We start from the raw sequence: 54,487 nt of genomic DNA, 5'->3' as shown, positions 1-54,487 counted from the left end.
CCGGCCGTCGATCCGCTCCAGCACCGCGGGCAGCCGCGGCGCGGACCAGGGCTTGCCGCGTTCGAAGATCGTCGCGATCGCATGATCCATCAGCGGCGGCTCGATCGTGTTGAGCGCGGCGAACATCCATTCGATCGCGCGTGCGCGGGCGGCGGGATCGGCAGGCAGCAGGCCGCCGCCGAACCGGTCGGCGACGTGCATCACGATCGCCCCCGATTCGAACAGGATCAGGTCGCCTTCCTCATAGGTCGGCACCTGGCCGAACGGCTGGCGACCGCGATGCGGCGGCGCCTTCTGCTCGCCCTGCGCCAGGTAGAGGACGTCATAGGCCTGGCCCGCCTCCTCCAGGGCCCAGCGGACCCGCAGGTCGCGCACCTGCCCCTGCGCGAACGGCGGCACCCAGTCGAAGGCGGTGATGACCGGCGTCATGCACCCGCGCCTTCGCTGCCGCGGTGCGCGGTCCCTTGCGCGGTCGCCTCGGCATGTGCGGCCATGTCCATGTGGAACGGCCCCCAGCCATGGCCGTCGAGATCCTCGAAGGCGCGGCTGTACATGAAGCCCATGTCCTCGGGATCGTGCAACTCGCGCCCGCCGGCCGCCACCGCCGCTTCGGTGATCGCGTCGACGCCGGCGCGATCCTCGAACGAGAGCGCGAACAAGGCGGCGCTGTGGGTGCGCGCATCCGCGATCTGCTTGCTGGTGAACGTCGCGTAGAAGGCATGATCGAGCAGCATCACGTAGATCGCGTCCGACCACACCATGCTCGAGCCTTGTGCATTGGAGAACTGGTCGTTCTTCTCGAAGCCCAGCGCCTGGTAGAAGGCGGTCGCGGCGGCGACGTCGGCCACCGGCAGGTTGACGAAGATCATCTTGGCCATGGCGTGTTCCTCTTCCCGAGTCGGCTCTGGAAAAGGATGCGCCTCGTGGTTACATAAAGCAACGATGAAGTCAGAAAAAGTAACCGGTGTGGAATCGGGGCGCCGCGATCGTTGGTATGAGGACGCGTGCGGGACGGCGATGGCGCTGGAGTTCGTCGGCGAACGCTGGTCGCTGCTGATCCTGCGCGAGTTGATGTTCGGGCCGCGCCGGTTTGGCGAGCTGCGGCAGCACCTCACCGGGATCAGCGCCAACGTGCTGACGCAGCGGTTGAACGGGATGGAGGCGGCGGGGCTGCTCGTGCGGCGCAAGCTGCCGCCGCCCGCGTCGGTGCAGGCCTATGAGCTGACGCCCTGGGGCTATGAGGTGGAGCCGATCCTGCAGACGATGGGGCGTTGGGCGACGCGTTCGCCGCTGCACGACCCGACGCTGCCGTTCTCGCCCGCCTCGGCGATGCTGTCGCTGCGGACGATGGTGGATCGCGACAAGGCGCGGGGCCTCGCGATGACGATCGGGTTCCGGCTGGGCGACGACGGGTTCCTCGCGACGCTGGCCGATGGCGACCTGTCGATCGTGCGCGGCGACCCGGCGGGTGCGGACGTGGTGGTGGAAACGCAGCCGACGCCGCTGGCGGCGTGGATCTACGTCAAGCGGCCGCTCGCCGAGGGGCAAGCGGACGGATCGATCCGGGTGACGGGGAACCGTGCGCTGGCCGAACGTTTCGCCGATCTCTTTGCGCTGCCGCCGAAGATCGCGCCTGCCGCCGCTTGACGCGGGGGCATTCCGTTTCCACTGACTGTTGCGATGCGCCGTTCGCTCGCTTCACGCGTTGGGAGGGGCCGCCCGCCTGCCATTCGAACGGTAAACGACCCGATGACCGATATCCCCAATACCCAGCCAGACAGCCGCGAGACGACGATCTTGGACGCGCCCGACAAGATGGTCGGCGTGCGCGACCTGTTCGGGATCGACAGCGACATGCAGGTGCCGGCGTTCAGCGAGGCCGACGAGCGCGTGCCCGATCTCGATCCCGCCTATGTCTTCGATCCCGACACCACGATGGCGGTGCTGGCCGGCTTCGCGCACAACCGCCGCGTGATGGTGCAGGGCTATCACGGCACCGGCAAGTCGAGCCATATCGAGCAGGTGGCGGCGCGGCTCAACTGGCCGTGCATCCGCATCAACCTCGATGCGCATATCAGCCGCATCGACCTGATCGGCCGCGACGCCATCGTGCTGAAGGACGGCCAGCAGGTCACCGAATTCCGCGAAGGCCTGCTGCCCTGGGCGCTGCAGACGCCGACCGCGCTCGTCTTCGACGAATATGACGCGGGGCGGCCCGACGTGATGTTCGTGATCCAGCGCGTGCTGGAGACGGAGGGCAAGCTGACGCTGCTCGACCAGAATCGGGTGATCCGGCCGAACCCCTATTTCCGGCTGTTCGCCACCGCCAACACGGTGGGGCTGGGTGACACCAGCGGGCTGTACCATGGCACGCAGCAGATCAACCAGGGCCAGATGGACCGCTGGAACATCGTGGTGACGCTGAACTATCTGCCGGCGATCACCGAGGCGCAGATCGTGCTCGCCAAGTCGGGCGAATACGACAAGCCGGAAGGCAAGAAGACCGTCGAGAACATGGTTCGCGTCGCCGACATGACGCGCAAGGGCTTCGTCAACGGCGACATCTCGACCGTGATGAGCCCGCGCACCGTCATCACCTGGGCGCAGAATGCGATGATCTTCGGCGACGTCGGCTTCGCCTTCCGCCTGTCGTTCCTCAACAAGTGCGACGAGAACGAACGGCCGCTGGTGGCGGAATATTACCAGCGGGTGTTCGGCAAGGACCTGCCCGAGAGCGTGGTGGGGAAGGCGTAGGCGCTTCATGGACAAGACCGAGGCTCTCCGACGATTGCGCGAGCGTGAGGCGGATCTGCGGGCGCTGGGGATCGAGCGGCTGTCGCTGTTCGGTTCAACCGCGCGCGGGGAGGATCGGTCGGACTCGGATATCGATCTGGCGGCGATCATGAACTACGACCAGGTGGCGACGCTGGGTCCGTTCGGCTTCTTCGGGATCGAGGATCGTATCGGCGTAATGCTCGGCGGCGTGAAGGTGGACTTGGTCACCGAGCCGACGCGACGGCCGCGTCTGCAAGCCCAGATCGATCGCGACCGCGTCCATGTTTTCTGAGCGGACCATCCTCTTCCTCTCCGATATCGTCGAGGATATCGATCGGCTCCTCGGGTTCGTCGATGGCATGGACGCGGAGGCACTGGATGCGGACGAGCGGACGTTGCTGGCCGTGGAGCGATTGTTCCAGCGCATCACCGAAGCGGTGATCCAGATCGGTCCCGAGGACATGGCGCAGATCGGTCCGGACCTGCCGGTGCGGAACATTCGCGGGCTGGGAAACCGGCTGCGGCATGATTACCGCAACATCGATCCCATATTGCTGCTGCGGATCGCGCGGATTGAACTGCCTGCGCTCCGCGCCGCTGCCGAACGGGCATTGAGTAAGTAATGGCCAACGAAACCCCCCTCGACCGGTTCAAGGCGGTCCTCTCCGGCACCGCGCGGGCGATCGCCGAGGAGCCGGAGGTGGAGCTCGCCTTCACCGCCGATGCGCCGGCGCAATCGGGCAAGCATATCAAGGTGCCGATGCCTGCTCGCGCGCTGCCGCCCGAACAGGTGGCGGAGGCGCGCGGCTTCGCCGACGGTTTCGCGCTGCGGTTGAAGCACCACGACAGCGCGTTGCACCTGCGCCATGCGCCCGCCGAGGCGGTGGCGCGCGCGGTGTTCGATGCGGTGGAGACGGCGCGGGTCGAAGCGTTGGGCAGCCGCGGCTATGCCGGAATCGCCGACAATCTGGCCCATGCCCTCGACGTGCGGCTGCGCAGCGACCCGATCACCCGCGCCCGCACGCGCGAGGAGGTGCCGCTGTCGACCGCGCTGTCGCTGCTGGTGCGCGAGGCGCTGACCGGCGAGCACGCGCCGGCGGCCGCGGCGCCGGGCCTGGCGCTGGTCCGCGACTGGGTCGACGGGCGCACCGACCTCACCAACCTGTCGCTGGCGCTCGACGACCAGCGCGCGTTCCAGAGCCTCGCGATGAAGATGCTCGAGGAGCTGGAGCTGGTCGAGGGCGAGGTGCTGCCCGAGGAGGCCGACGAGGGCGGCGCGGAAGACGAAGGCACCGACGAGCAGGAGCAGGACGAGAGCGAGGAGGGCGAGGACGAGCAGGCCGGCCAGGGCGAAGGCCAGGTCGATGCCCGCGGCGAGGCGCAGGAATCGGACAGCGACGACGGCGAGGGCGAAGAGTTCGGCGACGAGTCGATGGACGACATGGACGGCGAACCCGGCGACGATGGCGACGAGGGGATGCAGCCCGTCCGCCCCAATCGCCCGAACAGCGACTTCATGCCGCAGTTCGAATACAAGCCGTGGACGACGCAGTTCGACGAGGTGGTCGCCGCGACCGACCTGTGCGACGCGGACGAACTCGCCCGGTTGCGCGGCTATCTCGACCAGCAGCTCGCGCATCTGCAATCGGCGGTGTCGAAGCTCGCCAACCGCTTGCAGCGGCGGCTGATGGCGCAGCAGTCGCGATCCTGGGACTTCGACCAGGACGAGGGGATGCTCGACGCCGCCCGGCTGGCGCGCGTCGTCGTCAACCCGACGCAGTCGCTGTCGTACAAGATCGAGCGCGAGACGGATTTCCGCGACACGGTGGTGACGCTGCTGATCGACAATTCGGGGTCGATGCGCGGGCGGCCGATCGGCATCGCCGCGATCAGCGCCGACATCCTCGCCCGCACGCTGGAGCGCTGCGGCGTCAAGACCGAGATCCTCGGCTTCACCACCCGCGCGTGGAAGGGCGGGCAGGCGCGCGAGACGTGGCTCGCCGCAGGCCGCCCCCCGCAGCCCGGCCGCCTCAACGATATCCGCCACATCGTCTACAAGAAGGCGGACGAGCCGTGGCGGCGCGCGCGCACCAACCTCGGCCTGATGATGCGTGAGGGGCTGCTGAAGGAGAATATCGACGGCGAGGCGCTGCTCTGGGCGCATGGCCGGCTGATCGCGCGGCCGGAGGAACGCCGCATCCTGATGGTCATCAGCGACGGCGCGCCGGTCGACGATTCGACGCTGTCGGTCAATTCGGGCAGCTACCTCGAACGCCATCTGCGGCAGGTGATCGGCTGGATCGAGGCCAAGTCGCCGGTCGAACTGGTGGCGATCGGCATCGGCCACGACGTGACCCGCTATTATGCGCGTGCCGTTACAATCATGGATGCCGAGCAATTGGGCGGGACGATCATCGAGCAATTGGCGGCACTGTTCGATACCGCGTGAGGTGATGGGGCGCATGTCCGCCCGATCGTAGATGGATCGCCTCGCGATACGGCCGGCCGAGATGGCAGCAGGCCGCGCGCGCTGCCAAAGCCGAAGATTGAAAGATTGCGCGCGCGGAGGCGCGGAGGACGCGGAGGTGTCGGGCTTGCGTCCTCTCCGCCTCTGCGCGCGCTTCTCTTGCATGCGCAGTGTACCCTGTGGGGCTCGCGTCATCCCAAGGATGGCGGCTGGCAGCGGTCAGATGCGTGGAGTCCTTGTGGGGCGGCATCGGGTTAGAACCTGGCTTGCCCAAAAAGGCACATTCTATCCGACGCTTGAGAAATATCGCACTGCGATATAAAGGGCTGGGCATGCCCTTCGATCCCGCCAGTCGGCCAGACGTACCAACCATCGCCCCCGCGCCCCGCCTCGCCGATCACAGCGCGGACGCACGCATGCTGATGCTGGCGGGGATCGCGCTGGTCGTCGGCAGCGGCGGCGCGATGGCGGCGTGGGTGCTGCTCAAGCTGATCGCGCTGGCGACCAATCTCGCCTGGTACGGCACGCTGTCGGTCGCCGCCGCGGAGATCGTGCCGGCGGCGCATGGCCTCAAGACGGTGCTGGTGCCGGTGGCGGGCAGCCTCGTCATCGGGCTGATGGCGCGGTTCGGGTCGGACAAGATCCGCGGCCATGGCATTCCGGAGGCGATCGAGGCGATCCTGTTCGGGCAGAGCCGCCTGTCGCCCAAGGTCGCGGTGCTGAAGCCGGTGTCGTCCGCCGTCTCGATCGGCTCCGGCGGGCCGTTCGGGGCGGAAGGGCCGATCATCATGACCGGCGGCGCGATCGGATCGCTGGTCGCGCAGGGCATCCACCTGAGCGCCGCCGAGCGCAAGACGCTGCTGGTCGCGGGCGCCGCGGCGGGGATGACCGCGATCTTCGGCACGCCCGTCGCCGCCATGCTGCTCGCCATCGAGGTGCTGCTGTTCGAGTGGAAGCCGCGCAGCTTCGTGCCGGTGGCGGTCGCCGCGCTCGCGGCGGCGGCATGGCGCCCGGTGCTGATCGGCGCGGGGCCGATGTTCGCGCTGGCGACACCGGACAGCTGGACCGCCACCACGCTCGCCTGCGCTGCCATGCTGGGCCTTGCCACGGGGGCGGTCGCCTCGCTGCTGTCCGCCGCGCTCTACCGGATCGAGGACGGATTCCACCGGCTGCCGGTGCATTGGATGTGGTGGCCGGCGCTGGGTGCCCTGGTGGTCGGGATCGGCGGGCTGATCGATCCGCGGGTGCTCGGCGCGGGCTATGGCGATATCCAGGCGCTGCTCGACGGATCGATGCTGTGGCGTGCGATCCTGCTGCTGCTGGTGGTGAAGGCGGTGGTGTGGCTGGTCGCGCTCGGATCGGGCACGTCGGGTGGCATCCTGGCGCCGCTGCTGATGCTGGGCGGCGCGATCGGTGCGCTCGCCGGCCACCTGCTGCCCGGCGGGGTTGCCATCTACGCCCTGGCGGGCATGGCGGCGATGATGAGCGCATCGATGCGCGCGCCGCTGACCGCGGCGGTGTTCACCGTGGAGCTGACCGGCCGGCTCGACGCGCTGCCCGTCGCCGCGGCGGCGAGCGTTGCCGGCTATGCGGTGGCGGTGCTGGTGCTGCGCCGGTCGATCCTGACCGAGAAGATCGCCCGGCGTGGCCGCCATCTCAGCCAGGAATATGCCGTCGACCCGCTGAGCCTGGTGCGCGTGGGTGAGATCATGACGCCGGCGCCCGACACCCTGCCGGCGACGATGCCGTCGGGGGAGGTCGCCGCCCTCTTCGCGACCGCGCGCCATCGTGCCTATCCGGTGGTCGATGCGGGCGGTCGGCCGGTCGGGCTGATGTCGCGCGCGGAGGCGATGCGCTGGCTGGAGGCGCCGCCCGATGCCGCGATCCCGCTCGGCGAGATCGTGTCGGACGGGTCGCTGCATGTCGTGGCGGCGACGACGATGGTCGATCGCGCCGCCGAACTGATGCTGGCGGAGGATATCGGCCGGATGCCGGTGGTGGACGACGCCGGCGTGCTGATCGGCCTGCTCGCGCGGCGCGACCTGCTGCTCGCGCGATCCGGCTGGCGGCGCGAGGAGCGCGAACGGGTGCGCTTCACCCGGCGCCGCGCCGTTCGCGCCGGGTAGCGCGGGATCATCCGGTCGGTGCGTCTGCCGGCGGCACCGGCACCGGCACCGGCATCGGGCCGGACGGCATCGTCCAGCGGATCCCGTGCGTCCGGTAGGTGCCGGCGACGGGCTTGCCGCGGGCGTCCAGCGCGGGCTTGAACAGTGCACGCTGCACCAGGTGCATGCAGGTTGCGGCGTCGAGGTCGGGATAGCCGCTGCTTTCCACCACCCGGCAATCGGTCGGCCGCCCCATGGCGTCGATCGCCAGCTCGGCCACGACGCGCCCCTGCTCCGCATTGCGGAGGGCGGCGGGCGGATAATCATCTGGTGCGATCCACTGTGCGGGATCGGATGCGGGTTCGGGCGGATGGCTGTGATCGCGGGCCGTGGCGGGCTGTGCGACGGCGAGCAGCGCGAGGCAGGCGAAGGGCAGGTGACGCATGGCGGCTCCTCCGGATGGATACAGCCGGACCGGCCATAGACGCGGAGGCTTACGAGCGGCTGACAGGAACCTGCCGGGGCGGCATGACGACCGCTCCGTCCGAATGCGGCCTCGGGTGGCGGGATGGCGGTTGCAAAAGCGACGCATCGTCCCGAATGATGTTACGATGCCACGCATGCTCACCGATGGCCTGAATGCCCCGGCGGCCGCCGCGCTGCCTTCCGTGACCGGCATCTACCACGAGCCGCTGCGCCGCTGGGCCGATGCCTGATCCGCGCGTCTCGGCACCGGCCTGCGGCTTCGCCGGGCCGGTGAAACGCTCGATCACCATCGCCGGGCACCAGACCTCGATCAGCCTCGAACCGGTGTTCTGGCGGGCGCTGGAGGCTGCCGCGGCGGCGCAGGCGCTGCCGCTGTCGGCGCTGGTCGCCGAGATCGACGTGGCGCGCATCGCCGCCGCCGATCCCCCCAATCTGGCGAGCGCGATCCGCACCTGGCTGTTCGCCGCCGCGATTGACCCTGCCCGACCCGCATGCCACGCCGCCGCCGACGATCGGGAGCTGAAGCGATGACCAGGGTGGCGTGGCGGCGTAAGTGGTTCCAGGTCCACAAATGGATCGGGCTGATCCTCGGCCTGCTCATCGTGCCGCTGTCGCTGTCGGGTGCCGCCCTGGTGTGGCACGACGGGCTCGACCGGATGGTCAACGCGGGGCGCTATGCGGTGAGCGGCACGGCGGTGCTGGCCCCCGATGCCTATGTCGACGCGGCGCGCCGGGTGCTGACGCCGGGCGACCGGATCGCGCAGCTGACCGTGCCGGACGATGACGGGCCGGTGATCGTCGCCGCCCTACCGGCAGGGGGCGGCCCGCGGCTGCGCCGCACGGTCTACCTCGATCCGCCGACCGCGCGCGTGCTGGACGTGGCGCGCAGCGACCGGGGGCTCGTCCGCTTCCTCCACGTCCTGCACGGCAGTTTGCAGGTGCCGGGGATCGGCCGGCAGATCGTCGGCTGGATCGGCGTCGCGCTGCTGGTGTCGAGCGTGTCGGGGCTGTGGCTGTGGTGGCCGAGCGTCGGCAGCTGGGTGAAGGGGCTGCGCTGGCGCCGGCATCGGAACACCGACACCAACCTGCATCACATGCTGGGCTTCTGGATCGCGCTGCCGCTGTTCGTGCTGGCGCTGACCGGGGTGTGGATCAGCTTTCCGGGCGTGTTCGGCGGGGGTGCACGGGGCGGGCCGGGCGGCGCCCGGGCGATGCGCGCGCCGCCGATGGAGGCGCCCGCGCAACCGCTCGCCAGCGTCATGGCGCGCGCGGCGGAGGTTCGCCGCGGCCGGCTCGCCAGCGTCGCCTGGCCGACCACGCGCAGTCCCGACTGGACGGTGACCTTTGCCGGCGGCCGCGTCGTCAAGGTCGCCGACGACGGCGGCATCGCGGTCGCCGCGGCGTCACGCGCGCCGGGCGGATCGCAGCTGCTGATGCGCCGCATCCATGACGGCGAGGGGATGGGGATCGTCTGGCAGCTGGTGATCTTCCTCGGCGGCCTGCTGCCCGCCGCGCTGGCGGTGACCGGCGGCATCATGTGGTGGCGCGCACGGGGCTGGCGGGCGCGGGTCGGGCGGTAAATCCCTCCCTCGCCCGAGGGGAGGGCTATCACATATGGCCGGGACGGCTGCCGGGCTCGGGTGAAGGGGGATGCTACCTTACCATTCTTCGTCACCCCGGACGTGTTCCGGGGTCCACCGTGCCGCAAAATCAATAGCGTATTGGTGTGCGGCACGGTGGATGCCGGAACAAGTCCGGCATGACGGAGGATCGCAGAACACCAGCCCGGATCAGAGAGCCCATATGCAATAGCCCTACGCCAGCGGGGGGATCGTTCGGCGTCAGCCGAATGGTGGAGGGGGCGGTAAGCGGCGTCCTCTGCCCTGGGGCGTATCGCTTGCCTCCCCCTCCGTCACCGCTCCGCGGTGCCACCTCCCCCTGGCGGGGGAGGACTTTCTAGCGGCCCAATAGCACCCGCGCCTGGCCGGCGATCTGCGCCAGCATCGCCGCATTGGGTTGCGCGACGTGGCGGGCGCGGTCGATCACCGCCTTGAACTGGCTGACGCGCGGGCCGTTGGCGGCGAGCCAGTCGCTCACCGCGCCGCGCGGGTCGCTGCCGCCGCTGCGCGCGAGGAATTCCAGCCGCTGCTGCTGGAAGTCGCGCGCGAGGCCGGCGAGCAACAGCCGCTCCCACGGATCGCTCGACACGATCCGCGCCGCGCTCGCCTGCGCCCAGTCGAGGCCCAGCGCCTGGCCGAGATGGGTGAAGGCGCGCGTCAGCTCGGTTTCGTCGAGACGCAGCTGCTCGCCGAGGGCGGCGAGGCCGACCACCCCGTCCATGTCGAACAATCGCACCACCCGCCGCGCCAGATCGGCCGGCGCGCCAGCCGCCTCCAGCTCGGCGGCGATGCGGGCGCTCTGCGCGCTCGCCTCTTCGAGCAGCAGCGCATCGGTCTGCCGTTCGAGCGCAGCGATCCCCTTGCCCAGCCGCGCGATCACCGCGGCGGGCAGGGTGCCGGGAGCATTCGCGCGCAGCAGGTCGGCGACATGCGAGCGCGTCGCCACCGCCACCTCGTTGAACAGCGAGATGCGCGCACCTTCGCCGATCGCGGCCTGCTCGATCTCCGCCCACAGCGCATCCAGCCCGAACACGCGCTCGGCGACGACGAACATCGCCGCGATATCGGCGACCGCCGCGCCCTCTTCCTCGGCGAGTTCGAACGGGATCAGCACGCCCAGCCGGTTGACGATGCGGTTGGCGAGCTTGGTGGCGACGATCTCGCCGCGCAGCCGGTGCGCGTCGATCGCCGCGGCATAATCGCGCCGCATCGCCGGCGGGAAGGCGGCGTGGAGGTCCGGCGACAATTCGGGGGCGAGGGCGAGCGGCGCCTGTTCGATGCCGTCCTGCAAGGCGAGCTTCGCGGTCGCCAGCAGCACCGCCAGCTCCGGACGGGTGAGACCATGGCCCTCCTGCCCGCGGCGCAGCAGATCCTCGTTGCCGGCAAGACCCTCCACCGCGCGATCGAGCCGCCCGGCGCCTTCGAAGATCTCGATGACCCGCACATAGCTCGGGATCGCCGCCGCGCCGTCCGCCTCGGCGATCGACAGCGCCAGCGTCTGCAGGCGATTGTCCTCCAGCACCAGATGCGCGACGTCGTCGGTCATGCTGGCGAGCAGGGTGTTGCGCTCCTCGAAGCCGATCCGGCCCTCGTTCATCTCGCGGTTGAGCGCGATCTTGATGTTCACCTCGTTGTCCGAACAATCGACGCCGGCCGAATTGTCGATGAAGTCGGTGTTGATCCGCCCGCCGCGGCCCGAGAAGGTGATGCGCGCGGCTTGGGTGACGCCTAGGTTGGCGCCTTCGCCGATCGCGATGACGCGCAGGTCCTCGGCATTGACGCGCAGGCGGTCGTTGGCGGGATCGCCGACCGCGACGTTGTTCTCCGCCGCCGCCTTCACATAGGTGCCGATGCCGCCGAACCAGAGGAGGTCGGCCGGCGCCTTGAGGATCGCCGAGATGAGCGAGGCGGGGTCCAGCGCATCGCTGGTCAGCCCCAGCGCGGTCTGCGCCTGCGGCGACAGGCGGATGACCTTTTCGCTGCGCGCCCACACCCCGCCGCCGGTGCTGATGAGGCCGGCGTCGTAATCCGCCCAGCTGGAGCGGGGCAGAGCGAACATGCGTGCGCGCTCCGCCCAGCTCGTCGCCGGATCGGGATCGGGATCGATGAAGATGTGGCGATGGTCGAAGGCGGCGACGATCTTGAGCGTGCGGCTGAGCAGCATGCCGTTGCCGAACACGTCGCCCGACATGTCGCCGCAGCCGACGACGCGGATCGGCTGCGTCTGCACGTCGACGCCGCGCTCGGCGAAGTGGCGCTGCACCGACACCCAGGCGCCCTTGGCGGTGATGCCCATCGCCTTGTGGTCGTAGCCCTGGCTGCCGCCGGACGCGAAGGCATCGCCCAGCCAGAAGTCGCGCTCCAGCGCCAGCGCATTGGCGACGTCGCTGAACGTCGCGGTGCCCTTGTCGGCGGCGACGACGAAATAGGGGTCCTGGCCGTCGAGCACGGCGACGCCCCTCGGATGCACCACCGCGCCGTCGACGATATTGTCCGTGATCGACAGCAGCGACCGGATGAAGATGCGGTAGCTTTCCGTCCCCTCAGCGAGCCAGGCGTCGCGGTCGGCCGCGGGCGAGGGGAGCTGCTTGGGATAGAAGCCGCCCTTGGCGCCGGTCGGCACGATCACCGCGTTCTTGACCCGCTGCGCCTTCATCAGGCCGAGGATCTCCGTGCGGAAATCGTCGCGCCGGTCCGACCAGCGCAGGCCGCCGCGCGCGACCGGGCCGGCGCGCAGGTGGATGCCCTCGACGCGGGGGGAATAGACCCAGATCTCGCGCCACGGCACCGGCGCGGGCAGGCCGGGGATCAGGTGGCTGTCGAGCTTGAACGCCAGCGCCTCCGCCGCGGCGGGCGCATAGGCGTTGGTGCGCAGGCAGGCGGCGATCAGGTCGCGATAGGCGCGCAGGATGCGGTCGTCGTCGATCGCCGAGACGGCGTCGAGGCCGTGCGCGATCGTCGCGTCCGCCGCCTGCACGTCGCCCGGCTGCGCCGGATCGTGCGCCGCCGCGAAGCGCGCGATTAGCGCCCGCGTCAGCTTGGGTGCGCGGCGCAGCGCATCGACCACCGTGGTCAGCCCATAGGGCAGCCCTGCCTGCCGCAGGTAGCGGAACCAGGCGCGCAGCAGCACCACCGATTGCGGCGTCAGGCCGACATCGACGATCAGCCGGTTGAAGGCGTCGTTCTCCGCCTTGCCCTCCAGCGCCGCGGCGATCGCGCCCTCCAGCACGGCGGGATCCTGGTCGGCACCCGCGTCCGTCTCAACGACGAAATCGTGGACGAAGCTGTTGCCGTCCTCGCGCAGGCGGGTCGGCAGTTCGCCGATCACGCGGAAGCCGAAATTCTCCAGCACCGGCACCGCATCAGACAGCGCCAGCGCACCGTTCGACTTGTAGATCTTGAGCTGCCGGTCCTCGCCCGCCACGACGGGGAAGATGCGCACCGAGCGCGCCTCGGCATCCTCCAGCCCGGCAAGCCGCAGGATGTCCTGCGCCGCCTCGGCAGGCGAGCTGACGTTGCGGTAATTGGGCGGAAACGCCTGCGCCCAGCGCAGCGCCAGTCGTGCCGCGCGGGCGGCGGGCACCTGTTCGGCGAGCGCCGCCTCGACGTCGGAGGTCCAGCCGCGCACCATGCGGCGCAGCCGCTCGGCGAGCGGCTCGGTTTCCGGCATGCGGCCGGCGCCCCGCAGGTCGATCGTGTAGCGCAGCAGCGCGACGACGCCGTCGTCGAGGCTGATCGACCAGTTGAGCACGCTGCCGTTCGACGCCTCGGTCAGCATCTGCGCGATCTGCACCCGGCGTGCGGTGGTGAGATCGTCGCGCGGTAGCCAGGCGAAGGCGAACAGATGCCGTCCCAGCGCCGATTGCACCAGCACCAGCGCCGGGCGCGGCCGGTCGGCGAGGCTCATCGCGGTCAGCACCACCTCTTCCAGCGCCGGCGCGGGGAAGGCGACGACGAGGTCGTGGGGCAGGGCGGTCAGCGCATGGGCCAGCGCCTTGCCGGTATGCCCCTTGGGATCGAAGCCGAACTTCGCCTCCAACGCCGACAGGCGCGCGCGCAGCACCGGGATGTCGCGCGGGCGGGCGCTCAGCGCGGCGCTGGTCCACAGGCCGGCGTGGATCGACAGGCCGGTCACCTCGCCGCCCTCGATCGTCGGCACGATCACCAGATCGAGCGGCACCGCGCGATGGACATTGGAGATCAGGCTGGATTTGAGCAGCAGCGGCGCGTCGTTGCCCGCTTCGAACCATTGGATGGCGAGCGCGCGGCTCGCCTCGGCGAGGACGGGGGTGTCGTGCGGGTTGCGGGCGATGCCCAGCGCCTCGCCCGCGGTGCCGTCGCGCCGCCACACCTGATGGCCGAGCAGCGTGAACTGGCCGTCCAGGAACCATTGCAGCAGGGCGGCGCCTTCGCCCTGCGGCAGCGCCGCCTCGTCGCGCGCCATCGCGCGCTGGAGCAGCGGCCAGTCGGTGACGGCGGCACGCACGTCGGCGAGCACGGCGTGCAGATCCTCGATCAGCCCGCGCCGGTCGCGGGCGTCGGCACGCTCCAGCTCGATGTAGATCATCGATTCGGGGCTGCCCGCGCCGCCGATGTCGACCAGCGCGCCGTCGCCCGCGCGGGTGACGCGCACCACCGGGTGGATCAGCCGGTCGATGTCGAGGTCCTGCCCGCCGATCGCCGCGGCGATCGAATCGACCAGGAAGGGCATGTCGTCGTTGACGATCGCCAGCCGCATCCGCCGCCGCACGTCGTCGGAGGCGATCGGCTCCAGCGCGATCGCCGCCCTGCCGGGTTCGCGCAGCGCCGCGGTCTGCGCGACGAACGCGGCGGCGGCGGCGCGTTCGGCATCGCCGAAGCCCGTCAGCTCTCCCGGTAGCGCGCCCTTGGTCAGCCGGGCGGCAAGCGCCTCGGCCATGCTCTGGTTCTGGTCGGCCATGCGCCGCCTATGCGCCTGCCGCTGGCGGACCTCAACCCTTGCTGCAATGCAATAATTGCGTAATCGGGTAATAATCTAACCAGGCCATCGGCCGGGCAGCGGTCGCGATACTTACGCCATGCCGTCCGTCAGGCGGCGCTTTTGCGCAGGATGCTTTCCACCAGCCCCTTGCCCTCGACGCGCTTGATGACCTCGACGTTGCCGGCATCGCCCGCCCGCGCGAGCAGCACGACGAATTCGTCGTCGCCGGCACCGATCGCCACGCTGCCCAGCGTCGGCAGCGTGCGCAGTTCGGCGGCGGCGCGGTCGAACACGTCGGGGCGCTTGGCGGGGCGCTTGGCGGCACGCTCGGCGGCGACCACCGCCTTGATTCCGCCCTCTGCCTGTTCGAGGAAGGCGGCGAGGCGGCCGACGGCGACGCCCTGGCGCTGCGCATGGGCGAGCACCGCGGCATATTCGGCCAGGCGCGTCTTGTCGTAATCCGCGCCGAAGACCAGCTTGACGATCGGCGTCAGCGGAGCGCGCGGCTGCACCTTCATGCCCGCGGTGGCGAGCAGCTCGGCGAAGCCGTCGCCATCCTCGGCGCAGGCGAGCGCGAAATCGTGGGCACGGCCGAGGGCGCGATAGAGCGCGGAGCGGCCGCGGGTGTCGGCGGCGCGGACGGCGGCGGCACTTTCGCGCGCCATCATCAGCCGGTCGCCGAGCGATCCGGTGAGCGCCGGCTGATAGGGCTCCTCCGACGCCTCGAACCCGCCGCTCGGGCCATCCGCCCAGACCGGGCCGTCCGCCCAGACGGGCGCGTCGGCGAGCGGCTTGGGCGCGGCGCGCACGGCGGCGTCGAGCTCGGCGTCCAGCGTCGCCTGCAAGGCGGCGTCGACCATCTCCTTCCAGTTGATGACGCCATAGATGAAGTCGATCGTCTCGCCATCGGACGAGAAGGGCATCAGGATGCCGCGATACAGCGTGGTGCGGCCGCGCGTGCCGACGAATTCCGCTTCGAAACCGATCGGCGCGCGATTCGCGATGATCTGCAGATAATGGTCGGTCAGCCGCGACAGCAGCGAACGGCCGGGCACGTCGGCGATTCGCACGATCGTCTGCTCCAGCCCGCATTCCTCGCGCAGGCTGCGGCCGAGATAGGCGATGGTCGGATCCTCGACGCCCTCGCTGAAGTCGAGCAGCACACTGTGCGGCCCGAAATCGGCGATATTGGCGGGATCCAGGTCGTCGATGCCCGGATAGGCGCGGCCCTTCAGCAGCGACACCCAATGATTGTAGGCGCGCACGTGCATGCGGCGTTCGTCGCCGCCGAGGTCGAACATCGCATCGTCGACGCCGCTTTCGTCGACCGCATCCGTCGCCGCCTCGAACTCCACGTCGAGCCCGTCGCCGCCGAGATCCAGTCGCTCGTCTCCGAAGCCGTGCGCGCTATCCATGCCAAAACCCTTCAAGTGCCGGGTCGTGCACCCCGGTTCGGCATGCTTGTGCACGGCCTGTGGTAAACGGGACGTAAAGCCGCACCCCGCAAACGCGACGCTTGTCAGCCCCGCATCGACCTGTTAGGCGCACCCCACGCACCGGCGGAAACGCCATGCGCCCCGTGCCGCTTTAGCTCAGCTGGTAGAGCATCGCATTCGTAATGCGGGGGTCACAGGTTCGAGTCCTGTAAGCGGCACCACTTCCCATCGCTGCCCGGCTGGTGCACGAAGGCGCCGACGGGAGGACAGTGCGATGACGTATCAGCATATTCTGGCGGAGCGGCGCGGTGATGTGGCCGTGTTGACGCTGAACCGGCCGGATCGGCTGAACGCGGCGCCGCCGGCGATGTTCGACGAGCTGCGCGATGCGCTGGCCGATCTGGACGGGGCGCGGGCGGTGCTAATCGCGGGGGCGGGGCGCGGCTTCTGCTCGGGTGCCGATGTCGCGGGCGGGGCGCTGGGCAGCGACGATCCGGGGCAGGCGACGTTCGCGGCGCTGACCGAGCATTACAATCCGACGATCGCCGCCATCGCCGACCTCGGCGTGCCGGTGGTCAGCGCGGTGCGCGGCCCGGCGGCCGGCATCGGCTGCAGCCTGGCGCTCGCCGCCGATTTCTGCGTGGCGGCGGAGGGCGCCTATTTCCTCCAGGCCTTCGTCAACATCGGCCTGATCCCCGATGGCGGGGCGACCTGGATGCTGCCGCGCCTGATCGGCCGTGCCCGCGCCATCGAGATGATGATGCTGGGCGAACGGATCGCGGCGGCCAGGGCGCTGGACTGGGGCATGATCCACCGCGTGGTGGCGGACGATGTGCTGGAGGCGGAGGCGCTGGCGCTGGCGACGCGGCTCGCCGCTGGGCCGACGGTGGCGCTGGGGCTGATGCGGCGGGCATTGGGCCGGGCGCTGGAGAGCGATTATGCCGCGGCCTTGCAGGCAGAGGCCGAGGCGCAGCGCGCCGCGCGCGGTTCGGCGGATTCGATGGAGGGCGGGCTCGCCTTCCTGCAAAAGCGAAAGCCCGATTTCACCGGGCGTTAGCCGTGATGTGTCCCGGCGGACATGCGGGCGGCACACCTTGCGACAGAAAATCGCTGGACGCGGGCGGGTGTGCTGGCCACACAGCACGCCATGGTTCGTAGCCTTGCCCTCCTGCTCGCGACTGCGGCGCTCGCCGGTTGCACCGTCGGACCCGATTATCACCCGACCAGCGCCGCCGACCTCGGCGTGCCGGACGGCTTCTCGGTGCCCGCGCAGCAGACGCCGGAGGACCTGACGCGCTGGTGGTCGAACTTCGACGATCCGGTGCTCGGGCAGCTGGTCGAGCAGGCGCGCGGCGCCAATACCGACATCACGCAGGCGATCGCGCGGCTGCGGCAGGCGCGCGAGGCGCTGGTGCAGAGCCGGGCGTCGCTGTTGCCGACGCTGTCGGGATCGGCCGGCTATCAGCGCAACGAAAATCTGCGTGGCGGCGGGCGGTCGTTCACCCTGCCCGACGGCACCGTGGTCGACACCGGCGGGGGCGGCACCAACAGCTTCTCGGCGGGCCTGTCGGCCAGCTATCAGGTCGGCCTGTTCGGTGAGATCCGCCGCACGGTGGAGGCGAGCCGCGCGCAATATGCCGCCAGCGGCTTCAACTATGCGACCGTGCTGCTGACCGTCGAGAGCGAGGTCGCGACCAATTACGTGCTGGCCCGCGCCTATCAGGCGCAGCTTGCCAACGCCCGCGCCAGCCTCGCCATCCAGGACGACAATCTGGAGATCGCGGGTTTTCGCGTCCAGGCGGGCCTCGTCTCGTCGGTCGATGTCGAGCAGGCGCGCAGCCAGCGGGCGCAGACCGCGGCGACCGTGCCGCAGATCGAGCAGCAATATGCCGCCGCCGTCGCCCGGCTGGGCGTGCTGACCGGGCAGGCGCCGGGCGCGCTGCGTCAGGCGCTGGCGGCGACCAGGCCGATCCCGCGCGGGCCGGCGACCGTCGGCGTCGGCATCCCCGCCGATGCGCTGCGCCGCCGCCCCGACGTGCGCGCCGCCGAACGCAGCCTCGCCGCGGCCACCGCGCAGATCGGTGTCGCCAAGGCGCAGCTGTATCCGGCGCTGGCGATCACCGGCAACATCAACACCAATTCCACCAGCATCGGCAGCCTGGGCGATGCGATCACCGGCGGCCTGTTCGCCGGCCTGACGCAGGCGATCTTCAACGGCGGCCGGCTGCGTGCCCAGGTGCGATCGACCGAGGCGGCGGCGGACGCCGCCTTCGCCGCGTATCGCGGCACGGTGCTGACCGCGCTCGAGGATATCGAGAATGCGATCGTCGCGCTCGATGCCGCCCGCCAGCGCGAAACCCAGTTCCGCATCGCCTTCGATGCCGCCAACGCATCGGCGGTGCTGGCGCGCAGCCAGTATCGCAGCGGCCTTACCGATTTCACGACGCTCAACCAGCAGGAGGCGGCGTTGCTGTCCGCCCAGAACGGCCTCGTCCAGGCGCGGTCGGATCAGGCGACCGCGCTGATCGCGCTCTACAACGCGCTCGGCGGCGGCTGGGATGCGAGCGTCACGCCCGAAGCGCCGCCCCGCGGCGCGCCAACGACCCTGCCGGGAACCCGCTGATGGCCGACCAACAGATCGACGAATTCCTGGGCGTGAAGCCGGTGCCGGTGTGGCGCCGCTACCTGAAATGGGTGCTGGTCGCGATCGGCGTGGTGCTGCTCGCGCTGCTGCTCAAGAGCTGGTTCGGCCCCAAGGCGGAGGCGGGCTATGCGGTGCAGGCGGTCGAACGCGGCGACCTGACGGTCACCGTGTCGGCGACCGGCAAGCTTGCCCCGACCAACCAGGTGACGGTCGGCTCGCAGCTGTCGGGACTCGTCACCAAGGTGGTGGTCGACGTCAACGATCGGGTCACCGCCGGCCAGCCGCTGGCGCTGATCGACCCGCAGCAGATCGACGACCAGATCCGCCAGCAGCGCGCGCAGATCGCCGCCAACCAGGCGCAGGTCAACCAGGCGCAGGCGACCGTCGCGGAGAGCCGGGCGCAGCTCGCCCGGCTGGAAGAGGTGTACAAGCTGTCGAACGGCCGCGTGCCCTCGGGCACCGAGTTGCAGAGCGGCCGCGCGGACTATCAGCGCGCGATCGCCGCGCTGAAGACGGCGCAGGCCAACGTCTCCGCCTCGCAGGCGCTGCTCGCCCAGAGCCAGACGCAGCGGCAGCGCGCGATCATCCGCTCGCCGGTCAACGGCGTCGTGCTGGCGCGCCAGATCGATCCGGGCGCCACCGTCGCCGCCTCGTTCAACACGCCGACGCTGTTCGTCATCGCCGAAGACCTCAGCAAGATGAAGCTGGAGGTGGCGATCGACGAGGCCGACGTGGGCGAGGTGAAGGTGGGGCAGAAGGCGACCTTCACCGTCGATGCCTTTCCCGGCCGCACCTTTCCGGCGCAGATCACCCGCGTCGACCTGGGATCGAACCTGACGGTGAGTTCGGCGAGTTCGACCAGCACCACGTCGACCGCGACGACGACGGGGCAGGTGGTGTCCTACGCCGCCGATCTCAGCGTCTCCAACCCGACGCTGCAACTGCGCCCCGGCATGACCGCGACCGCGGATATCATCACGTCCGACAAGCAGAACGTGCTGCTCGTCCCCAATGCCGCGCTGCGCTTCAAGCCGACCAGCGCCGACAAGGGCGACCAGGGCGGCGGCATCGCCGGATCGCTCACCTTCCGTCCGCGCCGCGGCCAGCAGCGCGAACGCTCGGCGACGATCGGGCGCGGCGGCCAGCAGACGGTCTACGTCAAGGGCGCCGACGGCACGCCGCAGCCGGTGCAGGTCACCACCGGCGACACCAACGGCACGATGACCGAGGTGCTGGGCGGCAACCTGAAGCCCGGCCAGCAGGTCATCACCGGCCAGCTGGCGAGCGAGGACGGCAGCAGCGGCGGCGGACGCCGGGGCGGCGGCGGCGCCGGCGGTGGCCAGCGCCGCGGAGGTGCGGCCGGTGGGCAGTGACCGGCCGATCCCGCCCGCGGTGACGGGGGAGGGAAGGGCATGACCGACCCCCTCATCTCGCTGCGCAACGTCACCAAGGTGTACGGCGCCGGGGCGACGCAGTTCCAGGCGCTGAAGGGTGTCGACCTCGACATCGCCGGCGGCGATTTCGTCGCGGTCATGGGGCCGTCGGGGTCGGGCAAGTCGACGACGATGAACATCCTCGGCTGCCTCGACGTGCCGAGCGGCGGCGCCTTCCTGTTCCGCGGCGTGCATGTCGAGGCGCTCGATCGCGACCAGCGCGCGCTGCTGCGGCGCAAGTACCTCGGCTTCGTGTTCCAGGGCTTCAACCTCTTGAGCCGCACCAGCGCGCTGGAGAATGTCGAGCTGCCGTTGCTCTATCGCGGCGACGAGAAGCGCGCGCGGCGCGACACCGCGATGGCGGCGCTGGAAAAGGTCGGGCTCGACCGCTGGTGGGACCATACGCCGGCCGAACTGTCCGGCGGCCAGCAGCAGCGCGTCGCCATCGCCCGCGCGATCGTCACCCAGCCCGACGTGCTGCTCGCCGACGAGCCGACCGGCAACCTCGATTCGGAACGGTCGGTGGAGATCATGGAATTGCTGACCGATCTCAACCGCACCAGCGGCATCACCGTGCTGATGGTCACCCACGAACCCGACATGGCCGCCTTCGCCCGCACCGTCATCCACTTCAAGGACGGGCTGGTCGAACGGATCGAGGCGAACCATCGCCCCGGCGTGGTTCCGGCGCTCGACTGATGCTCGGCACCACGCTCGTTCTCGCGCTGCGCTCGATCCGCCGGCACCTGCTGCGCTCGTTCCTGACGACGCTCGGCATCATTATCGGCGTCGCCGCCGTGGTCACCATGGTGACGCTGGGCAAGGCGACGACGGCGCAGGTGCAGAAGAGCATCTCGTCGCTCGGCACCAACATCCTGCAGATCCGCCCCGGCCAGGGCTTCGGGCGCGGGGGTGGCGGGCCGCCGCCGCCGCCGCTGACCGACGATTACCTGCGGCCGATCCGCCAGCAGATCACCGGCGTCACCGCCGTCGCACCGGCGGTGCAGCGCAGCGCGACCGCGATCTATGCCGGCGCCAACTGGTCGACGAGCGTCTACGGCACCACCAACGCCTATTTCACCGTCCAGGCATGGCCGCTGACCGCAGGCCGCGATTTCTCGTCGGACGAGGAACAGGCGGGCAAGGCGGTCTGCATCCTCGGCAATACCGTGGTGAAGAACCTGTTCCCCAACGGCGGCACCGCCGTCGGCCAGCGGATCCGCGTCGCCGACATCTCGTGCATGGTGATCGGCACGCTCAGCGTGCGCGGGCAGGCGGGCTTCGGCGGCGATCAGGACGATGTGGTGCTGATGCCGATGAAGACGGTGCAGCGCCGCCTGACCGGCGACAACAAGCTGTCGGCGATCCTGGTCGGCGTCGACCAGGCCTATGACACGACACAGGTGCAGGCCGCGCTGACCGGACTGATGCGTGAGCTGAGGCACCTGCAACCGGGGCAGGACGACAATTTCTTCATCTTCGACACCAAGCAGATCAGCGACACGCTCTCCAGCACGACGACGCTCTTGACGCGGATCGTCACCGCGGTGGCGGGGATCAGCCTGGTCGTCGGCGGCATCGGCATCATGAACATCATGCTGGTATCGGTGACCGAGCGGACGCGAGAGATCGGCATCCGCCTGGCCATCGGCGCCGTCGCGCGCGAGGTGCTGACCCAGTTTCTGGTGGAGGCGATCGCGCTGTCGATGCTCGGCGGCGTCATCGGCCTGCTGGTGGCGCAGCTGGCGATCGGCGCGTTGTCCCTATGGGGCGGCCTGCCGTTCCTGTTCGTGCCGGAGATCAACCTGATCGCCTTCGGGATATCGGCGCTGATCGGCGTGGTGTTCGGCTATTTCCCGGCACGGCGGGCGGCGGCACTCAATCCGATCGACGCCCTGCGGCACGAATAGCCACAGAGTTGAATAGCCACAGGGATGTAGCATCGGCGGCGTAGCGCGTCGGCCATGCCGCCGCTGCTCGTCGTCCTTTGCCTGGCTCTGGCGCCCGCCCCCGCAATCGCGCAGGATCGTGCCATGACCGCCCAACCCCTGTCGTCGCCGCCGATCGTCATCGCCCATCGCGGCGCGAGCGGTTCGCGCCCCGAACACACGCTGGCCGCCTACGATCTCGCGATCGACCAGGGCGCGGACTTCATCGAGCCGGATCTGGTGCCGACGAAGGACGACGTATTGGTCGCCAGGCACGAGAATGCGATCGACGAGACGACCGACGTCGCCGCGCATCCGGAATTCGCCGATCGCCGCACCACCCGGACGATCGACGGCCACACGATCACCGGCTGGTTCGTCGAGGATTTCACGCTCGCCGAATTGAAGACGCTGCGTGCCCGCGAGCGGCTGCCCCGCTTGCGCGCCGGCAACGCCGCCTATGACGGCCGCTTCGACATCCCGACGCTCGCCGAGATCATCGCGCTCGCCAAGCGCCGCTCGCAGCAGACCGGGCGGACGATCGGCATCTACCCCGAAACCAAGCACCCGACCTATTTCGCCGGCATCGGTCACCCGACCGACGCGCGACTCGTCGCCGAGCTGCGGCGGGCCGGATGGGACAGCGCCGATGCGCCGGTGTTCATCCAGTCGTTCGAGGTGGCGAACCTGCAGCGCATCCACGCGCTGACCAAGGTGCGGCTGATCCAGCTGGTGGCGGGGGAGGGGGCGCCGGCGGATGGCGCCGCGCCGTCCTATGCGGCGATGCTGACGCCGGCGGGGCTGCGACAGGTGGCGACCTATGCCTATGGCATCGGCCCGGACAAGGCGCAGCTGTGGCGCGGGGATGCGCCGACGACGCTGGTCGCCGACGCGCATGCCGCCGGCCTGCGCGTCCACCCCTGGACCTATCGCGCGGAAAACAGCTTCCTGCCCGGCCGCTTCCGCCGGGGAGACGATCCCGCTGCCCATGGCGACCTGGCGGGCGAAATCCGGTCCGCCCTCGGCCTTGGAGTCGACGGATTCTTCACCGACTATCCGTTAGTCGGCGTGGAGACCCTCCACGGCCCCAGGGATCATCCTTAAATGCGTAGCGCCTCCATCCTGCTCCTGCCCGTCATCCTCGCCACCGGCGGTTGCATCAGCACCGCCACATCGATCGTGAAGGCCCCGTTCCAGGTCGCCGGCAAGGCGGTCGACTGGACGACGACGAGCCAGGAAGAGGCCGATCGCAACTATGGCCGCAAGATGCGCAAGCAGGAGGCCAAGGAAGGCCGCGAGCGCAAGAAGGCGGCGGAACGCTGCCGCAAGCATCCCGACGATCAGGACGCCTGCCGCTACTCGGGCTACCGCGCGGGGTATTGAGCGCTCGCCCGATCCGTCAAACCCGTTGTTTTCCGTCATCCCCGCGAAGGCGGGGATCCATAGTCGCAAGTGCCGCTGAGGCTCACCAGCCGTCGTGATTATGGATCCCCGCCTGCGCGGGGATGACGGAGTGAGCGAGGGGCTGGCGGAATGAGAGCGAGCCCCCCTACCGGTCCTGCGCCACCGCATCCCCCGCCAGCGCGCCGGCGATGGCGATCAGCACTTCGGGATGGATGTGCACGCCCAGATGCCCGCTGGTCACCTCCACCGCCTCGGCGCTGGGATCGCGGCAGATGAAGCCGTTGACGAAGCCGTCGCGCGGGCTCCAGATCGCGGTGCAGGGCACGGGCAGCGGCGCGGCGATCGCCTCGCTGCGCGCGATCACCGCCGGATCGTCGACGCGCTCGCCGGTCGCCCATTCGAACGCGCGCCAGACGTTGGTCGCGCGGCCGCCGCCGGCATAGGGCGAACTGACCGTCACCACCCGCGCAACCAGGTCGGGCCGGCGATGCGCCACCAGCCGCGCCATGATCCCGCCCAGGCTGATCCCGACCAGCGTCACCGGCCCCGCCTCGGCATGCAGCGCCGCCACTCGCGCGATCAGCCGCTCCGCCTCCACGCCGACGCTCTTGACGCCGAGATTGCGGCCCAGGCCCCAACCTTCGGCCCGATAGCCCAGCCGCCGCAGGAAGCGGCGCAGCACCAGGCTCGATCCGTCGGCGTCGAACAGGCCCGGCAGCACCATCACCGCGCCGCCGCGGCCCGCCGGCACCGCCGCGAGCGCTGCGGCATGGCGCCAGCGCGTCGCCAGCATCCACGCGACGCGCGGCACCTCGCTCGCCGCCAGCACCTTGGGCGGGGGCGGCGGCGCCAGGAAGGCGGTGCCGAACCGGGCATGCGGCGGCGGCTCGCTGCGCCAGCGCGCCAGCCCGGTCTGCAACCGGCTCAGAACCATCCCAGCACCGTCACCGGAAACGGCGTCCAGCGCCCGACGCGCACGCCGGCCTGGCGCAGCGCGTCGCCGGCCCAGGCATTGCAGGTCCGCCCGGCGCTGTACCGGCCGCGCGCCGCGTAGAAGACGTCGTTGCGGTCATAGCCGCGGAACGTCTCGCGCCGCACCGCGAAGCTCGCCCGGATGACGGCGGCAAGGCGCCGATATTCCTCCGGCCGCAGCAGCACGCTGCGCACATCGCGCGACGGGGTCGGGGCAGGGACGTGCTCGACGTGCATCAGCGTCGCATCGCTGCCGCGCGCCGCCGCCAGGATCGTGCGCAGCTTGACGTCGGCCCAGGTCGCCGTTTCCAGGTAGAAGGCGCGTTCGCCCCAGCCGATCGCCAGATGGTCATAGCCGGCATAACGCGGGTCGGCGAGGTCCGCTCCCGGCGCCACCCCGCGCCAATCCACCCCGGCCGCCACCTTGGGCACGACCAGCCCGACGTGCACGCCGTTCGATTCGACATAGATGCGCACCCCCTCCGCCGGCGGCCGCCAGCCCGCATTGGCGGGGATCGCGCCGCCGACCAGCCCGGCGGCGGCATAACCGGCGAGCAGCAGGACCAGCAGCATCGCCGCCCGGCCCAGCCAGCGGAACGGCATCATCACTGGCGCGCTATGTCGTAACATTCGAAACCTTATGCTAGGCCGTCACCATGGCAGATGACTCGCACGCTTTCGATACCCCTCCCGCCGGCGCCGCCGCCGACTGGACGGTGGACCAGGACTGGCAGCATTATTCCGCGGAGGAGCATGCGACCTGGGACACGCTGTTCGAGCGGCAGAGCAAGCTGCTGCCCGGCCGCGCCTCCGACGCCTATCTGCGCGGGCTCGACGTGCTCAAGCTGTCGAAGCCCGGCATCCCCGATTTCGCCGAACTCTCCGAACGGCTGATGAAGCTGACCGGGTGGCAGGTGGTGGCGGTGCCGGGGCTGGTGCCGGACGACGTGTTCTTCGACCATATGGCCAATCGCCGCTTCGTCGCCGGCAATTTCATCCGCCGCCCCGACCAGCTCGACTACCTTCAGGAACCCGACGTCTTCCACGACGTCTTCGGGCATGTGCCGATGCTCGCCGACCCGGTGTTCGCCGATTATCTGGAGGCCTATGGCCGCGGCGGACAGCGGGCGCTTGGGCTCGATGCGTTGAAGTATCTCGGCCGGCTCTACTGGTACACGGTGGAATTCGGGCTGATCCGCGAGGATGCGGGCCTGCGCATCTACGGATCGGGCATCGTCTCGAGCTTCGCCGAAAGCCGCTTCGCGCTCGACGATCCCAGCCCCAACCGCATCGGCTTCGACATCGCGCGGGTGATGCGCACCGAATACCGGATCGACGATTTCCAGCAGAATTATTTCGTCATCCCCAGCTTCGAGGACTTGTTGCGGATCACGGTGGAGACGGATTTTGCGCCGCTCTATGAGCAGTTGAAGGCGCAGGAGGATATTCCGGTGGCGGCGATCGTGGAGGGGGATGACGTGTTGACGCGGGGAACGCAGGCCTATGCGCTGGAAAAGGCCGGGTGACGTATCCCGTTCAAATACACGTCATCCCCGCGCAGGCGGGGATCCATAATCACTGCCGTGGCCGCTAAGAGCCCAGACGGAAGCCAGTATGGATCCCCGCCTGCGCGGGGATGACGGGTCGCGGGGGGTAAGGCTCGCGCTGCTACCCCCCCGTAGCGGATCAATACACCCGCTTCTTCGGCTTGATGTAGTCCACGTCGTCGGTCAGCGTATAGTCGTGCACCGGGCGGTAATCGATCGCGGTCGCGCCGCCGACGCCGCCCCAGCCGGTGAAGGTGGTGATGGTGTGCTTCATCCACTCGCCGTCGTCGCGATCGGGATGATCCTCGTTGACGTGGGCGCCGCGCGATTCCTTGCGGTTGGCCGCCGAATCGATCGTCACCACCGCTTGGGCGACGAGGTTGTCGAGCTCCAGCGTCTCGATCAGGTCGGTGTTCCAGATCAGGCTGCGGTCGGCGATCGCCACGTCCTGCATCTTGGCATAGATGCCCTTCATCAGCGCCTGCCCCTCGGTGAGGAGCGCATTGTCGCGGAACACCGCGCAATGCTTCTGCATCGTGCGCTGCATCTCGCCGCGGATCGTCGCGGTCGGCGTGCCGCCGGCGGCGTTGCGGAAGCGGTCGAGGCGGGTGAGCGACAGCTCCTCGGAGCCCTTGGGCAGCGGATTGTGCACGGTGTTCGGCTTGGTGATCTCGGCGATCCGCTTGCCGGTCGCGCGGCCGAACACGACGAGGTCGATCAGCGAGTTCGAGCCCAGGCGATTGGCGCCGTGGACGCTGACGCACGCCGCCTCGCCGACCGCGAACAGGCCGGGGACGACCGTGTCCGGGTTGCCGTCCTTCAGGTGGACGACCTCGCCGTGGAAGTTGGTCGGGATGCCGCCCATGTTGTAGTGGACGGTCGGCGTGACGGGGAGCGGCTGGCGCGTCAGGTCTACGCCGGCGAAGATCTTGCCCGTCTCGGTGATTCCCGGCAGGCGCTCGTGCAGCACCTTGGGATCGATATGGTCGAGGTGCAGGAAGATGTGGTCGCCGTTCTTGCCGACGCCGCGGCCTTCGCGCATCTCCATCGCCATCGAGCGGCTGACGACGTCGCGGCTGGCGAGGTCCTTGGCCGACGGGGCATAGCGCTCCATGAAGCGCTCGCCCTCCGAATTGGTCAGGTAGCCGCCTTCACCGCGCGCGCCCTCGGTGATGAGCACGCCCGCGCCGTAGATGCCGGTCGGGTGGAACTGGACGAACTCCATGTCCTGCAAGGGCAGGCCAGCGCGCAGCACCATGCCGCCGCCGTCGCCGGTGCAGGTATGCGCCGAGGTCGCCGAGAAATAGCAACGGCCATAGCCGCCCGTCGCCAGCACCGTGTTGTGGCTGCGGAAACGGTGGATGCTGCCGTCTTCCATGCACAGGGCGACGACGCCGCGGCAGACGCCGTTCTCCATGATGAGGTCGAGCGCGAAATATTCGACGTAGAAGTCGGCGTCGTAGCGCAAGCTCTGCTGGTAGAGCGTGTGCAGCATGGCGTGGCCGGTGCGGTCCGCGGCGGCGCAGGTGCGCTGCGCCGGCGGGCCTTCGCCCATGTTCTGCATCATGCCGCCGAACGGGCGCTGGTAGATGCGGCCTTCGTCCGTCCGGCTGAACGGCATGCCGGCATGTTCCAGCTCGTAGACCGCGGCCGGCGCCTCGCGCACCATATATTCGATCGCGTCCTGGTCGCCCAGCCAGTCCGATCCCTTGACGGTGTCGAACATGTGCCAGGTCCAGTGATCGGGGCCCATGTTGCCGAGGGATGCGGCGATGCCGCCCTGCGCCGCGACGGTGTGGCTGCGCGTCGGGAACACCTTGGTGATGCAGGCGGTCTTCAGGCCGTTCTGCGCGCATTCCATCACGGCGCGCAGCCCCGATCCGCCCGCGCCGACGACGACGGCGTCATAGGTGTGATCGATGATCTTGTAGGCATCCGACATTATGCGGCGGCTCCGAAGGCGACCTTGAGGATCGCGAAGATGGCGATCGCGGCGGTCGCGACCGTGAAGAAGTTGAGGAGGAGGATGGCGGCGACGCGGCGCTCGTCATGCTGGTAATCCTCGATCACCACCTGCAGCCCGAGGCGGAAGTGGTAGAAGACCGAGACGATGAGCAGGATCATCGGGATCGCCGCCCAGCCGTTGCGCAGCCAGCTGTGCACCGCCGCGAAATCATAGGCCGGCATGCGCAGGATCGAGAAGACGAACCACAGCATGAGCAACAGGTTGGAACCGGCGGTGACGCGCTGGCGCCACCAGTGATGCGCGCCTTCCTTGGCGCTGCCGAGGCCGCGGACGCGGCCGATGCTGGTGCCCGAACCCATTACTTGATCCCCAGGTAGAGCCAGAAGGCGGCGGTCAGCACGACGCCGCCGATGATGACGATGAGGCTGAACGTCTTGTTGCGCTTCAGCTCGAACGCGGCGCCGGCGTCCATCACCAGGTGGCGCACGCCGTTCAGCATGTGGGTGAAGAACGCCCAGGTCATGCCGACGCCGATGATCCAGCCCAGGATGTTGAGGTTGCCGGCATCGGTGGTGAACACGTCGCGGAACGTCGCATAGCTTTCGGCACCGCCGGCGATCGCCGCCAGCCACCAGACCAGCAGCGCGGTGCCGACCGTCGCCATCCCCGATCCGGTCGCGCGGTGGAGGATGGAGACCAGCATGTGCGGCCCCCAGCTGTAGTGCAGCTTCAGGAAGCCCGAAAACAGGTGCGGGCTGCGCGGCCGCGGCGGAGTGCGGGATGCCATGAACGGTCCTCAAGCCAAGACGAATGGATTGCCTATTAGGCCGCCGGTCCTGCGATGCAACCCATGCGCCCGCCCGGTGCGACTCTAACCCCCCATTAACCACTGGAGGTTAGACCGCGTGGATACGCCAGTCTTCCGTCCCGGAGAACCCCTTGTCCGACATCGCCCTTCCCCCGCCGGCCAGCATCGCCGCCGCCGTGGACCTCAAGAGCCGCATCACGGCCTTCGACGGTGGTGAGAACACCCTGCTCGCACGGGCGCGGGATCTCTGGGCGATCATCGAACCCGATGCGGCGGAGATCGTCGAGGCCTATTGGGCGCATTGGCGCCTGGCCAATCCCGGCAGCGCCGAATGGACGCCGCTGGAAACCGAACGCCGCATCGCCGCCGGCGTCACCTATCTGCGCAACCGGTGCTGCCACCTCGATGGGCAGGCCTGGGTCGAATCGCTCGAACGCTCGGTCGCCGCGGCCTATGCCGCCGGCGTGTCGACGATGGAGGTGCTGGCCATGTCCTGCGCCAGCGACCGCGCCGCGCTCAACGTCGTCATGCGGCGCATGCCGGGCGATGATCCCCGCCAGGCCGTGATGATCGATGCGCTGATGCGCCTGTTCGGCATGGAGACGGAGCTCACCGTCGAGCTGTTCGCCGGCTTCACCGATTACAATGCCCGCGTCGCGCGCGACCGGCTGGCGGCGGAATTCCGCGAAGGCATCGCAACCGCGGTGGAAACGGCGACCGACGAGGGCCATGCGCTGCGCGAACAGACGGTGCGCAGCTCGGGCTCGGCGCGTGGCATGCTGGGCAAGGCGAGCGAGGTCGCAGCCGCGGCGGAACAGTCCGCGGTGGCGATGCGCGAGGCGGCACAGACCGCCGCCGGCCTGATCCGCGCGATCGAGGATGCCCGCACTGAGGTGGAGGCCGCGGCCGAGATCGCCGCCCGCGCCAGCGTGCAGGCGAGCAACGCGGTCGGCATGTCGGAGGCTCTGTCGGACCATGCCAAGTCGATCGAATCGATCCTGGGCCTGATCCGCGACATCGCCGGCCAGACCAACCTGCTCGCCCTCAACGCGACGATCGAGGCGGCACGCGCCGGGGACGCCGGTCGCGGCTTCGCCGTGGTGGCGCAGGAGGTGAAGAGCCTCGCCAACCAGACCGCGCGCGCCACCGACGACATCGCCGCCAAGATCGCCTCCATCCAGTCCGCGACCCGCTCCACGGTGGAAACCAACGCCAGCATCCGCACCACCGTCACCGAGGTGCAGGAAAGCGCCGACCGCATCCGCTTCGCCATGGAGGCGCAGGCGCAGACGGTGACCGCGATCACCGCCGCCGTCGACGAAACCGCGCTCGCGGCCGATTCCATGTCCAACACCATCGCCGCGATCCGCGAGGATACCGAGACGGTGGCGACCGAGATCGACGGCGTCGGCCGCGGCTTCGACCGGCTCGACGGACGCCTGAACACCCTCAAGAACAGCGCCGGCGAATTCGTCGCCAAGGTCGCTGCGTGAGGCCGGAGAGGATGCAGACATGGCAACGCGGACGGCGCCGGGCGGCGTGACGACGGGCTTGGCGACTCCGCCACGCAGCATCGTCGAGCATCTCGGCGAATATGACTGGGACGGTTCGATCGCGGACGGTTGCCGTCAGATCTGTGCCTTGCTCCAGCCCCAAGATTATGACGCGATAGCCGGGCGGTTCTGGGACCATTATCTCGCGCTGCCCGCGGCGCAGCCGATCCGCCACCTGCTGGCCGGCGAGCGGCTCGCCCGCCGGGTCCGCGAGAGCGCGGACTATGCGCGCGTCAAATACGGCAGCCCCTTCGACGAGGCCTGGGTGGTGATCGCACGCCGGCATGCCGAACAGGCGGTCGCCTCCGGTGTGCCGCTGCCGACGTTACAGGCGATCCTCGCCCGTTCGCACAGCGACACCGTGCGCATCCTCGAACAGCATTGCACCGGCGACACCACCCGGCTGCTGCGCCTGTGCGATGCGGTGCAGCGAATCTCGCTGGTCGAATCGGACGTGATGACCGGCCACCTCGACGCGCTGCGCGCCGGGGAGGCGCGGCAGGAACGGATCGCCCGATCGGCGGCGTTCCGCGAAAGCATCGCCAGCTCGATCGAGGGCGCGGCGACGCTGGGCGCCCGCATCCGCGTGCAGGCGAGCGCTGCCTCCGCCTCCACGCGACAGGTGCTGGGCAAGGCGAGCGAGGTCGCGGCGGCGGCGGAGCAATCCGCGGTGGCGATGCGCGAGGCGGCGCAGACCGCGGCGGGCCTCATCCGCGCGATCGAGGACGCGCGCGGCGAAGTGGATGCCGCGGCGGGTATCGCCCACCGGGCGAGCGAACATGCCGGCGACGCGGTGCGGGCGAGCCACCTGCTGTCCGATCATGCCAAGTCGATCGAATCGATCCTCGGCCTGATCCGCGACATCGCCGGCCAGACCAACCTGCTCGCCCTCAACGCGACGATCGAGGCGGCACGCGCCGGGGACGCCGGCCGCGGCTTCGCCGTCGTGGCGCAGGAGGTGAAGAGCCTCGCCAACCAGACCGCGCGCGCCACCGACGACATCGCCGCCAAGATCGCCGCCATTCAGTCCGCGACGCGCTCCACGGTGGAAACCAACGCCAGCATCCGCACCACCGTCACCGAGGTGCAGGATAGCGCCGACCGCATCCGCGTGGCGATGGAGGCGCAGGCACAGACGGTGACCGCGATCACCGCCGCCGTCGACGAAACCGCGCTCGCGGCCGATTCCATGTCCAACACCATCGCCGCGATCCGCGAGGATACCGAGACGGTGGCGTCGGAGATCGACAGCCTGGGTGCCGGTTTCGGCGACGTTGGCGACCGGCTGGGTCAGCTGCGCCAGTCGGCGGACAGCTTCTCGGCGAGCGTGGGGTAGGGGGCGGGCGCACCCACGCCCCACGCTCCCGCGCCCGACGCCCATTCCCAATCCCCGTGCCGCGGCGTAAGGCCGCCCCCCATGACCATTCTTCTCACCGGGTCGAGCCGCGGTATCGGCGCGGCGATCCAGCAATCGCTCACCGCCGCTGGCGCCACCGTCATCGGCCACGGCACGCGCAGCGGCATCGCCGCCGACTTCGCCGATCCCGCCGCCCCGCAGGCCTTGTGGGACGCCGCGCTCGAACAGGCGGGCGGCACCATCGACGTGCTGGTCAACAATGCCGGCGTGTTCGAAGCCAATCCGCTCGACCGCGACCATGGCGACTGGGTCGCCGACTGGGACCGGACGATGCGCGTCAACCTGACCGCCGCCGCCGAACTCTGCCGCCTCGCCGTGCGCCACTGGCAGCACCGGGGGACCGGCGGCCGCATCGTCAACGTCGCCAGCCGCGCCGCCTATCGCGGCGACAGCCCGGCGCACTGGCATTATGCCGCCGCCAAGGCCGGCATGGTCGCGATGACCAAGACGATCGCGCGCGGCTATGCGCGCGAGGGCATCCTCGCCTTCGCGATCTGCCCGGGCTTCACCATGACCGGCATGGCCGATGACTATCTCGCCAGCCGCGGCGGCGACACGCTGCTCGCCGACATTCCGCTCGGCAAGGTCGCCGATCCCGAAGAGGTCGCCGCGGTCGCGCGTTTCTGCGCGCTGGAGGCTCCCGCCTCGATGACCGGCGCCGTCCTCGACGTGAACGGGGCGAGCTATGTCCGCTGATACCAGCTGGAAGATCAGCCTGCCCTGCACCCGCGCCGAGGCGGAGGCGATCGACAGCGCCTCCGACCTCGCGATCGACGCGGTGCTGATGACCACGGAAGAGGTGGAGGACGATGTCGAGCGCTGGCGGCTCGACGCCTATGTCGAGCATCGCCCCGATGCGGCGATGCTGGCGACGATCCACGCTTTGGTGCCGAGCGCCAGCGCCTGCGACCCCGTCGTCACCGAACTGACCGACGAGGATTGGGTGGCGATGAGCCAGGCAGGCCTCGAACCGATCCGCGAGGGCCGCTTCGTCGTCCACACCAGCGCGCATCCCGTCGCCGCGCCGCCGGGTGGCCGCGCCTTCCTGATCGATGCCGGCCAGGCGTTCGGCACCGGTCATCACGGCACGACCAGCGGCTGCCTCGCCATGCTCGACGGGCTGGCGAGCGCCGGACGGTCCTTCGCCAAGGTCATCGACGTCGGCACCGGCACGGGCCTGCTCGCCTTCGCCGCGGTGGAGCTGTGGCCGCAGGCGGCGGTGGTCGCGACCGATATCGATCCGGTCGCCGTCGCGGTCAGCGCCGACAATGCGCGCAGCAACGGGATCGCGGCGGGCGCCAGCGAAGATGGGGGCGCCGGCGCGGTCGCGCTGTTCGTCGCCGACGGCGCGCGCCACCCGCAGATCGACGCGGCAGCGCCCTTCGACCTCGTCATCGCCAACATCCTCGCCGGGCCGTTGGTGTCGATGGCGCCCGAACTCGCCGCGATCGCGGACCGGGGCGCGACGATCGTCCTCGCCGGCCTGCTGGAGACGCAGCGTGAGACGGTGGTCGCCGCCTATGCCGCTTGCGGCTGCACGCTGGAGGCGATCGACCGCCGCGGCGACTGGACGGTGCTGCGCCTGCGCGCCGGCGACACGCGCTACGTCCCGACCGCGCCGTTCGACCCCAAGGGCCGCGACGGCTGGGCGCTGGACCTGTAGGGCGGGGCGAACCTGTGCGGGCGGCAAGACGCCTGTGAAAGCCGCTGCGGCGTCCTCAACCCCTCCGTCACCCCGGACTGGGTCCGGGGGCCACCGTGCGGCATAGTCAACGGCCTGCGAGCATGCGGCGCAGTGGATGCCGGAACAAGTCCGGCAAGACGGCAATGTTACGCAGAGAGCCCGCCTGTGCGGGAACGACGGAATGGGGAATGGGCCGATGGACCTCTCCGCCACCACGCTCGCCGCAACCCGCTGACCGCGCACCCCAATCCCCCGCGCGCACATTCCGCTGTCCTATTTGGAAAATCCCTGATCCGTCCCCCGCCGCAACCACAGGGGGAACGATCCATGACCATCGCCACGCTCATCGACCAGGTCATCGCCCGCGAGGGCGGCTACGTCGACCATCCCGCCGACCGCGGCGGCGCGACACGCTGGGGGATCACCACCGCGGTGGCGCGCGCCAACGGCTATCATGGGCGGATGCGCGACCTGCCGCGCGGCGTGGCGGCGGCGATCTATGAAGCGATCTATTGGCGCGGCCCCGGGCTGGACCGCGTCGCGGCCCGCGCGCCGCGCCTCGCCGCCGAACTGTTCGACACCGCGGTCAACATGGGGACGGGCGTCGCGGCCGGGTTCCTGCAACGCGCGCTCAACGCACTGAACCGCGGCGCGAACGATTATCCCGACCTCGCCATCGACCAGGCGATCGGCCCGCGCACATTGGCCGCGCTCGACGCCTTCCTCGCCCGCCGGGGGCGCGAGGGCGAGGCGGTGCTGACCAGGGCGGTGGATGCCTTGCAGGGCGAACGCTACCTCGCCATCGCCGAACGCCGTCCGGCCAACGAAGCCTTCCTCTACGGCTGGCTGGCGGAGCGGATCGGATGACCGAACCCCGCGATCCGTGGGTCGCGCGCGCGCGGCCCGCCTTCCTCTATGTCATGTACGCGCTGCTGCTGTGGTCGATCCCGATGAGCCTCGTCGCCGCGATCAGCCCCGCGACCGCTGCCGCCATGGCGCGCGGCGTGGGCGCCTATCTGTCCGCGATCCCCGAACCGCTCTACGCGCTCTTCGGCACCGGCTACCTCGGCTACACCGCCGCACGCGCCTGGGGGAAGGCGAAGGGGGTGGAGCGTTAGGCTTCCACGCAGTGGATCGGACTCCGGCATCACGCGCACCCTTTGCACCTCCCGCCTGCGATCCTACATCGCGGCGCATGAGCGGGAACGATCCACATTCCATGCCGGTCTGGCATGGCACCACCATTCTGTCGGTCAGGCGCAACGGCAAGGTCGTCGTCATCGGCGACGGCCAGGTCTCGATGGGCCAGACCGTGATGAAGCCCAATGCGCGGAAAGTCCGCCGCCTCGGCGCGGAAGGGCAGGTGATCGGCGGGTTCGCCGGTGCGACCGCCGACGCCTTTACCCTGTTCGAGCGGCTGGAGGCGAAGCTGGAGCGGCATCAGGGCCAGCTGATGCGTGCCGCCGTCGAGCTCGCCAAGGACTGGCGCACCGACAAATACCTGCGCAACCTGGAGGCGATGATGATCGTCGCCGACAAGGAGGTGACGCTGATCCTCACCGGCAACGGCGACGTGCTGGAGCCGGAGAACGGCGTCGCCGCGATCGGATCGGGCGGCAATTACGCGCTCGCCGCCGCACGCGCGCTGGTCGATTACGAAGGCGATGCGGAGGCGATCTGCCGCAAGGCGATGGCCATCGCCGCCGAAGTCTGCGTCTACACCAACGACCGCACCACCATCGAGACGCTCGACAGCGTCAGCTGATCTCGAAAGCCCCTCCCCTTCAGGGGAGGGGTTGGGGTGGGGCCTGTCCGCAAGCCTTGCCCTCGATGACTTCCCCACCCCCAACCCCTCCCCTGAAGGGGAGGGGCTTGAGAGAAATATGAACCAGAATCTTACCCCCAAGACGATCGTCGCCGCGCTCGACGCGCACATCATCGGCCAGCGCGACGCCAAGCGCGCGGTCGCCGTCGCGCTGCGCAACCGCTGGCGTCGCCAGCAGCTCTCCGCCGACCTGCGCGACGAGGTGACGCCCAAGAACATCCTGATGATCGGGCCGACCGGCTGCGGCAAGACCGAGATCAGCCGCCGCCTGGCCAAGCTTGCCGACGCCCCCTTCGTCAAGGTGGAGGCGACCAAGTTCACCGAGGTCGGCTATGTCGGCCGCGACGTCGAACAGATCGCCCGCGACCTCGTCGAGGAGGCGATCCGGCTGGAGAAGGAGCGCCGCCGCCTCGCCGTGAAGGACAAGGCGGAGGAGGCGGCGATGAAGCGCCTGCTCGACGCCCTGGTCGGCAAGGACAGCAGCCAGGCGACGCGTGAAAGCTTCAAGCAGCGCTTCGCCGACGGCCACCTCGACCAGACCGAGATCGAGATCGAGCTGGAACAGGCGCCCGCCATGCCCTTCGAGGTGCCCGGCGCCGGCCCGCAGATGATAAACCTCGGCGAGATGATGAAGTCGTTCGGCGGCGGCCAGCAGTTGAAGCGCCGCAAGCTGACCGTCCGCGCCGCCTGGGACAAGCTGGTCGAGGAAGAGGCCGACAAGCGCCTCGATCAGGACGAGGTGAGCCGCACCGCGCTCGCCGATGCCGAGGCGAACGGCATCGTCTTCCTCGACGAGATCGACAAGATCGCGGTCAGCGACGTGCGCGGCGGCTCGGTCAGCCGCGAAGGCGTGCAGCGCGACCTGCTGCCGCTGATCGAGGGCACCACCGTCTCGACCAAATATGGCCCGATGAAGACCGACCATATCCTCTTCATCGCCAGCGGCGCCTTCCACGTCGCCAAGCCGTCCGACCTGCTGCCCGAATTGCAGGGCCGCCTGCCGATCCGCGTCGAGCTGAAGGGCCTGACCGAGGAGGATTTCATCGCCATCCTGTCGGACACCAAGGCATCGCTGCCCGCGCAATACCGGGCGCTGATCGCCACCGAGGGCGTCGACGTGACCTTCACCGACGACGGCATCGCCGCCATCGCCCGCATCGCCGCCGAGGTGAACGGCCAGGTCGAGAACATCGGCGCCCGCCGCCTGCAGACGGTGATGGAAAAGCTGCTGGAGGAGGTGAGCTTCGATGCCGAGGATCGCAGCGATCCGGTGACGGTGGACGCCGCCTACGTCGAGAAGCAGCTCGCCGGCATCGCGCGCAACACGGATCTCAGCCGCTTCGTGCTGTAACCATAGCGCGCGTGGCGGGGTGGACGTACTGGCGGGACGAGGTGGAGGACAAGACGTCGGAGCGACATGACATCACCTCCACCCGTCATTGCGAGCGCAGCGAAGCAATCCAGAGCCGGATCAGGACGCCCTGGATTGCTTCGCTGCGCTCGCAATGACGGCTTGAGGGACCTTCAGCGTTTCACCCGCGTGTACGGCGTGAACTCGGTGAACCGGCAATAGGCCGACGGAATGGTCGTCCCCGGCGTCAGCACCCGGAACCGGTCGTTGCGGCACAGTTGCCCGCCATAGACCTCGACGATCAGCGTGTTGAGCGGTTCCAGCGACGGGCAGGCGCCGACCGGCCCCGTCTTCCACACCCGCCGCCCGGCGCCCTCGGTATAGAGGATGGTATGCGCATCGATGATCGACGGGCCGTTGGTCGGCGACAAAGTGATGCAGTTCTGCGGCGCGCCGGCGACGCGGCCGGCGAGCGGATCGGCCTTGGCGGCGAGCAGCGGCAGGGCGAGGGCGGCGAGCGCGAGCGTCTTCATGGCGTCATTTGCCCCGTGTGTAGCGGATGAATGGACCGAACGAGCAGCTGCCGCTGAACGTCCGCGACGCCGAATCGACGGTGGTCGCGATATCGCCCTGGCACAGCTGGCTCTGCGGCGAGCGGGTGATGAGGATGTCGCCGCGGCCCACCCGCTCGCATCCGCCCGCGGTGTCGGTGCGATACTTCAGTCCGCGGTTGACGGTGTAGACCAGGGTCGGCCCATAGCCCTTGACCTGCGCACTGGGGAACCGCGGCATGCAGCTGGAGGACTGGCCCGGCGTCAGCCCCGCCAGCTCCCTGCCCAGCGCATCGGCCGCCGCGGCATCCGCCTGTTGTGCGGCCAGCCGTTGCTGCGGGCTCTGCGTGCATCCCGCCGCCAGCAGTGCGGCGCTCGCGATCACCAACGACCGTCCGATCATCGTCCTCGTCCTCCGATCCGACCAGCACAACGGATCAGCCGCTGAAACTATCCTTGGCGGCGCGCAGCCGGCCCAGCGCCTCGGCATCGCCGGCACGCAGGAACGGATTGGTCGCGCGCTCCAGCCCGATGCGCGTCGGGATCGTCGGTTCGCCCGCGGCACGCAGGGCATCCACCTCGGTCATCCGCGCCGCCAGCGCCGCATTGTCCGGCTCGGCGGTCAGCGCGAAGCGGCCGTTGCTCTGCGTATATTCATGCCCGCAATAGACATCGGTGGCGTCGGGCAGCGCGGCATAGCGCTGCATGTTGGCGAACATCTGCGCCGCCGTCCCTTCGAACAGGCGGCCGCAGCCCATCGCGAACAGCGTGTCGCCGGTGAAGATCGCGCCCGCCTCGGCGAGGTGGAAGGCGATGTGCCCGGCGGTATGGCCCGGCACTTCCATCACCCGCGCCTCGCAGGCGCCGATGCGCACCGTGTCGCCCTCCCGCACCGTCACGTCGAGCGTCGGGATCTTCGCCGCCTCCGCCGCCGGCCCGGTGACGCGGGCACCGGCGGCGCGCAGGGTCGCATTGCCGCCGGTGTGATCGGGGTGCCAGTGGGTCGTCCAGACCTGGCCGATCGTCCAGCCGCGCTCGGCCGCGGCCTGCTGCACCGGTGCCGCCTCGCCGGGATCGACCACCACCGTCTCGCCCGACGCGGGATCGTGGAGCAGCCAGGCGTAATTGTCGGCGAGCACGGGTACCCGGACGATCTCCAGCGTCATGTCACCAGCTTCCGGTGTTCGGCATCGACGCCCACGGCTCGGCGGGGTCGAGCACGCCGTTCTGCAGCAGCTCGATCGAGATGCCGTCCGGCGTCTTGACGAAGGCCATATGCCCGTCGCGCGGCGGGCGGTTGATCGTCACGCCGCCGTCCATCAGCCGCTGGCAGGTGTCGTAGATATTGTCGACGCGATAGGCGAGGTGGCCGAAGTTGCGGCCGCCGCCATAGTCTTCCGGGTCCCAATTGTAGGTCAGCTCCACCTCCGCCTTGGCGCGTTCGCCCGGCGCGTTCATATCCTCGTCTGCGGCGAGGAAGATCAGCGTGAAGCGGCCCTTCTCATTCTCCATCCGCCGGACTTCCTTCAGCCCCAGCAGCTCGAAGAATCGGATGGTCGCGTCGGGATCGGTGACGCGGATCATGGTGTGGAGATAGTGCATAAGGGGTCCTGCATGGGTTGCGACGGCACGCCGTTACGCCCCCAACGCGCAAGCCACCAGCCCGAGTTCCCTTCGTCTCACCTGGCCCAAGATGATTCACGCGGAGGCGCGGAGGTGATCCGTGCGCGGCAGCGCACCTCCACCATCCACCCCTTTAGGCTGAAAAGCTGCAGGCGCGGCGGGGTACGACACCTCCGCGCCTCCGCGCCTCCGCGTGAATCATCTTTGCGGCGTCGCCCGAAACCCCCGGTCCGTCAGCGTCCGGCCGGAACCGTCGCCGGCTTGTCGCCGAACTGCGCAAGCGCCGCGCGTGCGTTGCGGCCGGCGGGGGCATTGGGGGCGAGCCGCGCCGCTTCCGCCCAGGCCGCGCGTGCGCCGGCCTCGTCACGGGCCAGCGCGGCGATGTTGCCCGCCTCCAGCTGGACGGAGGCATCGTCCGCCGCGCGCTTCAGCGCCTCGCCGATATCCTTGCGCGCACGCGGGATATCGCCGTCGCGGCGGGCGAGCGTGGCGGACAGCAGCCACGCGAGCGGATCGTCGCCGGCGTTGGTGAGCGCCAGGTCGATGTCGCGCCGCGCCGCGGCATCGTCGCCGCTCGCCACCATCACCCGCGCATGGTCGAGCTGCGCCTCGCCGAGCGCCAGCCCCTCCAGCGTGCCGGCGACCAGCGCGCTGTCGAGCGCGGTGCGCGCCCGCGGCGCGTCGTTCGCCGCCAGCCGCGCATTGCCCGCCTGCGCCCAATAGATGGCGGCGCGCCGATCGTGCGCGAGTTCCGCCGCCTTGGCCGCAGCTTCGAACTCGCCGGCCGCCCCGGCGAAATTCTGTTCCTGCGTATAGGCTAGCCCGGCGCATTGCCGCGCGAACCAGGCGCCGCCGCTCGCCGCCCAGCGCACCGCCTCCGCCCGTGCCGCCGCCGGATCGTCGCGCGCCAGCGTCACGCAGCGGTCGTAGCGCGCCTCGCGCGGGTCGGCCGGCTTGGCGGCGGGCGCAGGCGCGGCGGCCTGCAGCAGCATGGCGAGGATCGGGATCATAAGCGGGCCAGCACGTCCTCCACCGCTCGCAGGACCAGCGCGATATCCGTGTCGCGCGACAGGCGGTGCTCGCCGTCCTTGACCAGCAGCGTCTGCACATCGGCTGAACGGATCATCTCGCCCAGCCGCACGGTACGGTGCCACGGCACGTCGGGATCGGCCATCCCTTGTACCATCCGCACCGGCCCGTCGAACGGAATGGTGCCGAACATCAGCCGATTGGCCTCGCCCGACTGGAAGAAGGCACGGGTATAGACGGTCGGTTCGGGGCCGTAGGGATTGGGGCGCTCCAGCCGACCCTGGTTCAGGATCGCCATCTTCTCGTCCATGGTGAAGCCCCAGTCGGTGAAGTCGGGGGCGGGCGCGATCCCGACCAGCCCGACGACCTGCCCGGCGCGCGCCTTGGCGACCAGCAGCATCAGCCACCCGCCCATCGACGATCCGACCAGCACCACCGGCCCGGTCGCGACCTGGTCTAGCATCGCCAGCACGTCGTCGCGCCAGCCGGCCAGCGTCTGCTCCTCGAACGCCCCCTCGCTCTGCCCGCAGCCGCCGTAATCGAAGCGGAGGAAGGCGCGGCCCTGCGCCGCCGCCCAGGCCTCCAGCGCCACCGCCTTGCTGCCGTTCATGTCGGAGGCATAGCCTGGCAGGAAGACGATCGTCGGGCTGGTGCCGGCAGTGTGATGGTAGGCGAGGCGGGGGCGGGGCGCTGTCATCGGGCGTCTGTACCGCGCCCCGCCACATCCGTCATCCCGGCCGCTACTTCGCGAGGAACGTCGTGAGGGCGGTGCGGAACGCGTCGGGTTGATCCAGCATCACGAAATGCGCGGCATCGCCGATGTCGACGAAGGTCACGTGCGGCGCGTCGGCATAGGCCGCCGTGTAGAGCGCATCGGCCTGCGGCTTGTCCGGCCCGGCGGCGTTCCAGGGATAGACGAGCGTGATCGGCGTCGCGATCCCCTTAAGGGCGGGGCGCAGGTCGGTGGTCATGTCCTCGTACATCGCCTGGCCCGACACGCGCGGGTCGGCGGCCTCCGCCCACGCCGTCACCTTAGCGCGCGAGGCGGGCTTCAGCGCCAGCCGGTCGGCCACCGCGCGTGCCGCTGCGGCATCGGCCGGCTTGCCGTAGCTCGCCACCTGCGCATCGCGCATCTGCCTGGCGCGCGGCTCGACCATCGCGACGGTGGCGGCCGGCGCGAAGAGCGTGCCGATGAACGGCAGCGAATCGACGATCATCAGCTTGCCCGCATCGCCCGGATGCGCCTTGGCCAGCATCAGCGCGACGAGCCCGCCCATCGAATGCCCGACGATCGCGGCGCCGCCGATCCTGTCCTTGCCGATCAGCGCATGAAGGTCGGCGACCACGCCGTCGAGGATGCCGGGCGACAGGTTCGCCCCCGGCGCATCGCCACCGAAGCCGTTGACCTGCACCACATAGACGCGGTGGCTGCGCGCGAGGTCCGGCACCACGCCGTCCCACACCGCCCCCGGGCTGGACAGGCCGGGGATCAGGATCACCGGCGTGCCCTTGCCGGTCGCGGTGACGGAGATGTGCGCCATCCGCGTGACGGGTGCCGGCGCGGCGGCATGGCTGGCGGCGGGATGCAGCACCACGCCCAGGGTCAGGGCGGAGGCGGCGAGACGGAGACCGAGATGGCGGATCACGTCATTTCTCCTTGGACGGGCTGACGAACACGTCTTCGATGGCAAGGCCGAACATTTCGGCGATGCGGAAGGCGAGGGGGAGCGACGGGTCGTAGCGCCCCGTCTCGATGGCGTTGACGCTCTGGCGGCTGACCTCCAGCTGCTCGGCGAGATGCTGCTGGCTCCAGCCCCGCGTCGCCCGAAGGTCGCGCAGGTGGTTGTTCATGCCGCCCTCCGCTCGATGATCCGGTTGACCAGCGCGCCGATGCCGAGGCCGGCGAAATAGACGACCGGCCAGGCGTAGCCGACGACGTGGCGGACCAGCCCGAACCCTTCGAGGAAGCCCCAGATCGTCGCCGCGGTGAGCGCGATGGCGGTGGCGATCAGCAGCTGGCGGATCTGCAGCATGCGCAGATATTCGTCGCTTTCCTCGATCAGATAGCGGCCCATCAGCCAGAAGAACCCGGACACCGCGAGCGCGGGGAGCATGCCCACGCCATAGGCGAGCGGCCCTGCGACGAGGTGGCGGCTGATGAGATAGACGGCGAGGAACAGCAGCGCCGCATACACGACGCTGAGCAGCAGGACCCGCTGGTTGTAGCGGCGCTGGGCGGGAGAGAAACGCATCAGCAACCTCCTTCGACTCGATGTGAAGGAAGCTTTACATGGAAAGCAAGCTTTACGTCAAGCTAGCTTTCCATCAAATGATGAACTCGATCGACCGCTTCTGGATCTCGTCGGCGCGCTTGGCGACGACCTCGCCGTGCAGCGCCTCGATCGTGCGGCTGCCGGTGGTGGTGAACAGGAACGGCAGCACGCCGTGGATCAGCGCGGCGACCCCGCCGCCGATCATGCGCAACCCGAATCGGCTGGCGACGCCGAAATGCTGGCCATAGCTCTCGCCGACCGAGGACGGGTGTTCGGTGAACGGGTTCATCGCCGGATACCTCCTGACCGGGGAAACTAGCGGTCGGCCTGCAATGTTGCCAGCATGTCGGCGGCGAGCAGGCTCAACGTGTCGTCGCGTGCCCCCATCACGACGATGCGATCGCCGGCCTCCGCTTCCGCGACCAGCATCGCCGCCGCCGCGCCGCGGTCCGCGACATGGCGCGCGTCGCAGCCCCGGCCGCGCAGGTCGTCGACGATGTCGCCGCTGGTCACCTCGCGGGCGACCGTGCCGCCGAAATAGACGGGATCGGGCAGCACCAGCACGTCGCCCGGCGCCAGCCGCTCCGCCAGGCTGTCGACCAGCTCGCGGCGCATCACCTTCAGCGGGCCATAGCCGTGCGGCTGGAACAGGATCAGCAGCCGGCCGGGAAAGGCGTGCAGCGTGTCGAGCGTCGCGGCGATCTTGTCGGGGTTGTGGCCGAAATCGTCGATCACCGCGACACCGCGACCCTCGCCGACCAGATCGAACCGGCGCCTCAGGCCGGTGAAGCCGCCGATCGCCGCCGCCGCGGTGCCCAGCGGCACACCCGCCGCCACCGCCGCCGCGATCGCCGCCAATGCGTTGGACACGTTGTGGCGCCCCGGCACCTGCAACGTCACCGGCATCGCCGCCCCGCCGCCGGCGACGAGGTCGAAGCGGACGGAGAACGGCGCCTCGACGATGCCGTGCGCGGCGAAATCGGCGTCGCGTTCCAGGCCGAAGGTCGCGACATGCGTCGGCGGCAGCGCGGCGGCGAGCGCGGCGGCCTCGTCGTTGTCGAGGTTGACGATCGCCGTCTCCGCCTTGGCGATGAAGTCGGCGAACAGCCCGCGCAATTCGTCCAGCCCCTTGTGATCCAGGCTGACGTTGTTGAGCACCGCGATCCGCGGCCGATAGCGCGCGATCGACCCGTCGCTCTCGTCCACCTCGCTGACGAAGGCGTCGCCCGCTCCGACCAGCGCGCTGGCGAAGGGTGCGTCGGCCGCAGCGAAGTTCTTCATCACCGCGCCGTTCATCACCGTCGGATCGCGCCCCGCGGCGTGCAGGATCCAGCCGATCATGCCGGTGACCGTCGACTTGCCGCTGGTGCCGGCGACGCCGATCGGCAGGTCGGCGGCGTTGAACAGCGCGCTCAGCAGCTCGGCCCGGCTCGCCCGCGCGGCGCCGAGCCGGTTCGCCGCGACGATGTCGGCAACCGTCTCCTCGACCGCTGCGGATGCGACGACGATCTGGTCGGGCGCGGTGATGCCGCTGCCGTCCTGCGGAAACAGCGCGACGCCGCGCGCGCGCAGCGCATCGAACTTCGCCGGCACGCGCCCCTGGTCGAGCCCGCGGTCCGATCCGGCGACCACCGCGCCGCGCCCGGCGAGGATGGTCGCGAGCGGCAGCATCCCCGATCCACCGATCCCGACGAGAAAGAAGCGCCGGTTGGCGAGCGAGCCGGAAAGATTGCCGTCGATCATCCGGACGCGCTATCGACGCGCCCCGGCAGGGGCAAGGCTCTGCGCGGCCAGCGGAGCGTCGGACATGAGGATTGGAGTGGTGGCGCCGGCCAGCATCGGCAACAAGGATGCCGAGGCGCCGTTCCTCGCCTTCGCCGCGCTCGCCTATCCCGAGGTCGAGCTGGTCGTGCACCCGCAATGCTGGGAGGTCGCGGGCCATTTCGCCGGCGACGATGCGCGCCGCGCCGCCGCCTTCCTCGAATTCGCCAACGATCCCGGCTTCGACGCGATCTGGTTCCTGCGCGGCGGCTATGGCTCGAACCGCATCCTGCCGCTGGTGATGCCGCAGCTGGGGCCGGCGGCGCGCCACAAGAGCTACCTCGGCTATTCGGACATGGGCTTCCTGCTCGGCGCGCTCTACGCGGCGCGGATCGGCCGTCCGGCGCACGGCCCGATGGCGAGCGATATCCGCCGCCAGCACGGCGACCAGACGATCGCCCGCTCGCTCGGCTGGCTCGCCCGCGGCGACCGGACGGGGCTGGAGCCGGGGCTCGACGGGCGGCCGGCGGCGGCGTTCAACCTGTCGATCCTCGGCGCGCTGATCGGCACGCCCTATCTGCCCGACCTCACCGATCACGTTCTGCTGATCGAGGAGGTGTCGGAACCGATGTACAATATCGACCGGCTGCTCTTCCACATGGGCCATGCGACCCAGCTGAAGGGCATCGCCGGCGTGCGATTGGGCGGCGTCACCGCGGTCCAGCCCAACGAACCCGAATGGGGCGAGACGCTGGAGTATATGATCGGGCGCTGGTGCCGGGATCTGGGCGTGCCGTACCTCGGCCGCGCGGAGATCGGCCATACGCAAGGCAACCGCGTAGTGCCGTTCGGCATCGCTTGATCGCGTTCTTCGTCATCCCCGCGCAGGCGGGGATCCATATTCCAGATCGTCAGCGAAGGCGCCGAAGCGTCAGCCAGTATGGATCCCCGCCTGCGCGGGGATGACGGGTTCAGGGGGGGGCAGACGCACGACGCTTGCCTATATACCGCAGGACGCCGTATTCGCGCCGTTCAACAAAAAGGTGAATCCCGCTCATGTCCGCCCACCCGGCCGAGTTGTTCCGCATCACGCTGCCCGACGGTTCCGTCCGCGAGGTTGCGCCCGGGACTACCCCCGCGGACGTGGCCGCCGCGATCGGGCCGGGCCTCGCCAAGGCGGCACTGGCCGCGCGCATCGACGGGCAGGTCCGCGACCTCAACCGCCCGTTCGACGGCGACACCCAGCTCGCGCTCGTCACTGCCAAGGACGAGGCGGACGCGCTCGAACTCGTCCGTCACGATCTCGCCCATGTCATGGCGGAGGCGGTGCAGCACCTGTTCCCCGGCACGCAGATCACCTTCGGCCCCGCGACCGACGACGGCTTCTATTACGACTTCGCGCCCAAGGATCGCCCCTTCACCGAGGACGACCTGCCCGCGATCGAGGCGGAGATGCGCCGCATCATCGCGAAGAACGAACCCTTCACGCGCGAGGTGTGGAGCCGCGAGCAGCTGATCGACACGTGGACGCAGCAGGGCGAGACGTTCAAGGCCGAATGGGCCGCCGAATTGCCCGAGGGCGAGGAACTGACGATCTATCGCCAGGGCCAGTGGCTCGACATGTGCCGCGGGCCGCACATGGTGTCGACCGGCAAGCTCGACCCGAATGCCTTCAAGCTGACCCGCGTGTCGGGCGCCTATTGGCGCGGCGACCAGAAGAACGCGATGCTCAGCCGCATCTACGGCACCGGCTGGCTCAACAAGAAGCAGCTCGACCAGCACCTGTTCATGCTGGAAGAGGCGGCCAAGCGCGACCATCGCAAGATCGGGCAGGAGATGGACCTGTTCCACCTCCAGTCGGAGGCGCAAGGGTCGGTGTTCTGGCACCCCAAGGGCTTCGTGCTGTGGCGGCAGATGGAGGCCTATATGCGCCGCCGCCTCGACGCCGCCGACTATGCCGAGGTGAAGACGCCGCAGCTGATGGACGCGCGCCAGTGGGAACAGTCCGGCCACTGGGGCAAGTATCGCGAGAACATGTTCGTCGTGCCGGACGAGGTGCCCAACACCGAGGACGAGGGGGCGGTGCTGTCCGGCGAAGGCGACCTGATGGCCCTCAAGCCGATGAACTGCCCGGCGCATGTGCTGATCTTCAAGCAGGGCATCAAATCGTACCGCGACCTGCCCATCCGCATGGCCGAATTCGGCTGCTGCCACCGCAACGAGCCGCACGGCGCGCTGCACGGCATCATGCGCGTCCGCCAGTTCACGCAGGACGACGCGCATATCTTCGTGCGCGAGGACCAGCTGGTCGAGGAGGTGCGCAAGTTCTGCGAGCTGCTGGACAGCGTCTACCGGGATCTCGGCTTCGAGGATTACGCCGTGAAGCTGGCGCTGCGCCCCGAAAAGCGCTTCGGCGACGATGCGATGTGGGACAAGGCGGAGGCGGAGCTGCGCGAGGCGGTGCTGGCGTCCGGCCTGTCCGATTCGATCAAGGCGAAATTCGAGGAATTGGAGGGCGAAGGCGCCTTCTACGCTCCCAAGCTCGAATTCCACCTCACCGACGCCATCGGCCGCACCTGGCAGGTGGGCACCATCCAGTCCGACCGCGTGCTGCCCGAACGGCTCGACGCGAGCTATGTCGGCGAAGACGGCAACCGCCATCGCCCCGTCATGCTGCACCGCGCGATCCTCGGCACCTTCGAACGCTTCATCGGCATCCTGATCGAGCATCACGCCGGCCGCTTCCCGCTGTGGCTGGCGCCGGTACAGGCGGTGGTGGCGACGATCGTGTCGGACGCCGATGGCTATGCCGAGGAGGTGGCGGCGACGCTCCGCAAGGCCGGCATTCGCGTCGAAACCGACCTGCGCAACGAGAAGATCAACTACAAGGTCCGCGAACATTCGGTCGCTAAGGTCCCGGTGCTGCTCGTCGTCGGCAAACGCGAGGCGGAGGAAGGCAAGGTCGCCATCCGCCGCCTGGGCAGCCAGGCGCAGCAGATCGTGACGCTCGACGAAGCGGTCGCTATGCTGCGCGACGAGGCGACCCCGCCCGACCTGCGGTGACGCAGCCCGCCTTTCCCAACAAATGGGAGAGGCGGTGCTCTTTCAAAATCGGTGCCGATCGCCTATATCAGGCGGCAAACCACCACAGGAGCAATACCCATACGTCCTCCCATGATGCGCCGGCCGAACCAGGCGCCGCCGATGAATGGTCCCCGTTTCAACGAGTGGATCCAGAGCCCCAAGGTCCGCGTCATCGACCATGAGGGCGAGAATCTTGGCGTGATGTACACGCGCGAGGCGATGGCGCAGGCGCAGGAGGTCGGCCTCGATCTGGTCGAGGTGTCGCCCAACGCCGATCCCCCCGTCGCCAAGTTCCTGGACGTCGGCAAGTTCAAGTACGAGGCGCAGAAAAAGGCGAATCTCGCCCGCAAGTCGCAGAAGACGCAGGAGATCAAGGAGATCAAGATGCGTCCGAACATCGACGACCACGATTACGACACCAAGATGAAGAAGGTCGCCGAGTTCATCGAGGAAGGCGACAAGGTGAAGGTCACTATGCGCTTCCGCGGTCGTGAGCTCAGCCACGGGCAGCTCGGCATGGCCGTGCTCCAGCGCGTCGCGGAGCAGGTTGCCGAAGTCGCCAAGGTGGAGGCCTATCCGCGGATGGAAGGCCGTCAGATGCTGATGGTCCTCGCGCCCAAGTGAAACACTGCGCTTCGGCGCGACCTTTGTGACTTTCCGTAACGTCAGGTCATTTCGAACACCGGGTCCGGCAACGGGCCCGGTGTTGCGCTTTGGCGACACTCCGTTCGAAATTGCGGATACCGGGTTATAAAAAGCTAGACGTTCGCCCCTCGGCGACCCTAGCTTCAAAAGAAAACCCGATATTCGAAAAGCGAAATCGTTCAGGAGAGAGAGCCCATGCGTCTTGCCGCCTACCTGCTGTCGGCTGCCACCATCGCCGTGGCGACGCCCGCCCTGGCGCAGAACAATTCGCCGGAGCCGTCTAGCCCGGCGACGCAGACCACGTCCCCGACCGCAGCCGGCGCGGTGACGCAGGATGACACCAACCAGGCCGACATCGTCGTTACCGCGCAAGGCCGTGCGCAGGCGCTTGCCGACGTGCCGGTGGCCGTGTCCGCCATCTCGGCGGAAACGCTGCAGAATTCGGGTGCCAACGACATCCGTCAGCTCAACCAGCTCGCCCCGTCGCTGCTGGTGTCGTCCACCGGTTCGGAAGCCAATGGCTCCGCGCGCATCCGCGGCATCGGCACGGTCGGCGACAATCCCGGCCTCGAAAGCTCGGTCGCGGTGTTCATCGACGGCGTCTATCGCTCGCGCTCGGGCATCGGCCTGACCGAACTGGGCGAGATTGACCGGGTCGAGGTGCTGCGTGGCCCACAGGGGACGCTGGGCGGCCGCAATTCCTCGGCGGGCCTCATCAGCATCATCAGCAAGGCGCCGTCCTTCGCCGGGTTCAGCGGCGGTGCCGAAGCGACCTATGGCAACTATGATTTCTACCGCGTCGCCGGCAACCTGAACCTCCCGCTCAGCGAAACGATCGCCGCGCGTGTCGATGGTGTCTATGTGAAGCGCGACGGCTTCTACCATGATTATACCAACAACACCGACGTCAACGATCGAAACCGCTACTTCGTGCGCGGCCAGCTGTTGTTCGAACCGAGCAGCGACATCAGCTTCCGCCTGATCGGTGACTATACGCATCGCGACGAAAAGTGCTGTGCCGCCACGTACGTCGATCGCAGCGTCAATCCCGCGGTCGGCAACCTCAACGATCCGGTCGCATCGGTGAACGCCGGGCTCGCCGCCGGCAATGCCGGCAACAACATCGTCAACGTCATCCGCGATCTCGGCCAGCCGCTCGGCCTGGTCAACAACGCCGGCTACAGCCGCGAGGTGTCGGTGAGCCCGGGTCGCAGCTTCGCCGGCATCACCAAGGATTGGGGTGTGTCGGGGCAACTCGACTGGACCTTCGGCACCACCAAGCTGACGTCGATCACCGCCTATCGCGACTATGATTCGAGCCAGGGATCGGACACGGACTACAGCCGCGTCGACATCCTCTATCGTGCCGCCAACGGCAATTCCGCCCGCCGCTTCAGGACCTTTACCCAGGAATTGCGCCTGAACGGTTCGCTGTTCGACGAGAAGCTCGACTGGCTGGTCGGCGGGTTCTTCGCCAACGAAGACCTGCGCGTGCTCGATAACCTGCGCTTCGGCACGCAATATGGCCGGTTCGCGACCTGCCGCCTGATCTCCGGCAGCGCGCTTGCCGCTTTCTATTCGCCGACCTCGGCGGGCTGCATCACCGCAGGCGGGCGTGGCGCATTGTCGAGCGCGGCCGGACCGTTCGGGGCGGCGGGTGCGACGATCGTCGGCGCCATCGACACGCTCGACGCGATCAACGACAAGGGCTCGACCCGCGACGTCTACAACCAGAACAGCCGCAACTGGGCGCTGTTCACGCACAACATCTTCCACGTCACCAGCACCGTCGATCTGACGCTGGGCGTGCGCTACACCAACGAGCGCAAGCGGTTCGATGCCAGCTTCACCAACGACAACGTCGGCTGCGTCGCCAATCAGCGTGCGCTGCTGCCGCTCCTGTCCAACGCCGGCCTCGCCGCGGTGGCCGGCGGCATCATCGGGCTGTCGTGCCAGGGCAATTCGACCGCCGAACTGAACGGCGTCACGATCAACAGCCGGCGCAAGGAAGACAAGTTCACCGGCACCGCGATCCTGTCGTGGAAGCCGATCGACGACCTGCTCCTCTACGGCAGCTATTCGCGCGGCTACAAGGCGGGCGGCTTCAACCTCGATCGTTCGGCGCTGAAATCGCCGATCCTGCCCTTCTCGGCATCGGGTGGCGCGCAGGCGCTGGCCAACGCGCTGCAATTCGCGCCGGAAACGGTCAACGCCTATGAAATCGGCGCCAAGTACGCGACCGGTCCGTTCAGCCTGTCGGCGGCGGCGTTCATCCAGGACTTCAGCAACTTCCAGCTGAATACCTTCAACGGCACCGTTTTCCTGGTCCAGAACATCAACGGCTGCTCCTCGAGCCTCAACGGCGGCGATCGCGACCAGAGCAAGTTCACCGGCGCCAGCAACTACAATGCCGCGGCGAGCACCACCGGCGCCTGCCCGGCGGGCGATGTCGGCTATGGCGTGCGCTCGAAGGGTGTCGAACTGGAAGCCTCGCTGGTGCCGGCGCGTGATTTCCGCGTCACCATGGGCCTGACGCTGACCGACACCGGTTATCGCAACCAGCTGGTCGGTACCTCGGCGGGCGCGCCGCTCGACCAGGCGCTGCGCCTGCTGCCGGGGCGCAACCTGTCGAACTCGGCGGACATCGTTGCGACGTCGTCGGCGTCGTGGACGCCGCAGATCGGCGGCGGCTATTCGGCGCTGTTCTACGTCGATACGCGCATGACCAGCGACTATAACACCGGGTCCGACCTGTTCCCGCAGAAGGCGCAAGACGGCTATGCGATCGTCAACGCCCGCATCGGCCTCAGGACCCCGGACGAGAAGTTCAGCCTGGAATTCTGGGCGCAGAACCTGACCAATGTCGATTACGCCCAGGTCGCCTTCAATTCGCCGTTCCAGGAAGGCGCCGCCACCGCCGCGTTCCAGGATCCGCAATATCCCGGCGGGCGCCAGCTGTTCTCGCAATATCTGGCCGAGCCGCGGACCTACGGTGCGACGATCCGCGCACGCTTCTGATCTTTCAACAGGCAACGACCACCTGGGCCGGCCGCAGCGATGCGGACCGGCCCTTTCTTTTGGGCGTTCAGGCCGCGACCTCCATCGTCTCGCCGGCGGCGGCGGTGCGCAGCCGCTTTTCCAGCGCCTTGAGGCGGACGGGCGCCTCGATCCGGTCGCCGGTCAGGTCGGTGACGTAGAAGGTGTCGACCGCGCGTTCGCCGTAGGTGGCGACGTGCGCGGAATGGAGCGTCACCTTGGACTGGAACAGCGCATGCGCCAGCTGGTTGAGCAGCGCCGGCCGGTCGCGGGCGTTGACCTCGATCACGGTGAAGCGGTTCGAGGCGCGATTGTCGATCAGCACGTTGGGCACGATCTCGAAGGCGTCGGCGCGGGTGCGCGGCGCGGGCTTGGCGACCAGCCGGTCGGCGAGCTTGCCACGATTGGCGAGCGCATCCTCGATCGCGGTCCTCAGGCGGGCGAGCTGGCCCGGATCGTCGAACGGGCGGCCGAACGGGTCCTGCACCAGGAAATTGTCGATCGCCATGCCGTCGCGCGTCGTGTGGATGCGCGCATCGATGATGTTGCCGCCCGCGACATGGATCGCACCGGCGATGCGGTAGAAGAGGCCGGGGTGATCGGCGGCATAGATGGTGACCAGCGTCGCGCCGCGCATGGTATAGACCTGCGCATCGATCGACAGCTGGGCATCGCCCGCGGCGTCGATGAGGCGGGCATTGTGCGCCAGCACGTCGTCGGGCTCGGCGATCCAATAGGCCTCCGGAAAGCGGCGGACGAAGCCGGCGAAGCGGGCATCGTCCCAACCCAGTGCCGTTTGCAGCGTCGCCTGCCGCGTCGCGATCCGCTCCGTCCGGCCGCGCTGCTTGTGGCCGAGGCGCAGCACCTCTTCCGCCGCCTCGAACAGGTCGGCGAGCAGCTGGCGTTTCCAGCCGTTCCACGTCCCCGGCCCGACCGCGCGGATATCGACGATGGTGAGGACCAGCAGCAGCCGCAGCCGCTCCGGGCTCTGCACCACCTCGCAGAAATCGAGGATCGTCTTGAAATCCGACAGGTCGCGCTTGAACGCCGTCGCCGACATGAGCAGGTGCCAGCGGACCAGCCATGCGACCGTCTCGGTTTCGGCGGGGGAGAGCCCGAAGCGCGGGCAGAGCCGCTCGGCGACCTCCGCCCCTAGGATGGAATGATCGCCGCCGCGCCCCTTGGCGATGTCGTGGAGCAGTACCGCCACATAGAGCACCCGGCGCGAGACGATGTGCTTGATGATGGCGGAGGACAGGGGATGGTCCTCCTTCAGCGCGCCCTTGTCGATGCGGGCGAGCAGGCCGATCGCGCGGATGGTGTGTTCGTCCACGGTGTAGTGATGGTACATGTCGAACTGCATCTGCGCGACGACCCGGCCGAAGTCGGGCACGAAGCGGCCGAAGACGCCCGCCTCGTTCATCCAGCGCAGCACCAGTTCCGGATCGCGGGGGCTGGTCAGCACATCGAGGAATAAAGCGTTGGCGCGGGGATCGCGGCGATGCGCGGCGATCAGGCGCGCGTCGCGATTGGCGGCGCGCATCGCCAGCGGGTGGATCTCGACGCCGTGCAGGTCGGCGAGCTGGAAGATCTCGATCAGGCGTACCGGGTCTTCGGCGAAGAAGCTGTCGCGCGGCAAGGCGAGCCGGCCGCGGTCGAGCACGAAGCCGTGCAGCTTGCCCGGCCGGCGCCGGATCGTCGGCAGGCCGAAACGCCGCCCGCGCGCCGCGAAGCGTTCGTCGAGATGCGCCAGGAACACGCCGGTGAGGTCGCCGACGGTGCGGGCCTGGAGAAAGTAATATTGCATGAAGCGTTCGACCGCGGGTTTGCCCGGCCGGTCGGAGAAGCGCATGCGGGTCGCGATCTCCCGCTGCACGTCGAAGGTCAGGCGGTCTTCGGCGCGGCGGGTGACGCTGTGCAGGTGGCAACGCACCGCCTGCAGGAAATTGTCGGCGCGGTGGAACAGCTTGTATTCCTCCGCGGTCAACAGGCCGACGCCGACGAGGTCGGCGCCGCGCTGCACGTCGTAGATGTATTTGCCGATCCAGAAGAGCGCATGCAGGTCGCGCAGGCCGCCCTTGCCCTCCTTGACGTTGGGTTCGACGACATAGCGGGTGTCGCCCATCTTGCGGTGGCGGGCGTCGCGTTCGGCGAGCTTGTCGGCGATGAACTGGCGTTCGGTGCCGTGCTGCACCTCCGCCTTGAAGCGGCGCGCAGCCTCTTCGTACAGCGGCTGGTCGCCGGTGACGTAGCGCGCCTCCAGCAGCGCGGTGCGGATGGTGACGTCGCCCTTCGACTGGCGGACCATCTCGTCGACCGAGCGGCTGGAATGGCCGACCTTCAGCCCCGTGTCCCACAACGCATAGAGCATGGATTCGATGACCTGCTCCGCCCAGGGCGTCTGCTTGCCGGGGGTGATGAAGCCGATATCGACATCCGAATAGGGCGCCATCTCCGCGCGGCCGTAGCCGCCGACCGCGATCAGCGTCAGCCGCTCGCCGGCGGTCGGATTGTGGAGCGGATGCAGCCGCTGCGTGGCGAGATCGAACAGCACGCGCAGCAGCTGGTCGACGAGATAGGCCTGGGCGTTGGACGCCTCCAGCCCGCGCGAGGGGTGGGCGGCGAGGCGGCGCTGGATCTCCGCCCGGCCATCGGCGAGCGCCTGTTTGAGGATCGCGGTCGCCTGCGCGCGCAAGGGGGCGTCGCTGGCATCGATGGCGGCGATCCGTTCGGCGAGCGCCCGGCGATCGACGATCGCGCGACGGTTGGGGAGGTGATCGAAGCGGCTGTTCATGGCACCGGGATAGCCGCTGGAGATGGGCGAGTCGCCTGCTTCGCGGCGCGGAAGTTGGCGAAGTTGCCACTACGTCCCGTTCGAAATGGGGGTTTGCGGGTGGCGTCGAGGAAGCGGGCGGCGTCGCGGGCGGGGTGGTGGGCCGGCATGACGGATGGGAGTTTAGCGGAAGGCTGCTGTGTAGGACAGGGGGGATGGCGATCGGCGGCTTCAGCTGCGGTGCCGGATCTTCGCGGAGTGCGTCGCTGACCTCCCCCTCCGTCACCGCTTCGCGGTGCCACCTCCCCCTGGCGGGGGAGGAGTGAGAAGTCCTCCCCCGCTTTAGCGGGGGAGGGGGACCGCTCGCCGCAGGCGAGTGGTGGAGGGGGCGTCGCCGCGAGCGCGACGATCCTTGCTCGCTCCCCAGGCTGGTGTGTAGGACAGGGGGATGGCGATCGGCGGCTTCAGCTGCGGTGCCGGATCTTCGCGGAGTGCGTCGCTGACCTCCCCCTCCGTCACCGCTTCGCGGCGCCACCTCCCCCTGGCGGGGGAGGAGTGAGAGGAAGTCCTCCCCCGCTTCAGCGGGGGAGGGGGACCGCGCCCGCAGGGCGTGGTGGAGGGGGCGTTTCCCCAAGCGTCACGCGCGTTGCTTGTCTCGCAGGGTCACCGTTCACCCCTCCCGCGCCAGCGCCTTCAGCCGGTACAGGGTATCCAGTGCCTCGCGCGGGGTGAGGGCGTCGACGTCGATCGCCTCCACCGCGGTGCGGATCGCGTCGCAGGTTTCCTCTTCCACCTGTGCGGCGGCGGCGAAGAGCGGCAGGTCGTCGAGGCCCGCGGCCAGGCCGCCCGTTTTGGCGCGGCCCGCCTCCAGCTTGGCGAGCACCGCCTTGGCGCGGGCGACGGTGGCGGGCGGCATGCCGGCGAGGCGGGCGACGGCGAGGCCGTAGCTGCGGTCCGCCGGGCCTTGCCCCAGCTCGTGGAGCAGCACGAGCTCGCCCTTCCATTCGCGGGCGCGGACGTGGTGGAGCGTCAGCGCGTCGCAGCGCTCGGCGAGGCGGGTGAGTTCGTGGTAGTGCGTCGCGAACAGGCAGCGGCAGCGATTGTCCTCATGGATCGCCTCCACCACCGCCCAGGCGATGGCGAGCCCGTCATAGGTCGAGGTGCCGCGCCCGACCTCGTCGAGGATGACGAAGCTCTGCGGTGTCGCCTGCGCGAGGATCGCGGCGGTCTCCACCATCTCGACCATGAAGGTCGAGCGGCCGCGGGCAAGATTGTCGGAGGCGCCGACGCGGCTGAACAGGCGGTCGACCAGGCCCAATGTCGCGCTGGTCG

General features: G+C 69.3%; 51 protein-coding genes and 1 tRNA gene (2 of these 52 cut by a window edge). 29 read left to right on the top strand and 23 right to left on the bottom strand.

Features of this window, described 5'->3' with window-relative positions:
* Window positions 1-429: the 5' portion of a glutathione S-transferase family protein gene (locus ACTZQ5_RS04885; RefSeq protein ID WP_443584035.1), read on the bottom strand. It extends 267 nt beyond the left edge of the window; 429 of the gene's 696 nt are visible here — the first part of the coding sequence; it begins with the start codon at window positions 427-429; the stop codon falls past the left edge of the window.
* Window positions 426-878 (bottom strand): VOC family protein, encoded by a 453-nt coding sequence (locus tag ACTZQ5_RS04880; protein ID WP_443584034.1) that lies wholly within the window; start codon window positions 876-878, stop codon window positions 426-428. The genes ACTZQ5_RS04885 and ACTZQ5_RS04880 overlap by 4 nt, the downstream gene beginning before the upstream one ends.
* Before the next feature lie 64 nt (window positions 879-942).
* On the opposite strand from ACTZQ5_RS04880, the gene ACTZQ5_RS04875 reads away from it, so the two are divergent.
* The 6 genes from ACTZQ5_RS04875 (at window position 943) to ACTZQ5_RS04850 (ending at window position 7,368) form a co-directional block, all read left to right on the top strand.
* Window positions 943-1,647 carry a winged helix-turn-helix transcriptional regulator gene (locus ACTZQ5_RS04875; protein ID WP_443584033.1) on the top strand — a complete coding sequence of 235 codons (705 nt, stop codon included), beginning with the start codon at window positions 943-945 and terminating at the stop codon, window positions 1,645-1,647.
* Window positions 1,648-1,749: 102 nt separating this feature from the next.
* On the top strand, window positions 1,750-2,754 hold the full coding sequence (gene cobS / locus ACTZQ5_RS04870) for a cobaltochelatase subunit CobS (protein ID WP_443584032.1): 1,005 nt from the start codon (window positions 1,750-1,752) through the stop codon (window positions 2,752-2,754).
* A 7-nt stretch (window positions 2,755-2,761) separates the two neighbouring features.
* The gene (locus ACTZQ5_RS04865) at window positions 2,762-3,067 is read left to right on the top strand and encodes a nucleotidyltransferase family protein (RefSeq protein WP_443584031.1); all 306 of its coding nucleotides are present in this window, start codon (window positions 2,762-2,764) and stop codon (window positions 3,065-3,067) included.
* The gene (locus ACTZQ5_RS04860) at window positions 3,057-3,398 is read left to right on the top strand and encodes a HepT-like ribonuclease domain-containing protein (RefSeq protein WP_443584030.1); all 342 of its coding nucleotides are present in this window, start codon (window positions 3,057-3,059) and stop codon (window positions 3,396-3,398) included. The genes ACTZQ5_RS04865 and ACTZQ5_RS04860 overlap by 11 nt, the downstream gene beginning before the upstream one ends.
* On the top strand, window positions 3,398-5,224 hold the full coding sequence (gene cobT / locus ACTZQ5_RS04855) for a cobaltochelatase subunit CobT (protein WP_443584029.1): 1,827 nt from the start codon (window positions 3,398-3,400) through the stop codon (window positions 5,222-5,224). The genes ACTZQ5_RS04860 and cobT overlap by 1 nt, the downstream gene beginning before the upstream one ends.
* A 350-nt stretch (window positions 5,225-5,574) precedes the next feature.
* Window positions 5,575-7,368, top strand: coding sequence for a chloride channel protein (locus tag ACTZQ5_RS04850; RefSeq protein WP_443584028.1), 1,794 nt, complete (start codon window positions 5,575-5,577; stop codon window positions 7,366-7,368).
* 7 nt (window positions 7,369-7,375) lie between these two features.
* Here the strand turns inward: ACTZQ5_RS04850 and ACTZQ5_RS04845 are convergent, their stop codons facing one another.
* Complete coding sequence (locus ACTZQ5_RS04845) at window positions 7,376-7,792, bottom strand: energy transducer TonB (RefSeq protein ID WP_443584027.1); 417 nt, start codon at window positions 7,790-7,792, stop codon at window positions 7,376-7,378.
* Between the two features lie 263 nt (window positions 7,793-8,055).
* Here ACTZQ5_RS04845 and ACTZQ5_RS04840 point away from each other — a divergent pair, with 263 nt between their 5' ends.
* Complete coding sequence (locus tag ACTZQ5_RS04840) at window positions 8,056-8,364, top strand: ribbon-helix-helix domain-containing protein (protein ID WP_443584026.1); 309 nt, start codon at window positions 8,056-8,058, stop codon at window positions 8,362-8,364.
* On the top strand, window positions 8,361-9,413 hold the full coding sequence (locus ACTZQ5_RS04835) for a PepSY-associated TM helix domain-containing protein (RefSeq protein ID WP_443584025.1): 1,053 nt from the start codon (window positions 8,361-8,363) through the stop codon (window positions 9,411-9,413). Before ACTZQ5_RS04840 ends, ACTZQ5_RS04835 begins: the two co-directional genes overlap by 4 nt.
* A 376-nt stretch (window positions 9,414-9,789) precedes the next feature.
* Here the strand turns inward: ACTZQ5_RS04835 and ACTZQ5_RS04830 are convergent, their stop codons facing one another.
* Window positions 9,790-14,391, bottom strand: a complete 4,602-nt coding sequence (locus tag ACTZQ5_RS04830; protein ID WP_443584024.1) for an NAD-glutamate dehydrogenase — start codon at window positions 14,389-14,391, stop codon at window positions 9,790-9,792.
* A 128-nt stretch (window positions 14,392-14,519) separates the two neighbouring features.
* Window positions 14,520-15,827, bottom strand: coding sequence for a PAS domain-containing protein (locus ACTZQ5_RS04825; RefSeq protein ID WP_443584023.1), 1,308 nt, complete (start codon window positions 15,825-15,827; stop codon window positions 14,520-14,522).
* A gap of 166 nt (window positions 15,828-15,993) precedes the next feature.
* On the opposite strand from ACTZQ5_RS04825, the gene ACTZQ5_RS04820 reads away from it, so the two are divergent.
* The 8 genes from ACTZQ5_RS04820 (at window position 15,994) to ACTZQ5_RS04785 (ending at window position 23,236) form a co-directional block, all read left to right on the top strand.
* Window positions 15,994-16,069, top strand: a tRNA-Thr gene (locus ACTZQ5_RS04820).
* A 53-nt stretch (window positions 16,070-16,122) separates the two neighbouring features.
* Complete coding sequence (locus tag ACTZQ5_RS04815) at window positions 16,123-16,905, top strand: enoyl-CoA hydratase-related protein (protein WP_443584022.1); 783 nt, start codon at window positions 16,123-16,125, stop codon at window positions 16,903-16,905.
* Between the two features lie 90 nt (window positions 16,906-16,995).
* Window positions 16,996-18,471, top strand: a complete 1,476-nt coding sequence (locus ACTZQ5_RS04810; RefSeq protein WP_443584021.1) for an efflux transporter outer membrane subunit — start codon at window positions 16,996-16,998, stop codon at window positions 18,469-18,471.
* Window positions 18,471-19,865, top strand: coding sequence for an efflux RND transporter periplasmic adaptor subunit (locus tag ACTZQ5_RS04805; protein ID WP_443584020.1), 1,395 nt, complete (start codon window positions 18,471-18,473; stop codon window positions 19,863-19,865). Before ACTZQ5_RS04810 ends, ACTZQ5_RS04805 begins: the two co-directional genes overlap by 1 nt.
* Window positions 19,866-19,904: 39 nt before the next feature.
* Window positions 19,905-20,624, top strand: a complete 720-nt coding sequence (locus ACTZQ5_RS04800) for an ABC transporter ATP-binding protein (protein WP_443584019.1) — start codon at window positions 19,905-19,907, stop codon at window positions 20,622-20,624.
* Complete coding sequence (locus ACTZQ5_RS04795) at window positions 20,624-21,835, top strand: ABC transporter permease (protein WP_443584018.1); 1,212 nt, start codon at window positions 20,624-20,626, stop codon at window positions 21,833-21,835. The genes ACTZQ5_RS04800 and ACTZQ5_RS04795 overlap by 1 nt, the downstream gene beginning before the upstream one ends.
* 123 nt (window positions 21,836-21,958) lie before the next feature.
* Complete coding sequence (locus ACTZQ5_RS04790; protein ID WP_443584017.1) at window positions 21,959-22,957, top strand: glycerophosphodiester phosphodiesterase; 999 nt, start codon at window positions 21,959-21,961, stop codon at window positions 22,955-22,957.
* Window positions 22,958-23,236: a hypothetical protein gene (locus ACTZQ5_RS04785; RefSeq protein ID WP_443584016.1), complete on the top strand. Its 279-nt coding sequence runs from the start codon at window positions 22,958-22,960 to the stop codon at window positions 23,234-23,236. It abuts the gene before it with no gap.
* A gap of 166 nt (window positions 23,237-23,402) precedes the next feature.
* Here ACTZQ5_RS04785 and ACTZQ5_RS04780 read toward each other — a convergent pair whose 3' ends face one another.
* Both ACTZQ5_RS04780 and ACTZQ5_RS04775 read right to left on the bottom strand, forming a co-directional pair.
* Complete coding sequence (locus ACTZQ5_RS04780) at window positions 23,403-24,191, bottom strand: alpha/beta fold hydrolase (protein WP_443584015.1); 789 nt, start codon at window positions 24,189-24,191, stop codon at window positions 23,403-23,405.
* Window positions 24,182-24,835 carry a TIGR02117 family protein gene (locus ACTZQ5_RS04775; protein ID WP_443584014.1) on the bottom strand — a complete coding sequence of 218 codons (654 nt, stop codon included), beginning with the start codon at window positions 24,833-24,835 and terminating at the stop codon, window positions 24,182-24,184. Before ACTZQ5_RS04775 ends, ACTZQ5_RS04780 begins: the two co-directional genes overlap by 10 nt.
* 50 nt (window positions 24,836-24,885) lie before the next feature.
* Between ACTZQ5_RS04775 and phhA the strand changes: the two genes are divergently transcribed.
* On the top strand, window positions 24,886-25,755 hold the full coding sequence (gene phhA / locus ACTZQ5_RS04770; protein WP_443584013.1) for a phenylalanine 4-monooxygenase: 870 nt from the start codon (window positions 24,886-24,888) through the stop codon (window positions 25,753-25,755).
* Window positions 25,756-25,915: 160 nt separating this feature from the next.
* On the opposite strand, the gene sdhA is transcribed toward phhA, so the two are convergent.
* From sdhA to sdhC, 3 genes are read right to left on the bottom strand one after another with little or no spacing between them, the layout of a single operon-like run.
* Complete coding sequence (gene sdhA / locus ACTZQ5_RS04765) at window positions 25,916-27,718, bottom strand: succinate dehydrogenase flavoprotein subunit (protein WP_443584012.1); 1,803 nt, start codon at window positions 27,716-27,718, stop codon at window positions 25,916-25,918.
* A complete protein-coding gene (gene sdhD / locus ACTZQ5_RS04760) occupies window positions 27,718-28,101 on the bottom strand; it encodes a succinate dehydrogenase, hydrophobic membrane anchor protein (RefSeq protein WP_443584011.1) in 384 nt (127 codons plus the stop codon). Before sdhD ends, sdhA begins: the two co-directional genes overlap by 1 nt.
* Window positions 28,101-28,529, bottom strand: a complete 429-nt coding sequence (sdhC, locus tag ACTZQ5_RS04755) for a succinate dehydrogenase, cytochrome b556 subunit (protein ID WP_443584010.1) — start codon at window positions 28,527-28,529, stop codon at window positions 28,101-28,103. Before sdhC ends, sdhD begins: the two co-directional genes overlap by 1 nt.
* A gap of 152 nt (window positions 28,530-28,681) precedes the next feature.
* On the opposite strand from sdhC, the gene ACTZQ5_RS04750 reads away from it, so the two are divergent.
* From ACTZQ5_RS04750 to hslU, 8 genes are all read left to right on the top strand, one after another.
* Window positions 28,682-30,043 (top strand): methyl-accepting chemotaxis protein, encoded by a 1,362-nt coding sequence (locus ACTZQ5_RS04750; protein ID WP_443584009.1) that lies wholly within the window; start codon window positions 28,682-28,684, stop codon window positions 30,041-30,043.
* 19 nt (window positions 30,044-30,062) lie between these two features.
* The gene (locus tag ACTZQ5_RS04745; RefSeq protein WP_443584008.1) at window positions 30,063-31,439 is read left to right on the top strand and encodes a methyl-accepting chemotaxis protein; all 1,377 of its coding nucleotides are present in this window, start codon (window positions 30,063-30,065) and stop codon (window positions 31,437-31,439) included.
* 81 nt (window positions 31,440-31,520) lie between these two features.
* A complete protein-coding gene (locus ACTZQ5_RS04740) occupies window positions 31,521-32,216 on the top strand; it encodes an SDR family NAD(P)-dependent oxidoreductase (protein ID WP_443584007.1) in 696 nt (231 codons plus the stop codon).
* Window positions 32,206-33,183: a 50S ribosomal protein L11 methyltransferase gene (locus ACTZQ5_RS04735; RefSeq protein WP_443584006.1), complete on the top strand. Its 978-nt coding sequence runs from the start codon at window positions 32,206-32,208 to the stop codon at window positions 33,181-33,183. The genes ACTZQ5_RS04740 and ACTZQ5_RS04735 overlap by 11 nt, the downstream gene beginning before the upstream one ends.
* A 348-nt stretch (window positions 33,184-33,531) precedes the next feature.
* The gene (locus ACTZQ5_RS04730; protein ID WP_443584005.1) at window positions 33,532-34,071 is read left to right on the top strand and encodes a glycoside hydrolase family 108 protein; all 540 of its coding nucleotides are present in this window, start codon (window positions 33,532-33,534) and stop codon (window positions 34,069-34,071) included.
* Complete coding sequence (locus ACTZQ5_RS04725; protein WP_443584004.1) at window positions 34,068-34,322, top strand: 3TM-type holin; 255 nt, start codon at window positions 34,068-34,070, stop codon at window positions 34,320-34,322. The genes ACTZQ5_RS04730 and ACTZQ5_RS04725 overlap by 4 nt, the downstream gene beginning before the upstream one ends.
* A gap of 101 nt (window positions 34,323-34,423) precedes the next feature.
* Window positions 34,424-34,969: an ATP-dependent protease subunit HslV gene (gene hslV / locus ACTZQ5_RS04720; protein WP_443584003.1), complete on the top strand. Its 546-nt coding sequence runs from the start codon at window positions 34,424-34,426 to the stop codon at window positions 34,967-34,969.
* Window positions 34,970-35,087: 118 nt separating this feature from the next.
* Window positions 35,088-36,380 (top strand): ATP-dependent protease ATPase subunit HslU, encoded by a 1,293-nt coding sequence (gene hslU / locus ACTZQ5_RS04715; RefSeq protein WP_443584002.1) that lies wholly within the window; start codon window positions 35,088-35,090, stop codon window positions 36,378-36,380.
* Window positions 36,381-36,553: 173 nt separating this feature from the next.
* Here hslU and ACTZQ5_RS04710 read toward each other — a convergent pair whose 3' ends face one another.
* From ACTZQ5_RS04710 to ACTZQ5_RS04660, 11 genes are all read right to left on the bottom strand, one after another.
* Window positions 36,554-36,913, bottom strand: a complete 360-nt coding sequence (locus tag ACTZQ5_RS04710) for a hypothetical protein (protein WP_443584001.1) — start codon at window positions 36,911-36,913, stop codon at window positions 36,554-36,556.
* Window positions 36,914-36,917: 4 nt separating this feature from the next.
* Window positions 36,918-37,334, bottom strand: coding sequence for a hypothetical protein (locus tag ACTZQ5_RS04705; protein ID WP_443584000.1), 417 nt, complete (start codon window positions 37,332-37,334; stop codon window positions 36,918-36,920).
* Window positions 37,335-37,368: 34 nt separating this feature from the next.
* Window positions 37,369-38,097: a hydroxyacylglutathione hydrolase gene (gloB, locus tag ACTZQ5_RS04700; RefSeq protein ID WP_443583999.1), complete on the bottom strand. Its 729-nt coding sequence runs from the start codon at window positions 38,095-38,097 to the stop codon at window positions 37,369-37,371.
* Window position 38,098: 1 nt separating this feature from the next.
* On the bottom strand, window positions 38,099-38,533 hold the full coding sequence (locus tag ACTZQ5_RS04695) for a VOC family protein (RefSeq protein WP_443583998.1): 435 nt from the start codon (window positions 38,531-38,533) through the stop codon (window positions 38,099-38,101).
* A 254-nt stretch (window positions 38,534-38,787) separates the two neighbouring features.
* The gene (locus tag ACTZQ5_RS04690; RefSeq protein ID WP_443583997.1) at window positions 38,788-39,564 is read right to left on the bottom strand and encodes a tetratricopeptide repeat protein; all 777 of its coding nucleotides are present in this window, start codon (window positions 39,562-39,564) and stop codon (window positions 38,788-38,790) included.
* The gene (locus tag ACTZQ5_RS04685) at window positions 39,561-40,280 is read right to left on the bottom strand and encodes an alpha/beta hydrolase (RefSeq protein WP_443583996.1); all 720 of its coding nucleotides are present in this window, start codon (window positions 40,278-40,280) and stop codon (window positions 39,561-39,563) included. Before ACTZQ5_RS04685 ends, ACTZQ5_RS04690 begins: the two co-directional genes overlap by 4 nt.
* Before the next feature lie 43 nt (window positions 40,281-40,323).
* A complete protein-coding gene (locus tag ACTZQ5_RS04680; protein ID WP_443583995.1) occupies window positions 40,324-41,229 on the bottom strand; it encodes an alpha/beta fold hydrolase in 906 nt (301 codons plus the stop codon).
* Between the two features lies 1 nt (window position 41,230).
* Window positions 41,231-41,434, bottom strand: coding sequence for a helix-turn-helix transcriptional regulator (locus ACTZQ5_RS04675; RefSeq protein WP_443583994.1), 204 nt, complete (start codon window positions 41,432-41,434; stop codon window positions 41,231-41,233).
* Window positions 41,431-41,835 (bottom strand): hypothetical protein, encoded by a 405-nt coding sequence (locus ACTZQ5_RS04670; RefSeq protein ID WP_443583993.1) that lies wholly within the window; start codon window positions 41,833-41,835, stop codon window positions 41,431-41,433. The genes ACTZQ5_RS04675 and ACTZQ5_RS04670 overlap by 4 nt, the downstream gene beginning before the upstream one ends.
* A 73-nt stretch (window positions 41,836-41,908) precedes the next feature.
* A complete protein-coding gene (locus tag ACTZQ5_RS04665; protein WP_443583992.1) occupies window positions 41,909-42,145 on the bottom strand; it encodes a DUF6356 family protein in 237 nt (78 codons plus the stop codon).
* Between the two features lie 26 nt (window positions 42,146-42,171).
* The gene (locus ACTZQ5_RS04660) at window positions 42,172-43,599 is read right to left on the bottom strand and encodes a Mur ligase family protein (RefSeq protein WP_443583991.1); all 1,428 of its coding nucleotides are present in this window, start codon (window positions 43,597-43,599) and stop codon (window positions 42,172-42,174) included.
* 64 nt (window positions 43,600-43,663) lie between these two features.
* Here ACTZQ5_RS04660 and ACTZQ5_RS04655 point away from each other — a divergent pair, with 64 nt between their 5' ends.
* From ACTZQ5_RS04655 to ACTZQ5_RS04640, 4 genes are all read left to right on the top strand, one after another.
* On the top strand, window positions 43,664-44,479 hold the full coding sequence (locus ACTZQ5_RS04655; RefSeq protein WP_443583990.1) for an LD-carboxypeptidase: 816 nt from the start codon (window positions 43,664-43,666) through the stop codon (window positions 44,477-44,479).
* Between the two features lie 194 nt (window positions 44,480-44,673).
* The gene (gene thrS / locus ACTZQ5_RS04650) at window positions 44,674-46,680 is read left to right on the top strand and encodes a threonine--tRNA ligase (RefSeq protein ID WP_443583989.1); all 2,007 of its coding nucleotides are present in this window, start codon (window positions 44,674-44,676) and stop codon (window positions 46,678-46,680) included.
* 111 nt (window positions 46,681-46,791) lie between these two features.
* Window positions 46,792-47,325, top strand: a complete 534-nt coding sequence (gene infC / locus ACTZQ5_RS04645; RefSeq protein ID WP_443583988.1) for a translation initiation factor IF-3 — start codon at window positions 46,792-46,794, stop codon at window positions 47,323-47,325.
* A gap of 216 nt (window positions 47,326-47,541) precedes the next feature.
* Window positions 47,542-50,364 carry a TonB-dependent receptor gene (locus tag ACTZQ5_RS04640; RefSeq protein ID WP_443583987.1) on the top strand — a complete coding sequence of 941 codons (2,823 nt, stop codon included), beginning with the start codon at window positions 47,542-47,544 and terminating at the stop codon, window positions 50,362-50,364.
* A gap of 67 nt (window positions 50,365-50,431) precedes the next feature.
* On the opposite strand, the gene ACTZQ5_RS04635 is transcribed toward ACTZQ5_RS04640, so the two are convergent.
* Together ACTZQ5_RS04635 and mutS are read right to left on the bottom strand one after the other, a co-directional pair.
* On the bottom strand, window positions 50,432-53,176 hold the full coding sequence (locus ACTZQ5_RS04635) for a [protein-PII] uridylyltransferase (protein ID WP_443583986.1): 2,745 nt from the start codon (window positions 53,174-53,176) through the stop codon (window positions 50,432-50,434).
* A gap of 649 nt (window positions 53,177-53,825) precedes the next feature.
* A protein-coding gene (mutS, locus tag ACTZQ5_RS04630) for a DNA mismatch repair protein MutS (RefSeq protein ID WP_443584138.1) crosses the window boundary here: on the bottom strand, window positions 53,826-54,487 show its 3' end. The gene runs 1,918 nt beyond the window's last position; 662 of the gene's 2,580 nt are visible here — the last part of the coding sequence; the start codon falls outside the window, past its right edge; the stop codon is at window positions 53,826-53,828.

Source organism: Sphingomonas cellulosilytica (assembly GCF_052321755.1).
Lineage (GTDB): Bacteria > Pseudomonadota > Alphaproteobacteria > Sphingomonadales > Sphingomonadaceae > Sphingomonas.
This window is presented reverse-complemented; position numbering and strand designations above follow the sequence as displayed.

What these genes read in the sequence shown, in the direction of transcription:
- ACTZQ5_RS04730 (WP_443584005.1), top strand. Translation starts at nt 33,532, where the DNA reads ATGACCATCGCCACGCTCATCGACCAGGTCATCGCCCGCGAGGGCGGC.
- hslV (WP_443584003.1), top strand. Translation starts at nt 34,424, where the DNA reads ATGCCGGTCTGGCATGGCACCACCATTCTGTCGGTCAGGCGCAACGGC.
- sdhA (WP_443584012.1), bottom strand. Translation starts at nt 27,718, where the DNA reads ATGTCGGATGCCTACAAGATCATCGATCACACCTATGACGCCGTCGTC.
- ACTZQ5_RS04815 (WP_443584022.1), top strand. Translation starts at nt 16,123, where the DNA reads ATGACGTATCAGCATATTCTGGCGGAGCGGCGCGGTGATGTGGCCGTG.
- ACTZQ5_RS04810 (WP_443584021.1), top strand. Translation starts at nt 16,996, where the DNA reads ATGGTTCGTAGCCTTGCCCTCCTGCTCGCGACTGCGGCGCTCGCCGGT.
- ACTZQ5_RS04735 (WP_443584006.1), top strand. Translation starts at nt 32,206, where the DNA reads ATGTCCGCTGATACCAGCTGGAAGATCAGCCTGCCCTGCACCCGCGCC.
- ACTZQ5_RS04660 (WP_443583991.1), bottom strand. Translation starts at nt 43,599, where the DNA reads ATGATCGACGGCAATCTTTCCGGCTCGCTCGCCAACCGGCGCTTCTTT.
- ACTZQ5_RS04790 (WP_443584017.1), top strand. Translation starts at nt 21,959, where the DNA reads ATGACCGCCCAACCCCTGTCGTCGCCGCCGATCGTCATCGCCCATCGC.
- ACTZQ5_RS04775 (WP_443584014.1), bottom strand. Translation starts at nt 24,835, where the DNA reads ATGATGCCGTTCCGCTGGCTGGGCCGGGCGGCGATGCTGCTGGTCCTG.
- ACTZQ5_RS04795 (WP_443584018.1), top strand. Translation starts at nt 20,624, where the DNA reads ATGCTCGGCACCACGCTCGTTCTCGCGCTGCGCTCGATCCGCCGGCAC.
- ACTZQ5_RS04695 (WP_443583998.1), bottom strand. Translation starts at nt 38,533, where the DNA reads ATGCACTATCTCCACACCATGATCCGCGTCACCGATCCCGACGCGACC.
- ACTZQ5_RS04785 (WP_443584016.1), top strand. Translation starts at nt 22,958, where the DNA reads ATGCGTAGCGCCTCCATCCTGCTCCTGCCCGTCATCCTCGCCACCGGC.
- ACTZQ5_RS04780 (WP_443584015.1), bottom strand. Translation starts at nt 24,191, where the DNA reads ATGGTTCTGAGCCGGTTGCAGACCGGGCTGGCGCGCTGGCGCAGCGAG.
- sdhD (WP_443584011.1), bottom strand. Translation starts at nt 28,101, where the DNA reads ATGGGTTCGGGCACCAGCATCGGCCGCGTCCGCGGCCTCGGCAGCGCC.
- ACTZQ5_RS04835 (WP_443584025.1), top strand. Translation starts at nt 8,361, where the DNA reads ATGACCAGGGTGGCGTGGCGGCGTAAGTGGTTCCAGGTCCACAAATGG.
- sdhC (WP_443584010.1), bottom strand. Translation starts at nt 28,529, where the DNA reads ATGGCATCCCGCACTCCGCCGCGGCCGCGCAGCCCGCACCTGTTTTCG.
- ACTZQ5_RS04655 (WP_443583990.1), top strand. Translation starts at nt 43,664, where the DNA reads ATGAGGATTGGAGTGGTGGCGCCGGCCAGCATCGGCAACAAGGATGCC.
- ACTZQ5_RS04635 (WP_443583986.1), bottom strand. Translation starts at nt 53,176, where the DNA reads ATGAACAGCCGCTTCGATCACCTCCCCAACCGTCGCGCGATCGTCGAT.
- ACTZQ5_RS04740 (WP_443584007.1), top strand. Translation starts at nt 31,521, where the DNA reads ATGACCATTCTTCTCACCGGGTCGAGCCGCGGTATCGGCGCGGCGATC.
- ACTZQ5_RS04685 (WP_443583996.1), bottom strand. Translation starts at nt 40,280, where the DNA reads ATGACAGCGCCCCGCCCCCGCCTCGCCTACCATCACACTGCCGGCACC.
- ACTZQ5_RS04825 (WP_443584023.1), bottom strand. Translation starts at nt 15,827, where the DNA reads ATGGATAGCGCGCACGGCTTCGGAGACGAGCGACTGGATCTCGGCGGC.
- ACTZQ5_RS04880 (WP_443584034.1), bottom strand. Translation starts at nt 878, where the DNA reads ATGGCCAAGATGATCTTCGTCAACCTGCCGGTGGCCGACGTCGCCGCC.
- ACTZQ5_RS04640 (WP_443583987.1), top strand. Translation starts at nt 47,542, where the DNA reads ATGCGTCTTGCCGCCTACCTGCTGTCGGCTGCCACCATCGCCGTGGCG.
- ACTZQ5_RS04725 (WP_443584004.1), top strand. Translation starts at nt 34,068, where the DNA reads ATGACCGAACCCCGCGATCCGTGGGTCGCGCGCGCGCGGCCCGCCTTC.
- ACTZQ5_RS04845 (WP_443584027.1), bottom strand. Translation starts at nt 7,792, where the DNA reads ATGCGTCACCTGCCCTTCGCCTGCCTCGCGCTGCTCGCCGTCGCACAG.
- ACTZQ5_RS04830 (WP_443584024.1), bottom strand. Translation starts at nt 14,391, where the DNA reads ATGGCCGACCAGAACCAGAGCATGGCCGAGGCGCTTGCCGCCCGGCTG.
- ACTZQ5_RS04745 (WP_443584008.1), top strand. Translation starts at nt 30,063, where the DNA reads ATGGCAACGCGGACGGCGCCGGGCGGCGTGACGACGGGCTTGGCGACT.
- cobS (WP_443584032.1), top strand. Translation starts at nt 1,750, where the DNA reads ATGACCGATATCCCCAATACCCAGCCAGACAGCCGCGAGACGACGATC.
- ACTZQ5_RS04850 (WP_443584028.1), top strand. Translation starts at nt 5,575, where the DNA reads ATGCCCTTCGATCCCGCCAGTCGGCCAGACGTACCAACCATCGCCCCC.
- hslU (WP_443584002.1), top strand. Translation starts at nt 35,088, where the DNA reads ATGAACCAGAATCTTACCCCCAAGACGATCGTCGCCGCGCTCGACGCG.
- phhA (WP_443584013.1), top strand. Translation starts at nt 24,886, where the DNA reads ATGGCAGATGACTCGCACGCTTTCGATACCCCTCCCGCCGGCGCCGCC.
- ACTZQ5_RS04665 (WP_443583992.1), bottom strand. Translation starts at nt 42,145, where the DNA reads ATGAACCCGTTCACCGAACACCCGTCCTCGGTCGGCGAGAGCTATGGC.
- infC (WP_443583988.1), top strand. Translation starts at nt 46,792, where the DNA reads ATGATGCGCCGGCCGAACCAGGCGCCGCCGATGAATGGTCCCCGTTTC.
- ACTZQ5_RS04805 (WP_443584020.1), top strand. Translation starts at nt 18,471, where the DNA reads ATGGCCGACCAACAGATCGACGAATTCCTGGGCGTGAAGCCGGTGCCG.
- ACTZQ5_RS04865 (WP_443584031.1), top strand. Translation starts at nt 2,762, where the DNA reads ATGGACAAGACCGAGGCTCTCCGACGATTGCGCGAGCGTGAGGCGGAT.
- cobT (WP_443584029.1), top strand. Translation starts at nt 3,398, where the DNA reads ATGGCCAACGAAACCCCCCTCGACCGGTTCAAGGCGGTCCTCTCCGGC.
- ACTZQ5_RS04690 (WP_443583997.1), bottom strand. Translation starts at nt 39,564, where the DNA reads ATGATCCCGATCCTCGCCATGCTGCTGCAGGCCGCCGCGCCTGCGCCC.
- gloB (WP_443583999.1), bottom strand. Translation starts at nt 38,097, where the DNA reads ATGACGCTGGAGATCGTCCGGGTACCCGTGCTCGCCGACAATTACGCC.
- ACTZQ5_RS04840 (WP_443584026.1), top strand. Translation starts at nt 8,056, where the DNA reads ATGCCTGATCCGCGCGTCTCGGCACCGGCCTGCGGCTTCGCCGGGCCG.
- ACTZQ5_RS04675 (WP_443583994.1), bottom strand. Translation starts at nt 41,434, where the DNA reads ATGAACAACCACCTGCGCGACCTTCGGGCGACGCGGGGCTGGAGCCAG.
- ACTZQ5_RS04670 (WP_443583993.1), bottom strand. Translation starts at nt 41,835, where the DNA reads ATGCGTTTCTCTCCCGCCCAGCGCCGCTACAACCAGCGGGTCCTGCTG.
- thrS (WP_443583989.1), top strand. Translation starts at nt 44,674, where the DNA reads ATGTCCGCCCACCCGGCCGAGTTGTTCCGCATCACGCTGCCCGACGGT.
- ACTZQ5_RS04710 (WP_443584001.1), bottom strand. Translation starts at nt 36,913, where the DNA reads ATGAAGACGCTCGCGCTCGCCGCCCTCGCCCTGCCGCTGCTCGCCGCC.
- ACTZQ5_RS04800 (WP_443584019.1), top strand. Translation starts at nt 19,905, where the DNA reads ATGACCGACCCCCTCATCTCGCTGCGCAACGTCACCAAGGTGTACGGC.
- ACTZQ5_RS04705 (WP_443584000.1), bottom strand. Translation starts at nt 37,334, where the DNA reads ATGATCGGACGGTCGTTGGTGATCGCGAGCGCCGCACTGCTGGCGGCG.
- ACTZQ5_RS04860 (WP_443584030.1), top strand. Translation starts at nt 3,057, where the DNA reads ATGTTTTCTGAGCGGACCATCCTCTTCCTCTCCGATATCGTCGAGGAT.
- ACTZQ5_RS04875 (WP_443584033.1), top strand. Translation starts at nt 943, where the DNA reads ATGAAGTCAGAAAAAGTAACCGGTGTGGAATCGGGGCGCCGCGATCGT.